Annotated in this window: 51 protein-coding genes (1 of these 51 only partly in view); 26 read left to right on the plus strand and 25 right to left on the minus strand. The window is 71.0% G+C overall.

What is annotated here, in order from left to right:
* Positions 1–103 precede the first annotated feature (103 nt).
* The 5 genes from AB0N78_RS08225 to AB0N78_RS08245 all read right to left on the minus strand — a co-directional run bounded on the left by AB0N78_RS08225 (position 104) and on the right by AB0N78_RS08245 (position 8,665).
* The gene (locus AB0N78_RS08225; RefSeq protein ID WP_363388288.1) at positions 104–3,541 is read right to left on the minus strand and encodes a PQQ-dependent sugar dehydrogenase; all 3,438 of its coding nucleotides are present in this window, start codon (positions 3,539–3,541) and stop codon (positions 104–106) included.
* A gap of 136 nt (positions 3,542–3,677) precedes the next feature.
* Positions 3,678–4,850 (minus strand): Gfo/Idh/MocA family oxidoreductase, encoded by a 1,173-nt coding sequence (locus AB0N78_RS08230; protein WP_363388291.1) that lies wholly within the window; start codon positions 4,848–4,850, stop codon positions 3,678–3,680.
* 61 nt (positions 4,851–4,911) lie between these two features.
* Complete coding sequence (locus AB0N78_RS08235; RefSeq protein WP_363388294.1) at positions 4,912–5,949, minus strand: substrate-binding domain-containing protein; 1,038 nt, start codon at positions 5,947–5,949, stop codon at positions 4,912–4,914.
* A gap of 167 nt (positions 5,950–6,116) precedes the next feature.
* The gene (locus tag AB0N78_RS08240) at positions 6,117–7,055 is read right to left on the minus strand and encodes an ABC transporter permease (protein WP_363389856.1); all 939 of its coding nucleotides are present in this window, start codon (positions 7,053–7,055) and stop codon (positions 6,117–6,119) included.
* A 92-nt stretch (positions 7,056–7,147) separates the two neighbouring features.
* A complete protein-coding gene (locus AB0N78_RS08245; protein ID WP_363388297.1) occupies positions 7,148–8,665 on the minus strand; it encodes a sugar ABC transporter ATP-binding protein in 1,518 nt (505 codons plus the stop codon).
* A 302-nt stretch (positions 8,666–8,967) separates the two neighbouring features.
* Here AB0N78_RS08245 and AB0N78_RS08250 point away from each other — a divergent pair, with 302 nt between their 5' ends.
* Positions 8,968–10,149 carry an ROK family transcriptional regulator gene (locus AB0N78_RS08250; RefSeq protein WP_363388300.1) on the plus strand — a complete coding sequence of 394 codons (1,182 nt, stop codon included), beginning with the start codon at positions 8,968–8,970 and terminating at the stop codon, positions 10,147–10,149.
* Between the two features lie 156 nt (positions 10,150–10,305).
* Here the strand turns inward: AB0N78_RS08250 and AB0N78_RS08255 are convergent, their stop codons facing one another.
* Genes AB0N78_RS08255 through AB0N78_RS08270 form a run of 4 tightly spaced genes read right to left on the minus strand, consistent with a single transcriptional unit; the run spans position 10,306 to position 15,306 of the window.
* Positions 10,306–11,865 (minus strand): ABC transporter ATP-binding protein, encoded by a 1,560-nt coding sequence (locus AB0N78_RS08255; protein WP_363388303.1) that lies wholly within the window; start codon positions 11,863–11,865, stop codon positions 10,306–10,308.
* Positions 11,862–12,665, minus strand: a complete 804-nt coding sequence (locus AB0N78_RS08260) for an ABC transporter permease (protein ID WP_363388305.1) — start codon at positions 12,663–12,665, stop codon at positions 11,862–11,864. The genes AB0N78_RS08255 and AB0N78_RS08260 overlap by 4 nt, the downstream gene beginning before the upstream one ends.
* Entirely contained in the window at positions 12,662–13,675 is a 1,014-nt protein-coding gene (locus AB0N78_RS08265; protein ID WP_363388308.1) for an ABC transporter permease, read from the minus strand. The genes AB0N78_RS08260 and AB0N78_RS08265 overlap by 4 nt, the downstream gene beginning before the upstream one ends.
* Before the next feature lie 5 nt (positions 13,676–13,680).
* Positions 13,681–15,306, minus strand: a complete 1,626-nt coding sequence (locus tag AB0N78_RS08270) for an ABC transporter substrate-binding protein (protein WP_363388310.1) — start codon at positions 15,304–15,306, stop codon at positions 13,681–13,683.
* A 73-nt stretch (positions 15,307–15,379) separates the two neighbouring features.
* Here AB0N78_RS08270 and AB0N78_RS08275 point away from each other — a divergent pair, with 73 nt between their 5' ends.
* The 4 genes from AB0N78_RS08275 to aztD all read left to right on the plus strand — a co-directional run bounded on the left by AB0N78_RS08275 (position 15,380) and on the right by aztD (position 18,886).
* Positions 15,380–15,949, plus strand: coding sequence for a helix-turn-helix domain-containing protein (locus tag AB0N78_RS08275; protein ID WP_363388313.1), 570 nt, complete (start codon positions 15,380–15,382; stop codon positions 15,947–15,949).
* A gap of 181 nt (positions 15,950–16,130) precedes the next feature.
* On the plus strand, positions 16,131–16,772 hold the full coding sequence (locus AB0N78_RS08280) for a DUF3105 domain-containing protein (RefSeq protein WP_363388316.1): 642 nt from the start codon (positions 16,131–16,133) through the stop codon (positions 16,770–16,772).
* Positions 16,769–17,431 (plus strand): DUF305 domain-containing protein, encoded by a 663-nt coding sequence (locus AB0N78_RS08285; protein ID WP_363388319.1) that lies wholly within the window; start codon positions 16,769–16,771, stop codon positions 17,429–17,431. The genes AB0N78_RS08280 and AB0N78_RS08285 overlap by 4 nt, the downstream gene beginning before the upstream one ends.
* 96 nt (positions 17,432–17,527) lie before the next feature.
* Entirely contained in the window at positions 17,528–18,886 is a 1,359-nt protein-coding gene (gene aztD / locus AB0N78_RS08290) for a zinc metallochaperone AztD (protein ID WP_363388321.1), read from the plus strand.
* A 54-nt stretch (positions 18,887–18,940) separates the two neighbouring features.
* On the opposite strand, the gene AB0N78_RS08295 is transcribed toward aztD, so the two are convergent.
* The 3 genes from AB0N78_RS08295 to AB0N78_RS08305 are packed head-to-tail and all read right to left on the minus strand — an operon-like array spanning position 18,941 to position 21,319.
* Entirely contained in the window at positions 18,941–19,210 is a 270-nt protein-coding gene (locus AB0N78_RS08295; protein ID WP_363388323.1) for a Rho termination factor N-terminal domain-containing protein, read from the minus strand.
* A 56-nt stretch (positions 19,211–19,266) separates the two neighbouring features.
* Complete coding sequence (locus AB0N78_RS08300) at positions 19,267–19,740, minus strand: heme-degrading domain-containing protein (protein WP_363388325.1); 474 nt, start codon at positions 19,738–19,740, stop codon at positions 19,267–19,269.
* Between the two features lie 13 nt (positions 19,741–19,753).
* Positions 19,754–21,319 carry a methyltransferase domain-containing protein gene (locus tag AB0N78_RS08305; protein WP_363388326.1) on the minus strand — a complete coding sequence of 522 codons (1,566 nt, stop codon included), beginning with the start codon at positions 21,317–21,319 and terminating at the stop codon, positions 19,754–19,756.
* Between the two features lie 101 nt (positions 21,320–21,420).
* Here AB0N78_RS08305 and AB0N78_RS08310 point away from each other — a divergent pair, with 101 nt between their 5' ends.
* Positions 21,421–22,071 (plus strand): XRE family transcriptional regulator, encoded by a 651-nt coding sequence (locus AB0N78_RS08310; RefSeq protein WP_363388329.1) that lies wholly within the window; start codon positions 21,421–21,423, stop codon positions 22,069–22,071.
* Here AB0N78_RS08310 and AB0N78_RS08315 read toward each other — a convergent pair.
* Both AB0N78_RS08315 and AB0N78_RS08320 read right to left on the minus strand, forming a co-directional pair.
* Entirely contained in the window at positions 22,068–23,243 is a 1,176-nt protein-coding gene (locus AB0N78_RS08315; protein WP_363388331.1) for an SLC13 family permease, read from the minus strand. The two genes, AB0N78_RS08310 and AB0N78_RS08315, sit on opposite strands and share 4 nt — an antisense overlap.
* Positions 23,244–23,277: 34 nt before the next feature.
* Positions 23,278–24,507 (minus strand): AGE family epimerase/isomerase, encoded by a 1,230-nt coding sequence (locus AB0N78_RS08320; RefSeq protein WP_363388334.1) that lies wholly within the window; start codon positions 24,505–24,507, stop codon positions 23,278–23,280.
* Positions 24,508–24,781: 274 nt separating this feature from the next.
* Here AB0N78_RS08320 and AB0N78_RS08325 point away from each other — a divergent pair, with 274 nt between their 5' ends.
* From AB0N78_RS08325 to AB0N78_RS08365, 9 genes are all read left to right on the plus strand, one after another.
* Complete coding sequence (locus AB0N78_RS08325; protein ID WP_363388336.1) at positions 24,782–25,552, plus strand: beta-phosphoglucomutase family hydrolase; 771 nt, start codon at positions 24,782–24,784, stop codon at positions 25,550–25,552.
* Positions 25,549–28,059 (plus strand): glycosyl hydrolase family 65 protein, encoded by a 2,511-nt coding sequence (locus AB0N78_RS08330; protein ID WP_363388339.1) that lies wholly within the window; start codon positions 25,549–25,551, stop codon positions 28,057–28,059. The genes AB0N78_RS08325 and AB0N78_RS08330 overlap by 4 nt, the downstream gene beginning before the upstream one ends.
* Before the next feature lie 88 nt (positions 28,060–28,147).
* Complete coding sequence (locus AB0N78_RS08335; protein ID WP_363388342.1) at positions 28,148–29,788, plus strand: Na+/H+ antiporter; 1,641 nt, start codon at positions 28,148–28,150, stop codon at positions 29,786–29,788.
* 138 nt (positions 29,789–29,926) lie between these two features.
* Positions 29,927–32,599 (plus strand): bifunctional acetaldehyde-CoA/alcohol dehydrogenase, encoded by a 2,673-nt coding sequence (gene adhE, locus AB0N78_RS08340; RefSeq protein WP_363388345.1) that lies wholly within the window; start codon positions 29,927–29,929, stop codon positions 32,597–32,599.
* A gap of 88 nt (positions 32,600–32,687) precedes the next feature.
* Positions 32,688–33,170 carry a hypothetical protein gene (locus tag AB0N78_RS08345; RefSeq protein WP_363388347.1) on the plus strand — a complete coding sequence of 161 codons (483 nt, stop codon included), beginning with the start codon at positions 32,688–32,690 and terminating at the stop codon, positions 33,168–33,170.
* A 54-nt stretch (positions 33,171–33,224) separates the two neighbouring features.
* Positions 33,225–33,344 carry a molybdopterin oxidoreductase gene (locus tag AB0N78_RS08350; RefSeq protein ID WP_363388350.1) on the plus strand — a complete coding sequence of 40 codons (120 nt, stop codon included), beginning with the start codon at positions 33,225–33,227 and terminating at the stop codon, positions 33,342–33,344.
* Between the two features lie 37 nt (positions 33,345–33,381).
* Positions 33,382–34,611: a pyridoxal phosphate-dependent aminotransferase gene (locus AB0N78_RS08355; RefSeq protein WP_363388353.1), complete on the plus strand. Its 1,230-nt coding sequence runs from the start codon at positions 33,382–33,384 to the stop codon at positions 34,609–34,611.
* The gene (locus AB0N78_RS08360) at positions 34,608–35,036 is read left to right on the plus strand and encodes a GNAT family N-acetyltransferase (protein WP_363388356.1); all 429 of its coding nucleotides are present in this window, start codon (positions 34,608–34,610) and stop codon (positions 35,034–35,036) included. The genes AB0N78_RS08355 and AB0N78_RS08360 overlap by 4 nt, the downstream gene beginning before the upstream one ends.
* Positions 35,037–35,085: 49 nt before the next feature.
* Positions 35,086–35,718, plus strand: a complete 633-nt coding sequence (locus AB0N78_RS08365) for a hypothetical protein (RefSeq protein ID WP_363388359.1) — start codon at positions 35,086–35,088, stop codon at positions 35,716–35,718.
* A 10-nt stretch (positions 35,719–35,728) separates the two neighbouring features.
* Here AB0N78_RS08365 and AB0N78_RS08370 read toward each other — a convergent pair whose 3' ends face one another.
* The 3 genes from AB0N78_RS08370 to AB0N78_RS08380 all read right to left on the minus strand — a co-directional run bounded on the left by AB0N78_RS08370 (position 35,729) and on the right by AB0N78_RS08380 (position 38,927).
* Positions 35,729–36,973, minus strand: a complete 1,245-nt coding sequence (locus tag AB0N78_RS08370) for a multidrug effflux MFS transporter (RefSeq protein ID WP_363388362.1) — start codon at positions 36,971–36,973, stop codon at positions 35,729–35,731.
* 74 nt (positions 36,974–37,047) lie between these two features.
* A complete protein-coding gene (locus AB0N78_RS08375; RefSeq protein WP_363388365.1) occupies positions 37,048–38,103 on the minus strand; it encodes an adenylate cyclase regulatory domain-containing protein in 1,056 nt (351 codons plus the stop codon).
* Positions 38,100–38,927, minus strand: a complete 828-nt coding sequence (locus AB0N78_RS08380; RefSeq protein ID WP_363388368.1) for a biotin--[acetyl-CoA-carboxylase] ligase — start codon at positions 38,925–38,927, stop codon at positions 38,100–38,102. Before AB0N78_RS08380 ends, AB0N78_RS08375 begins: the two co-directional genes overlap by 4 nt.
* A gap of 85 nt (positions 38,928–39,012) precedes the next feature.
* On the opposite strand from AB0N78_RS08380, the gene AB0N78_RS08385 reads away from it, so the two are divergent.
* From AB0N78_RS08385 to AB0N78_RS08400, 4 genes are read left to right on the plus strand one after another with little or no spacing between them, the layout of a single operon-like run.
* Complete coding sequence (locus tag AB0N78_RS08385) at positions 39,013–40,623, plus strand: acyl-CoA carboxylase subunit beta (RefSeq protein WP_363388370.1); 1,611 nt, start codon at positions 39,013–39,015, stop codon at positions 40,621–40,623.
* A complete protein-coding gene (locus AB0N78_RS08390) occupies positions 40,620–41,141 on the plus strand; it encodes a hypothetical protein (protein ID WP_363388373.1) in 522 nt (173 codons plus the stop codon). The genes AB0N78_RS08385 and AB0N78_RS08390 overlap by 4 nt, the downstream gene beginning before the upstream one ends.
* Positions 41,138–41,350: an acyl-CoA carboxylase epsilon subunit gene (locus AB0N78_RS08395; protein WP_363388376.1), complete on the plus strand. Its 213-nt coding sequence runs from the start codon at positions 41,138–41,140 to the stop codon at positions 41,348–41,350. Before AB0N78_RS08390 ends, AB0N78_RS08395 begins: the two co-directional genes overlap by 4 nt.
* 10 nt (positions 41,351–41,360) lie before the next feature.
* A complete protein-coding gene (locus tag AB0N78_RS08400; protein WP_363388379.1) occupies positions 41,361–43,043 on the plus strand; it encodes a DUF885 domain-containing protein in 1,683 nt (560 codons plus the stop codon).
* 55 nt (positions 43,044–43,098) lie between these two features.
* Here AB0N78_RS08400 and AB0N78_RS08405 read toward each other — a convergent pair whose 3' ends face one another.
* Positions 43,099–43,758, minus strand: coding sequence for a vitamin K epoxide reductase family protein (locus AB0N78_RS08405; RefSeq protein ID WP_363388382.1), 660 nt, complete (start codon positions 43,756–43,758; stop codon positions 43,099–43,101).
* A 97-nt stretch (positions 43,759–43,855) separates the two neighbouring features.
* Between AB0N78_RS08405 and AB0N78_RS08410 the strand changes: the two genes are divergently transcribed.
* From AB0N78_RS08410 to AB0N78_RS08425, 4 genes are all read left to right on the plus strand, one after another.
* Positions 43,856–44,455 carry a nucleoside triphosphate pyrophosphatase gene (locus tag AB0N78_RS08410; RefSeq protein WP_363388385.1) on the plus strand — a complete coding sequence of 200 codons (600 nt, stop codon included), beginning with the start codon at positions 43,856–43,858 and terminating at the stop codon, positions 44,453–44,455.
* 107 nt (positions 44,456–44,562) lie between these two features.
* Positions 44,563–46,344, plus strand: coding sequence for a biotin carboxylase N-terminal domain-containing protein (locus tag AB0N78_RS08415; protein ID WP_363388388.1), 1,782 nt, complete (start codon positions 44,563–44,565; stop codon positions 46,342–46,344).
* The gene (locus tag AB0N78_RS08420) at positions 46,341–46,823 is read left to right on the plus strand and encodes an NUDIX domain-containing protein (protein WP_363388391.1); all 483 of its coding nucleotides are present in this window, start codon (positions 46,341–46,343) and stop codon (positions 46,821–46,823) included. Before AB0N78_RS08415 ends, AB0N78_RS08420 begins: the two co-directional genes overlap by 4 nt.
* 179 nt (positions 46,824–47,002) lie before the next feature.
* Positions 47,003–48,940, plus strand: coding sequence for an endonuclease/exonuclease/phosphatase family protein (locus tag AB0N78_RS08425; protein WP_363388394.1), 1,938 nt, complete (start codon positions 47,003–47,005; stop codon positions 48,938–48,940).
* Positions 48,941–48,948: 8 nt separating this feature from the next.
* Here the strand turns inward: AB0N78_RS08425 and AB0N78_RS08430 are convergent, their stop codons facing one another.
* The gene (locus tag AB0N78_RS08430; RefSeq protein WP_363388397.1) at positions 48,949–49,497 is read right to left on the minus strand and encodes a TetR/AcrR family transcriptional regulator; all 549 of its coding nucleotides are present in this window, start codon (positions 49,495–49,497) and stop codon (positions 48,949–48,951) included.
* A 92-nt stretch (positions 49,498–49,589) separates the two neighbouring features.
* On the opposite strand from AB0N78_RS08430, the gene AB0N78_RS08435 reads away from it, so the two are divergent.
* Positions 49,590–50,087: an HPP family protein gene (locus AB0N78_RS08435; RefSeq protein ID WP_363388400.1), complete on the plus strand. Its 498-nt coding sequence runs from the start codon at positions 49,590–49,592 to the stop codon at positions 50,085–50,087.
* 5 nt (positions 50,088–50,092) lie between these two features.
* Here the strand turns inward: AB0N78_RS08435 and AB0N78_RS08440 are convergent, their stop codons facing one another.
* Positions 50,093–51,520, minus strand: a complete 1,428-nt coding sequence (locus tag AB0N78_RS08440) for an NAD(P)H-quinone dehydrogenase (RefSeq protein ID WP_363389858.1) — start codon at positions 51,518–51,520, stop codon at positions 50,093–50,095.
* Between the two features lie 138 nt (positions 51,521–51,658).
* Between AB0N78_RS08440 and AB0N78_RS08445 the strand changes: the two genes are divergently transcribed.
* Both AB0N78_RS08445 and AB0N78_RS08450 read left to right on the plus strand, forming a co-directional pair.
* Positions 51,659–52,489: a purine-nucleoside phosphorylase gene (locus AB0N78_RS08445; protein WP_363388403.1), complete on the plus strand. Its 831-nt coding sequence runs from the start codon at positions 51,659–51,661 to the stop codon at positions 52,487–52,489.
* Between the two features lie 37 nt (positions 52,490–52,526).
* Positions 52,527–54,347 carry a phospho-sugar mutase gene (locus AB0N78_RS08450; RefSeq protein WP_363388406.1) on the plus strand — a complete coding sequence of 607 codons (1,821 nt, stop codon included), beginning with the start codon at positions 52,527–52,529 and terminating at the stop codon, positions 54,345–54,347.
* A 57-nt stretch (positions 54,348–54,404) separates the two neighbouring features.
* Here the strand turns inward: AB0N78_RS08450 and deoC are convergent, their stop codons facing one another.
* The 5 genes in view from deoC to AB0N78_RS08475 are tightly spaced (at most 50 nt apart) and all read right to left on the minus strand, a layout consistent with a single transcriptional unit that may run on beyond the window.
* Positions 54,405–55,079 carry a deoxyribose-phosphate aldolase gene (deoC, locus tag AB0N78_RS08455; protein WP_363388409.1) on the minus strand — a complete coding sequence of 225 codons (675 nt, stop codon included), beginning with the start codon at positions 55,077–55,079 and terminating at the stop codon, positions 54,405–54,407.
* The gene (locus AB0N78_RS08460; protein ID WP_363388412.1) at positions 55,076–56,155 is read right to left on the minus strand and encodes an adenosine deaminase; all 1,080 of its coding nucleotides are present in this window, start codon (positions 56,153–56,155) and stop codon (positions 55,076–55,078) included. Before AB0N78_RS08460 ends, deoC begins: the two co-directional genes overlap by 4 nt.
* 50 nt (positions 56,156–56,205) lie before the next feature.
* Complete coding sequence (locus tag AB0N78_RS08465) at positions 56,206–56,418, minus strand: hypothetical protein (protein WP_363388415.1); 213 nt, start codon at positions 56,416–56,418, stop codon at positions 56,206–56,208.
* A 43-nt stretch (positions 56,419–56,461) separates the two neighbouring features.
* Positions 56,462–57,013 carry a hypothetical protein gene (locus tag AB0N78_RS08470; protein ID WP_363388418.1) on the minus strand — a complete coding sequence of 184 codons (552 nt, stop codon included), beginning with the start codon at positions 57,011–57,013 and terminating at the stop codon, positions 56,462–56,464.
* A protein-coding gene (locus tag AB0N78_RS08475) for a hypothetical protein (RefSeq protein WP_363388421.1) crosses the window boundary here: on the minus strand, positions 57,010–57,519 show its 3' portion. 3,657 nt of this gene lie beyond the right edge of the window; only the last 510 of its 4,167 coding nucleotides appear in the window; its start codon lies off the right edge, out of view; it ends in the stop codon at positions 57,010–57,012. The genes AB0N78_RS08470 and AB0N78_RS08475 overlap by 4 nt, the downstream gene beginning before the upstream one ends.

The following is a 57,519-nucleotide window of genomic DNA, read 5'->3' on the forward strand; positions in this document are numbered from 1 at the left end:
GCAAAGGGGCCGTGGCGGTTTGTTCGGGTGGTGGTCATTCCCACCCCTGCGATACGCGCTGCGGCCCGGGGGGGCGGGGCCCCCCCCCGCCCCCGCGCGACCACTAGCTGCGGACGGTGAGTGCGGTGCTGGTGCTGCTCGGTGCGATACCGGCCGAGCCGCTGTACGCGACCTGGACCTGGTACGTGCCCTCGGCGAGCTTGCCGAGGGTGACGACGCTCGCGCCGGTGGCGTCGAGGGTCCCGGCGACCGTGGCCACCGTCTGGTTGTTCCGCTTCACGGTGACCGTGACGTCACCGGCCGGGACGATGCCGGTGGCGGAGGCCACCTGCACCTGGACCTTCGCGGCGACGGCGGGCTTCACCTGTGGCGCCGTCGCGGTGACGGTGGAGGTGGTGCGGGCGACGGTCAGTCGCACGGTCGACTCGGACGGCTTGAAGACCTCGCCGCCCGGGTAGACCACCCGCAGGGTGTGGCTGCCCACCGCCAGATCCGCGGAGAGCGGCACGGCCGCCGTCCCGGACTCGGTCAGCGGCGCACGTCCCACCTCGGTGTCGCCCAGGAACACGGCGACCTCGCCGTCGGCAGTGCCCTCCGAGGCCGTGACAGACACGTTGACCACACCGGGGTTGCCGTAGCCGACCCGGCCCGCCGCCACCGTCGCGGCGGTCGTGGTGTCGACGGTCGGCTCCTGCGGGGCGTCCAGGTCGACGGTGAACGCCACCTGGCCGATCTGCGAGACATTGCCCGCCGTGTCGGTGGCCCGGTAGCGCAGGTCGTATGCCCCGTTCTCCCCGAAGGTCACCCCGTACTGCTGGTTCGCGGCCAGTGCGATCCAGGTGACCCCACCGTCCCGGCTGTACTCCACCGAGCGCAGGGCACCGTCATCGGTCGGCTGCACCGAGAACCGGACCGGCTCGGTGAAGACTCCGCCCACCCCGGTCGGCTCGGCCGGAGCCAGGGTGTGTGCCACGGTGGGGGCGGTGACGTCGGCGACGCCGGCACCCACCATGGTGATCGAGTCGACCGCCAGCTCGTCGGAGCTGGTGACCACCAGGTCACCGGTGCCCTCCGGAGCGGTGAAGGCGATCTCCACGTCCTTCCACCCCGAACCGGCCGGGATGGTGGCGGTGGCGAAGGGCTGCGCGTCGGCGGCACCCCAGCGGAGCTGGACCTGACCGCCGCCATTCGCCCGGACGACCGCCCCGGTGATCCCGGTGAAGTTGACCGGGGTGAAGGTCAGCTTGTCGCCGGCCCCCAGTCCGCGGATCGCGTTGCCCCCGGAGGCGGACTCGTCACCGTAGACCGTCACACCCTGCTTGACGGCGTGCTCGGCCTCCTGGGTCTTCGGGTTCAGCCGGGCGGTGGCCTCACCGCGGGCGGCCGGGACGCCGTTGGCCCCGTTGTCGGTGTAGTTGACCACCACGGCGCCGTAGAGCAGCGCGCCGGGCCCGTGCTCCGGGGAGTTCGGGTCGGTGGCGAAGGCGCCCTGGCAGCCGGTGCCGGAGGTCTCCGGGTGGGCGTGCTCGTCGTGGCCCAGACCGTAGGTCCAGGACACCCGGGAGCAGACCGTGTTCGTGCCGTCCTCGGCGTCATTCGTGGTGACCTTGAACGGCACCGCCTGGCCCCAGTCGAAGAACCCGCCGTTGGCCGGGTACTCCAGCGACACCTCGGGCGCCTGGTTGCCCACCGAGATCGGGTGGCTGGTCAGGGTGAACTTGCCCTGCGGGTCGGTCACCCGCAGCCGGGCGGTGAACAGGCCCAGCTCGGTGTAGGTGTACGAGGCGGAGACGCCCTCGGCGTCCCAGGTCCCGTTCCCGTCGAAGTCCCACTGGTACGTCAGCGCCTCACCCTCGGGGTCCGCGGAGTCCGAGGCGTCGAAGTCGACCTCGAGCGGGGCGGCGGAAGAGGAGTTGGGCGTGGCGGTGAAGGCCGCCCGGGGCGACTTGTTCCCCTCCGCGTAGGAGATCCGGTACAGCCCGGCGTCCGGGTTGGCCCGGAAGAAGCCGTCGCCGTAGTCGAGCACGTACATCGACCCGTCCGGACCGAACTCGATGTCCATCGGGTTGTCGATCGGCGGGAAGTCCGCCGAGCCGATCGCCGCATTCGGGGTGACGTCCTCGATGTGGGTGACCTCGAAGGTCTCCCAGTCGACGGTGAAGGCGGCGATGTAGTCCTGGGAGAACTCGCCGAAGAACGCCTTGCCGTCCCAGTACTCCGGCCAGGCCGAGTCCCCTGAGTCGGGGTCGTAGTGGTAGACCGGGCCGCCCATCGGGCCCTGCCCGTTCCCGGTGCCGAAGTTCACCAGCTCGTCCCAGGGCTGGTCGCCCGGGTTGTCGCCGTAGTAGAGCGTGGCGGGCTTGGCCGGCGGCAGTTCGGTCAGACCGGTGTTCCACCGCGAGTCGTTGACCAGGTTCTCCGGGTCGAAGAACGCCCCCGGGGTCGCGGTGGCGAAGTCCCAGTCGTTGTACGCGAAGTTGTCACCGGTGACGTAGGGCCACCCGCTGTTGTGTGGGTCGTCCAGGCTGGTGACATTCCACTCGACCAGACCCATCGGTCCGCGCCCGGCGGTCTCGGCGACCGCCTTGGTGGCGTCCGGCCCGTAGTCGCCCCAGGACAGGGAGTTGGTCTCGGCGTCGACGTCCAGCTTGAACGGGTTCCGCACGCCCATCACGAAGATCTCCGGGCGGGTGCCCTCGGTGCCTTCCGCGAACAGGTTCCCCTCGGGGATGGTGTACGTCCCGTCCTCCTCGACGTGGATCCGCAGGATCTTGCCGCGCAGGTCATTGGTGTTGCCCGCGCCACGACGGGAGTCGAAGCCCGGGTTCATGCCGGGGGCGTCATTGTTGGGCGCGAAGCCGTTCGCGCCCGGGGTGCCCGCCGGGGTGTTGTCGCCGGTGCCCAGGTACAGGTTCCCGTCCGCGTCCCAGTCGAAGTCCGCGCCGACGTGGCAGCACTGACCGCGCTGCACCTCGACGTCGAGGATCTTCTGCTCGGAGGCCAGGTCCAGTCCCTCGCCGGTCCACTGGAAGCGGGACAGCCGGTTCACGCCGACCCACTGGTCCCAGTAGGACTCGTCGGCGCCGGCGGGCAGGGTGTTCGGCGCATTGCCCGCCGGGGTGTTCCCGGGCGGGGCGTAGACCAGGTAGACCCAGCCGTTCTCCTCGAAGTCCGGGTCGATGCCGATGGACTGCAGACCGTCCTCGGAGTTCGCGTAGACCGGGATCTTGTTGGTGATAGTGGTGACGCCGGTGTCGGGGTCGGTCAGCCGGATGTCACCGTTGCGGGCGGTGTGCAGCACCCGCCCGTCCGGCAGCACGGCCAGGTCGATCGGTTCCCCGACGTCCTTGGTCAGGGTGACCTTCTCGTAGTTGGTCCAATCGAGTGCACTCTCCGCACCCGGTTCGGCCTCGTGGTCCACACCGTCGTGGGCCTGTGCGGGGGCACTGATCAGCGCGAACGCCGTCCCCGCCAGGACCGTCGCCAGCACAGCGGCGATCGGTCGTCTGCCGCGATGGGTGCGCGGCTGGATATCCTTCATGGGTGATGCAGCTCCTCAGGGGGTCTTATCACCGGGGTCGGGTCCGGATCCGTGCAGCGGCAACGAACCCGACCTCGTCATGACAGGGAATGGGAACGCCCTCTCCTTCCACGTCGTTGTGGTGCGTCCAGGGATCTCAGTCGACGGGTGTCCAGCACCCCGCCACGGCGGACCGTTCCACCGCGTCCAGTACCCGCTGCACCGCCAGCCCGTCCGCGAAGGACGGGGCAGGGTCGGTGCCCGCGGCGATCGCCTCCACCAGATCCACCACCTGGTGGGTGAAGGCGTGCTCGTAGCCCAGGCCGTGCCCGGCGGGCCACCAGGCGGAGATGTACGGGTGCTCCGGCTCGGTGACCAGCACCCGCCGGAAGCCCTGGACGTCGTCCTGCCCGTCGAAGAACTGCAGGACGTTCATCTCCTCGAAGTCGAAGGCCACCGACCCCGCGGAGCCGTTCACCTCGATCCGGAGGGCGTTCTTCCGGCCGGTGGCGAACCGGGTGGCCTCGAAGACCCCCAGCGCCCCGCCGGACAGTCGGGCCAGGAAGACCGCGGCATCGTCCACGGTCACCGGTCCTCGGGTCTCCCCCGCGGCAGCCACCAACCCACCCGAGGGACCGCCCGCCGGGTAGGGCCGCTCGTCGACGAAGGTCTCCAGCGCGGCGGACACCCCGGTCAACCACTCGCCGGTGATGTACTGCGCCAGGTCCACGGCATGCGAGCCGATGTCACCGAGCGCACCCGACCCGGCCAGTTGCTTGTCCAGCCGCCAGGTCAACGGCGCCTCGGGGTCGGTCAGCCAGTCCTGCAGGTACTGCACCCGCACGTGCCGGATGCTGCCCAGGCGACCGTCGGCCACCAACTGCCGGGCCAGCTGCACCGCCGGCACCCGCCGATAGGTGAAGCCGACCATCGAGCGGACACCCCGCGCGGCGGCCCGCTCGGCGGCGGCGACCATCGCCTCCGCCTCGGCCAGGGTGTTGGCCAGCGGCTTCTCGCACAGCACGTGCTTGCCCGCGTCCAGCGCGGCGATGGCGATCTCGGCGTGGGTATGGCCCGGGGTGCAGATGTCCACCAGATCGACGTCCTCACGCTCGATCAGCTCCGCCCAGCCGGTGACGGTCTGCTCCCAGCCCAGGCGCTCGGCGGCGGCCTTCACCCCGCCCGGGTCCCGCCCGGCCAACACCCGCATCCGGGGCGACAGCGGCAGATCGAAGAATCGGGGGGCGGTGCGCCAGGCCTGGGAGTGCGCGGCGCCCATGAAGGCGTAGCCCACCATCCCCACACCTAACGTGCGGTCTGTCTGGCTCATCGACAGGTTCCTTCCGTGGTCGGCGTCCCGGGCCGGTCCCTCCCCGGCCCGGGACACCAGCTCAGGACTCGAAGGCCGAGTCGATGTAGTCGTCGACGTTGTCCTCGGTGACGACCGGGGCGAACAGCTGCACCGTGCGCGGCACGCTGAACGAGGCGAGGTCGCTCAGCGAGCGGTCACCGTGCGCGACCAGCCGGGCGAGCTTGATGCCGTCCGCGGCCTGGGTCGACGGGTAGATGACGGTGGCCTTGACCACCGACTCCGGGTCCTGGATCTCGCGCATCATGTTCGCGGAGCCCGCACCGCCGACCAGGAAGAACTCGTCCCGGCCCGCGTTCTCGATCGCCGCCAGGACGCCGACGCCCTGGTCGTCGTCGTGGTTCCAGATCGCGTCGATCTCCGGCGCCGCCTGCAACAGGTTCGCCGCCGCCTGCTCACCGCCCTGAACGGTGAAGTCCGCGGCCACCCGGTTGGAGACCTCCAGGCCGCAGCCGTCCAGCGCGTCGGCGAAGCCCTGCGAACGGTCCTGGGTCAACGGCAGCGAGTCGATACCGGCGATCTCCGCCACCACCGCATCCGGCTGATCACCGAGCTGCTCGCAGATGTAGGTGCCGGCGCTGACCCCCATGCCGTAGTTGTCGCCCAGCACGGTGGTGCGGGAGGCGAAGGGGCTGGAGAACTCGCGGTCGACGTTGATCACCGGGATGCCCGCGTCCATCGCCTTGGTAGCGACATCGGTGAGCGCGCCGCCGTCGAAGGGCAGCAGCACGATGGCGTCGACCTCGTCGTTGATGAACTGCTCGATCTGGCTGATCTGCAGGTTCACGTCATTGGTGCCCTCGGCGACCCGGAGCTCGACGTCCTCGTACTTGTCGGCCTCGGCCTGGGCGGCGGTGGTGATCGCGCCCATCCAGCCGTGGTCGGCGGCCGGGGCGGAGAAGCCGATCACGACGGTGTCGCCGGGCTCGTCATTGTCGGAGACGGCCTGGTTGACGGTGGTGCCGCCGGTGTTCTCGGTCTCGGCCGGAGTGTTGGACGTACAGCCGACCAGGGCCAATCCGGCCACAGCGACCAGCGGGATCAGACGGGTTGCGGACATGACAATCTCCTTTGATGGATGTCCGGGCGTGCGGGCAGGGGTGAGCAGGAACATGGGGTCGAGCTGAACCTGACTGCTCTGGCTGGGCCGAGTTCGGTGGGTCGGTGTCGACGTCGAGGGCGCCGCTCCCGAACTCGAGGCCGGAGCACCGAACTCGGCGGCGGGCGCTAGCCGGAGGTGGAGCGGGAGACGAAGCGCTGCTGGAGCAGGACGGCGGCGATGATGATCGCGCCCTTGGCCACCGACTGGACCGAGGAGTCCAAGTTGTTCTGGACGAAGATGTTGGTCAGCGTCGCGAAGATCAGCACACCGAGCACGGTGCCAACGATGGTGCCGCGACCACCGACCAGCAGCGTGCCGCCGACCACCACCGCGGCGATGGCGTCCAACTCGTAGAGCTGACCGTTGGTCGACGACCCGGCTCCGGTGCGGGCCAGCATCATCACCGCGGCGATGCCCGCGGCCAGACCGGCCAGTGCGTACAGCAGCATGGTGTGCCGCTTGACCGGGATACCCGCCAACCGGGCAGCCTCCGGGTTGCCACCGACCGCCACCGTCCGGCGACCGAAGGTGGTGCGGTTGAGCAGGAACCACCCGGCCACCGCCACCAGCGCGAAGATCCAGACGATCTTCGGCACGCCCAACAGGTCACCCTTGAAGGTGGAGTTGAAGCTGTCGACATTGACCAGCTGGGTGCGGCGCTGGGCGATCAGCTCGGCCAGGCCCCGGGCTGCCACCAGCATGGCCAGGGTGGCAATGAACGCGACGACCTTGCCGTAGGCGATGAGCACACCGTTGACCAGTCCGGCGGCGACCCCGACCAGCAGCGCGCAGCCGACCATCACGATCCAGCCGTACTGATCGGCCATCGTCTGCGTGGCCAGGGTGGTCGCCCAGACCGACGCCAGTCCGAGCACCGACCCGACGGACAGGTCGATCCCGCCCGCCGTGATCACAAAGGTCATGCCGATGCTCAGCACCCCGATGATCGAGGCGGTGGAGACGATCACCGTGATGTTGTCGAGGCTGGCGAACCGGGTGCCCGCGGTGGCGTAGCCGATCACGCCCAGCAGGACCAGCGCGATGACCAGCCCGATGTTGCGCATCCCGGCCCCGCCGAGGCTGTACCGCTTCTTGAGCGCCGCCTGCTTCTCCACCCGGGCCTGCTCGGCCGCCGGGGGTGCCGCCGTCTGATGGGTCACGCCGCACTTCCTTCCATCACCATGTCGAGCACGGCGTGCTCGTCGATCTGATCGGCGGGCCCGGTGTGCACCACCCGGCCCTCGGACACCACCAGCACCCGGTCGGCCAGACCGAGCACCTCCGGGATCTCGCTGGACACCACCACCACGGCGGCACCCGAGTCGGCGAGCCGACGGACCAGCGCGTAGATCTCGGCCCGGGCTCCGACGTCGACGCCACGGGTGGGCTCGTCCAGCAGCAGCACCCGGCAGCCGTGCACCAGCCAGCGGGCGAGCATCGCCTTCTGCTGGTTGCCACCGGACAGGGTGCGGATCGGCCGATCGACGCCGGTCGGGCGCAGGTCCAACGACTCGGCCTGCGCCTTCGCCGCAGCGCGCTCAGCGCGTTCGTTGAGCAGCCCAGTCCGGGCGAAGCGGCCGAAGGTGGACAGCGTGATGTTGCGGTAGACCGGCTCGTCCAGCAGCAGGCCCTGGCTCTTGCGCTCTTCCGGGGCCAGGCCGACGCCGGCCTTCACCGCTGCGGCCACCGATCCGGCCCGCAGCCGGGTGTCGCCGACCGTCACCGTGCCCGTGCTGGCCCGCCGCGCGCCATAGATCGTCTCCAGGATCTCCGACCGTCCGGAGCCGACCAATCCGGCCAGTCCGACGATCTCCCCCGCGCGCACCTGGAGGTCCACGTCGCGGAAGGTGCCGCGCAGTCCGAGGCCCTGGACGTCCAGCACCACCGGCGCTGTGGGGTCGGGTTCGGGCGCGGTCGGGAAGGCGTACTCCACCGAGCGGCCGGTCATCAGTCGGATCAGGTCCGCGGTCGGGGTGTCCGCCACTGGCAGGTTCGCGGCGACGGTGCGCCCGTCCTTGAGCACCGTGATCCGGTCGCCGATCGCGCGAATCTCCTCCATCCGGTGCGAGATGTAGACGATGGCCACCCCGGCGGCAGTCAACTCCCGCACCACCCGGAACAGGTTCTGCACCTCATCGGAGTCCAGCACTGCGGAGGGCTCGTCCATGACGATCACCCGGGCGTCGTGGGACAGTGCCCGGGCCATCGACACCACCTGCTGCGCTGCGGCGGACAGGCTGCCCACCTCGCGGTTCGGCGACAGCTCGGCGTGCCCGAGGCGACGGAGCAGTTCCCGGGCGTGCTGGCGCGCCTGGCGACGATGCTGCACCCCTGCGGTGGAAAGCTCATGCCCGAGGTAGATGTTCTCCGCCACGGTCAGCCCGCCGACCACGTCCAGCTCCTGGTACATGGTGGCGATGCCGAGCTTGAGCGCGGCGACCGGGGTGGGCAGCGTGACCGGCTCGCCGTTGACCAGGACGGTGCCCTCGGTGGGCTGGTGCGCGCCGGCGAGGATCTTGATCAGGGTGGACTTGCCCGCGCCGTTCTGCCCGAGCAGGCAGTGCACCTCGCCGGGGAGGACCTCAAGGTCCACACCGTCGAGCGCCCGGGCTCCGGGGAACTCCTTCACGATGCCGCGCATCTGGAGCAGCGGCTGGGGGTCGTCGTTGACCATGTGGCGATCCTCACCAGAGTTTTGTCGACTGTCAATCAAAAGCTGGAAGTTTGTTTGCGCGTTACATGATCGTGACCGACAGAAGCGAGAGACAGGGCGCCCCGAGTCTTGAGGCGAGCTTGATCCGGGGTCACGAGAGCGGCGGGATGATCCGCCTGCGGACCGCCCCATTGCGATCCGGACGAACGGTCGAAGTCGGACTTGTCGGACATGCAGGACGGTACGGGAGCTTTTGCCGCTTGCCAAGCACAAGTTGCTCACAGGTTGCACGCAAGGCGTCGCCTTCGTGGTTCACTGAGCCGGTGCACGACGTCGTCAAGCTCCCCCATCGGCTCACCGGTGCCGGCGAGCTCTTTCAGCTCCTCCGGGACGGTCGCCCCCGCACCCGCGCCGATTTGGCCGCCGCCACGGGACAGGCCCGCTCCACCATCGCCGCCCGCGTCGACCTGCTGATGGCGGCCGGACTGATCTCCCCCGCAGGCGAGGCCAACTCCACCGGCGGCCGCCCGCCCACCACCTTCGCCTTCCGGCCCAGCGCCAAGGTGGTGCTGGCAGTCGAGCTTGGTGCCACCCACGCCCGGGCCGCGATCACCGATCTGGGCAGCACCGTGCTCGCCGAGGCCGAGGCTCCCCTGGCCATCGCCGAGGGGCCGCAGGTCGTCCTGGACTGGGTGGTCGCCACCGCGCGCACGTTGCTCACCGCACAGGGTCGCGACCTCAGCGACCTGGCCGGGGTCGGCGTCGGACTGCCCGGCCCCGTGGAGCACTCCAGCGGACGACCGATCAACCCCCCGATCATGCCCGCCTGGGACGACGTCGATGTGCCCGGCATCCTCGCCGCGCAACTGCACGCCCCCGTCCTGGTCGACAACGACGTCAACCTGATGGCGCTCGGCGAGCACCGCACCGCCTGGCCCGAGGTCAACGACCTGCTGTTCGTCAAAGTCGCCACCGGCGTCGGCTCCGGCGTGATCTGCGACGGCGAGCTGCGGCGCGGAGCCCAGGGCACCGCCGGGGACATCGGCCACATCGCAGTCCCGGGTGCGCAGGACGTCCCCTGCCGCTGCGGCAACGTCGGCTGCTTGGAGGCCGTCGCCTCTGGACACGCCGTCGCCCAAGCGCTGACCCGCCAGGGCCTGACCGCCTCCTCCGGAGCAGATGTCGTGGCGCTGGTTCGCGCCGGAGATCTGGCCGCCAGCCGCGCGGTACGCCAGGCAGGACGGGAGATCGGCGCAGTGCTGGCCGCCTGCGTCAGCCTGCTCAACCCGTCCATGATCGTGATCGGCGGCATCCTCGCCGAGGCTGGGGAACACCTGATCGCCGGCATCCGCGAGGTGGTCTACTCCCGCACCCTGCCGCTGGCCACCCAGCACCTGCGGATCGTCACCTCACAGGCACGCTCGCAGGTCGGCATCCTCGGGGCCAGCGCGATGGCGGTGGACCATGTGCTGAGCCCGGAGGCGGTGGACGCGCTCATCGCGTGAGCCCGCCGGGCGGCCACCGGTGTCTCGTGAGATGGCGGCTGCCATCGGGGGCGATCCTGCCGGGTTTCCGTGCAGGCCAGGGCGCACTGAGTACTCCCTGTGCCGCAGTTGAGGGGAGCAGCGGCCAGTCAGACGGTGGTGGTCCGGCTCGCCACCTCAGCACGGCCCTGCGGTGCTCGCCGACCCCCGCGCTGCCAGCAGATCCCGGGTGACAGCCGACCGGGGCGCAGCGAAGACCTCCGCCACAGCACCGGACTCCACCACCCGTCCGCCGCTCATCACCAGTACCCGGTCGCACACCCGCCGGATCACCCCGAGGTCGTGGGAGATCAGCACCAGGGACAGCCCGGTGGTACGACGCAGCTCGATGAGCAGGTCGAGCACGGCGGCTTGTACCTGCACATCGAGGGCGGAGACCGGCTCGTCGAGGATCAGTACCCGCGGTGTGGCGGCGAGTGCTCGGGCGATCGCCACCCGCTGCCGTTGCCCCCCGGACAGGGTGCGCGGTCGCCGCCGGGCCAGCGCGGGGTCGAGGTGCACGGTGCGCAGGAGTGCGGAGAGGTCCTGGGCACCGGCGTCACGCAGCACGGCCCCGACTGTCAGGCGCGGGTCCATCGATCCGAGCGGGTCCTGCGGCACCCATCGCACGGCCCGCCGGGTGGCACGGCGACGGGACTCGGGCAACGTCGACCAGGGGTGCCCGTCCAGTTCGACGGTTCCGGCGTCCGGGGCCTCGGCGGCGAGCAGCAAGCGGGCCAGGGTGGTCTTGCCGGAGCCCGACTCGCCGACCAGCCCCAGCGCCTCACCGGCACGCAGCTGCACGTCGACGTCGTCCACCGCGGTCACGGCCCCGCCGCCTGGCAGCGGGAACGCGCGGCGCAGGCCAGTACCCGCCAGGACGACCGGGCCGGGCTCGGGCAGCGGTCCGGGGCCGTCCGGCAACCGCGCGGCGGCGACCAGCCGCCGGGTCACCGGCTCCCGGGGGTGCTCGATCACCTCGGTCACTGATCCCGACTCGACCACCACCCCGTCGTCCAGGACCAGCACCCGGTCCGCGACCCGCGCGACGGCCGCCAGATCGTGGCTGATCAGCAGCACAGCGGTGCCGGCATCGCGCAGGTCGGCCAGCAGATCGAGCACCCGGGCGGCGACGGTGGCGTCGAGGGCGGTGGTGGGCTCGTCGGCGATCAGCAGCGGTGGCCCGGCGGCGAGCGCGGCGGCGATCAGTGCCCGCTGCCGCATGCCTCCGGACAGTTGACCGGAGCGCTGCCGGGCGCGTAGTTCGGGGTTCGGCAGCCCCACCCGTTCCAGCACGTGGCGCACCCGCGCGGGGCGTTCGGTGCGGGGCCGCCGCGGATCGGGTCGGTCGGACCCATCGCGGGGGCGTCGGATCGCCACCACCTCGGCCACCTCGGCACCGACGGTGCGCAGCGGGTCCAGTGAGCCGAGCGCATCCTGCAGGACGAATCCGATGTCACGGCCACGGGCCGCCCGCCACTGCCGCGGGGTGAAGCGGTGGGCGTCGCGACCGAGCACTGTGAAGGAGTCCGCCGTCGACGGTTCCAGACCGACCAACGCCCGGGCCAGCACCGACTTGCCGGCACCCGATCCCCCGACCACCGCCACACACTCGCCCGGGTCGACCCGCAGGTCCACCCCGCGCAGCACCGGCCGGTCGAAAGCCACCCGCAGGCCGCGTACCTCCACCACGCTCATGCCGTCCCCCCGGTGACCTGTCCAAGTCGTCGGCCCAGCACGGTCAACGCCGCCGCGGTCAGGGTGATCGCGGTGCCCGGAACCACGGTCAGCCACCACGCAGAGTCCAGGTACAGCCGCCCGGCATTGACCATCGCCCCCCACTCCGGCGACGGCGGCAGCGCCCCGAGCCCGAGGAAGCTCAGCGCACACACCCACACCACCGCCTGCCCGACACCGAGGGTCGCCACCGACACCAGCGGCCACAGGGTGTTGGGGAGCACATGTCGGGTGAGCACCCGGGCCGGGCCATGACCTTCCAATCGGGCCGCCTCCACATAGCCGGAGGCCGCCACCGTGCGCACCCGTGCCCGCAAGATCCGCGCGTAGCCCGGCGCGGTCGCCACTCCGACTGCCAGCACCGACGAGCGCACCCCCGCACCCTGCACCGCCACCAACAGCAGCGCCAACACCAGGGTCGGCAGCGCGAACAACACCTCCACCACCCGCCCCACCGCGGCGTCCAGCCAGCGCGGTCCGAGCCCGGCGGTCAGACCGAGCACCAGCCCCGCGCCGACACCGATCCCGGTCGCCGCGGCACCGATCCCCACCGACGCCCTCGCCCCGTGCACCACCCGGGTCCACAGGTCACGTCCGGACTCGTCGGCACCCAGCCAATGTCCGGGGCCGGGGGCGGTGAACGCCTGTGTCGGGTCGACCGCGGCGGGATCGCCCGGTGTCAGCAGCCCCGGCCAGCACACGGCGAGCACGATCAGCCCGACGATGACGGCGGAGACCACCGCGCTGAGACGCCCGTTCATGCGACGACCTCCGGCACCACCGCCACCGTCGGCGCCGTGCGTGGGTCCAGCAGCCGCTCGATCAGGTCGACCAGCGTCATCACCACCACATAGGCCAGCGCCACCACCAGCACCGCCCCGATCACCACCGGCACATCGCGGGTCAGCGTCGCATCCAGCAGCAGCCGACCCAGCCCGGGCCGACCGAAGAGCGTCTCGACCACCACCGCACCGGACAGCAGTGAGCCGAAGGCCCACCCGGACAGCGACACCGCGGGCAGCACCCCGTGCCGCAGGCTGTGCCGCCAGAGCACCCCGACCGCCGACCCGCCCCGTGCCCGCGCGGTGACCGCGAAGGGTGCCGCCTCTGCCTCGGCCACCGAGTCCCGGATCAGTTGCCCGAGGAACCCTGCCACCGGCACCGCCAGGGTCACGGTGGGCAGCACCAGCCCTGCCGGGTCGCTTCCGGTGCTGGTCGCCGGGAACCAGCCGAGAGCGGTGGAGAACACGGCGATCAGCACCGCACCGAGCCAGAAGTGCGGGACCACCGCGGCCACCACCTCTGCCCCGCGCAGCACCGCGACGCAGGCCCGCCCCACCGGTCCACGTGCCCGCACCGCCAGCGTGGCCACGGCCAACGCCAGCACCCAGGCCAGCGTGAGGGCCAGCACCGCCAGCAGGAAGGTCCCGGGCAGTTGGTCGCGCAGCAGATCGGCCACCGGGACGCGACGGGCGTAGGAGTCGCCGAGATCGAAGGTCACCACCCGCCAGAGCTGGTTGAGGTACTGCACGATCAGCGGCCGGTCCAGCCCGTACTCCGCGCGCGCCGCCGCCACTGCTTCCGGCCCCGCCTGCGAACCGGGCCCGCCGAGAATCGCCTCGGTGGGGTCACCCCCGGCCGCCCGCAGCGCAAAGAACACCACCGTGGCGACCACCCAGGCCACCACCAGTGCGGAGCCGACCCGGCCGAGCAGCCAGCGCAGCCCGGGTCGAATCCGCGCGCTCGGATTGACCACCGCCCGGCGGGCCACCGCGGTCAGGAGACCAGGCGCGCGTCGAGGAAGGTCGGCGTCGCCACCGTGTCCAAGGTGCGCACGCCGTCCACGCCACGGACCAGGAACCGGTTGAGTTGGTCGTACAGCGGCAGCACCGTGTAGCTGTCCAGGATCAGCTGCTGCGCCTGCTGGTAGAGGGCGGACCGCTCGGTGGCGTCCGAGGTGGCGGCGGCCCGGTCGAGCAGGTCGTCCAGCGCCGGATCGGTCAGCTGCGCATGGTTGGCGAAGTAGCCACTGGGGGCGGGCACGGTGCCGTCCGAGTGGTAGAGGATGCGCAGCACATCAGCGCCAACCTTGGTGTAGGGGGCACTGACCGCCTCGTACTCGTGCGCCCCGAGCGCCGCGTACCACCCGGACAGATCCAGCGGGGTCAGCACCACATCGAACCCGACCTGCTTGGCCCCGGCCTGCAGCTGCTCGAAGAGCGACTGTTCGGCGGCCACCGACTGGTTGGTGCTCACCGGGAAGCGGACCGTGAGCCGCGCGCCGTCCTTGGTGCGGTAACCCTCGGCGTCACGCTCGGTCCATCCGGCCTCATCGAGCAGGTCGTTCGCCCGGTCCTGGTCGACGCCGAACAGCTCGGGGTCGGCGAGCACATCGGGTTCCACGCTGGACAGCGCTGCGAAGGAACGGTCGACGGTCCCGGCGAACAGGCTGTCGATCCCGGCATCCAGGTCGGTGGAGCGGATGAACGCCTCTCGGACCCGGATGTCGTCAAAGGGCGCCTGGGCGGAGTTCAACTCGATCCGGTTGGACGCCCCGGGGCGCGGGGAGTCGATCACCGTGATGTCCGTTCCGGCAGCGGCCACCGCGTCGGGCTGCGGGTTGTCGATGACCTGCACCTCGCCGGAGCGCAGCGCGGCATACCGGGTGGCGGCGTCCGGGATGAACCGCCAGGTGATCGCCTCCAGGTAGGCCGGTCCGTCGTGTTCAGCGGCCGGATCGAGCCCGGCGTAGTCGTCGTTGCGGACCAGGTCAACCTGCTGCTGCGGCGTCCACCCGTCGACGATGAACGGTCCGGTGCCGACCGGGGCAGCGCAGTTGGCGTCCATGCCGCGCGCGATTCCGGTGGGCGACTCCATCGCGGTCCACTGCTGGCTGAGTGACTCCAACAGCGCCGAATCCGGCTCGGTCAGGTGGAACCGGGCATGGGTGGCGTCGACAGCTTCCACCGACTCGACCTTCTGCACCGCCAGGTACCCGGTCGAGGAGCCGGTGTCCGGGTCTTGCAGGTGGGCGATATTCGCCGCCACCGCCTCGGCGTCGAAGGGCGTGCCGTCGGTGAACGTGACCCCGTCAGCCAGGGTGAAGTCCCAGGTCAGACCATCCTCGCTGACGGTCCACGCCGTGGCGAGCCAGGGCAGGATCGTGCCGTCGGTATCCCGCCCGACCAGGGGCTCCAGGTACTGGGTGCTGATCAGCGCCTGCGGGTAGTTGCCGCCCACATGCGGATCGAGGCAGGTGGGTTCAGCGTCGCCGCTGGCGTACACCAGGGTGCCGCCCTCCTGTGGGGTCGGGTCCGCGGAGCTGTCGCCGCCTCCGGTGCAGGCGGCGACCAGGAGCACCGGCAGAGCGACGGCGAGGACACGGATGGGTTGACGGGGCACGGGGCTCCACCTTCGGCTGATCGAGAGTTGTTGAACTGCGTCCAACAATAGACGTCATGGCTACGATGGTCGGGTGACGCTCCCCACACGACGAGCCGGTCGGCCGCACGCCTCCTCCCGAGCGATGCTGGAGGAGGCCGCCGGGGAGCTCTTTCTGGAGCAGGGCTACTCCGCCACCTCGGTCGCCGACATCACCCGCCGAGCCGGGGTCAGTCGCTCAACCTTCTTCAACTACTTCGACCAGAAGAGCGATCTGCTGTGGGCCGGGTTCGACGAGCGGGTCGCCGCCCTGCGCACTGAGCTGACGTCCTTTCCCGGCGACCCACGAGCCTCCCTGTTCCGCCTCGCCGACGATCTGCCCGCCGAGCACGTCGCACTGGCCTTCACCCACAGCGACGCGATGGGCCTGGGCGACGAGCTTCGCCAGGCCACTGCCCGCCGGATCATGGAGGTCGCGGACACCCTCATGCTCGCCGGCGCGCACCTCGACCCCATGCACGCTCGGGTGGCAGCCGTCGCCTGGGCCGGTGCGCTCATCGCCGCCGTTCAGGAGTGGTCACGCAGTGGCGCGGCCCGCAGTCGCCTCACCGAACACCTCGGTGCCGCACTGGAGCCGGTCGCAACAGCCTTCGACCGGGGCTGATCACCCCGGCCGCTCTCGGGCGGGGCCGAGTACCTGGCCGGCGTGGGGCAGTGTCGGGAGCCCGCCGCAGTCGAGGACAGCACCGCCTGCACATGGGGCACACAGCCCTCATCCAGCACTGTTGAACTCTCAACAATTCCCGTAAGGTCGTGGCACGCCGACCCCAACCCGAGGAGACGTCATGCCCGACCGCACAGCCGCCGCGGCCGAGCGCCAGGCTCGCCTGGCCGCCATCCGCGCCCAACAGCAGCGCAGCCGCACCCGCCGCACCTGGTGGATCGGATCAATCGCCGGAGTGCTGGTGCTGGGATTGGTGGGGGTGAGCATCGCGGTGATCTGGGACGCCGGCCGCGACCAGGCCGCCCTGCAGGCCGCCGCCGAGCAGGACATCGACGGCGTCGAGGCCCACGAGGGTCTGACGTTCAACCACGTCACCACCACGGTCGACTACCCGCAGACCCCGCCCGCTGGTGGCGACCACAACCCCGCCTGGCTGAACTGCGGCGTCTACACCGAGCCGGTCCCGACCGAGAACGCCGTGCACTCCCTGGAGCACGGTGCCGTCTGGATCACCTACTCCCCCGACCTGCCCGCCGATCAGGTCGAGACCCTGAACACGATGGCCGAAGGGCAGTCGTACGTACTGGTCAGCCCGTTCGAGGGCATGGACGCCCCGATCACCATCACCGCCTGGGGTTACCAGCTGACCGTCGACGACGCGGACGACCCGCGCTTGCCCACGTTCATCCAGAAGTACCTGCTCAACCCGGAGCTGGCCGAGGTCGGTGCCCCGTGCTCCAGCGGTGTGGGTGTGCCTGCGTGACCGAGCACGTCAACGACGACCGGCCGCGGGGTCTACCCCGGCCAGTCGTCGCCGCGTTCCTGGTCGCCGTACTAGCCGTAGGCGCGCTGCTCGGCGCACTCTTTGCCCGGCAGCCCGCGCTGGCCGTGCCCGCGGAGAGCTCGGTGGATGTCGGCTTCGCCCGGGACATGCAGGCCCACCACGCGCAGGCCGTTGATATGGCGGTACTGATCCGCGACCGCAGCACGGATGAGGAGGTCCGCACGGTCGCCCTGGACATCTTGCTGACCCAGCAGAACCAAATTGGGCAGATGTCCGGCTGGCTGAGCACCTGGGGCCTACCCGCCGCCGGCAGCGCCGCCCCGATGGCCTGGATGACTGGTGACGAGGGGCACAAGCACGCCGCGGCAACCAGCGGCTCCTACGCAGACATGCCCGGCTGGGTGAGCTCGGACGACCTGGCCCGACTGACCGCAGCCGAGGGCGTCGAGGCGGACCGCCTTTTCCTGCAGCTGATGATCCCGCACCACGAGGGCGGGGTGGAGATGGCGCAGTACGCCGCCGAGCGCGCCCGGATGCCGCAGGTGGTGGACCTGGCGCGCGGAATCGTGTCCTTCCAGCAGAAGGAGCTCACCGCCCTGCAGGACATGCTCGACGCTCGCGGAGGCCCGGTCGACTGATCGTTGTTAGTAACGATTCTCATTACATGCTACGTTCCTTCCCACCACATCAGCCCACCTGGGAAGGAGTCGGCGCGGCCCGTCCGCGCCCTCACTATGAACACCCGCACCCGACCCCTCGCCGCACTCGGCACCGGCCTGACCGCCGCCCTGCTGCTGGCCGCCTGCGGACAGTCGGAGGACGCCGCCACCCCGGCCGCCTCCTCCACCCCCGAGCCCACCGCCACCTCGCAGGAGTCCGCCAACCTCAAGCCGCGGCTGGTGCTCACCTACGACAGCGGCATCCAGGTGCTCGACGCCACCACCCTGGAGCTGGTCGCCGACCTGGAGCTGGACGGCTTCAACCGGGTCAACCCGGCCGGCGACGGTCGGCACGTGATGGTCTCCACTGCCGGCGGCTTCCAGGTGCTCGACGCCGGGACCTGGGCCCAGGCGCATGGCGATCACTCGCACTTCTTTGTCGCCGATCCGACTCTGACCGACCTGACCTATCAGGCACAGACTCCGGGGCACGTGGTGGTGCACGACGGCCGCACCGCGCTCTTCGACGACGGCACCGGGCAGGTGACCATCGTCGACTCCGCGGACATCGCCGCTCCCGACGCCGAGCGCCGCGAACTCAGCACCCCGCAGGCGCACCATGGCGTCGCGGTGGAGCTCTCCGATGGCAGCGTTGTGGTCTCCGAGGGCGATGAGGATGCCCGCACCGGCATCCGCCTGCTCGACGCCGACGGCACCGAGACCGCCGTGAACGATCAGTGCCCCGGCGTGCACGGCGAGGCGATGGCCGCCGGTGAGACCGTCGTCATCGGCTGCGAGAACGGCGCACTGGTGGTCAAGGACGGCCAGATCACCAAGGTCACCGCCCCCGACGCCTACGGCCGGATCGGCAACCAGGCCGGTTCTGAGGACTCCCCGATCGTGCTGGGCGACTACAAGTCCGACCCGGATGCGGAGCTGGAGCGCCCGACCCGGGTCAGCCTGATCGACACCCGCAGCAATGAACTGACGCTGGTGGATCTGCCGTCCTCGTACACCTTCCGCTCGCTGGCCCGCGGTGACGACGGGGAGGCCCTGGTGCTCGGCACCGACGGGCACCTGCACGTGATCGACCCCGAGTCCGGCACTCTGCTGCGCTCGATGCCGGTGTTGGACGCCTGGGAGGAACCGGAGAACTGGCAGGAGCCGCGCCCGGCGATCCAGGTCCACGACGGCACCGCGTACATCACCGACCCGGCGAACGACCGCCTGCTGGCTGTCGACATCCTCACCGGCGAGGTCTGGAACACCGCCGACCTCACCGTGACCCCCAACGAGCTGACCGTCGCCACCGGCGAGGCCGCGGCCCATGCGGACCAGCTCGTCGGCGGCGAGGACCACGCGGACCACGATCACGCGAAGGACGAGGACGCAGGGGACGACCACGCCCATGAGGAGGCGACCGCCACCGCCTGACAGCACGCGACGACGGCCCGGCCCCCTCGGGGGTCGGGCCGTCGTGGTGTGTGCTCAGTGCGAGCGCAGCGCGTCGATCAGCTCGTCCTTCGTCATCGACGAGCGACCCTCGATGTCCAGCTCCGCGGCCCGCTTGCGCAGGTCGTCAACGGTCCAGTCGTCGTAGGACCCGGACTCCCCGCCCTTGCGTCCCACCTCGTCGCGGCCACGTGCGGCAGCGGCGTTGGCGATCCGAGCGGACTTCTCCTTGCTGTTCCCCTCGTCCCGGAGCTCCTCATACAGCTCCTTGTCCTTGACGCTGGGACCGGGATCACGTTCCGGCATGGCGACCTCCTTCGGGTGATCCCTCGACTGTGCTCCGGACCGGCTCGGCCCGCATCTCAGCCGTCCAGGAACCGCCGCACCGCCTCGACCACCAGCGCATGGTCCTCCGCCTGGGACAGCCCGGAGACCGTGACCACCCCGACGATGCCGACCCCCTCGACATGCACCGGAAACGCCCCACCGTGGGCGGCATAGCGCTGCACAGACAACTGCTGCTTCTCCGCGAAGGTCGTCCCCGCCGCCCGGTGTCGCAGGCCTTGCAAGAAGGACGAGGTGCCGAAGCGCTCCACCACCCGCACCTTGCGCTCGATCCAGCTGTCGTTGTCCGGTGTGGTGCCCGGCCGTGCGGCGTGGAACAGCTGCTGGCGGCCACGGCGGATGTCCACCGTGACCGCCAACTGCCGTTCTGCGGCCAGCGCGACTAGCAGACCGCCCAGTTCCCAGGCGTCGTCATTGCTGAATGTGGCGAACCGCAGCTCACGCTCCTGCTGCTCCACCTCCGCCACCAGGCGGCTGATGTCCTCGGTCATACCCGCCAGGATGTCAGCCCCGACGGCGAGCGCGCAGCACGGCGTCCGTGACCTCATGCTCCCGTTCGCCGTGCCGCTCCACCCGCTCGCGCGCCTCGGCGACCTCGACATCCCACTCGGCGGGGTCGAGCAGCGCCGCGACCTGCTCCGCGGTGACGAACCAGTCCTCCAGCGCACCCAGCCCGTCGCGCAGATGCCGGTCGTGCGGGTGGTGTCCGACGATGAGTAGCGTGCCACCCGGTGCGACTGCCTGGGCCATCCTGCGGAACAGCGCGTCGCGCCCGCCCGGCTCCGGATGCAAGAAGTGCGAGGTCACCAGGTCGTACCGCCGCCCTTCGGCGTCCCACTGCCCGGCGTCTGCCTGCTCGGTGCGCACCTGCACGCCGCGGTCAGCCGCGAGCGCCGCCACCCGGTCCAACGCCCCCTGCGCGATGTCCACCGCGGTCACCTGCCATCCGCGCTGCGCCAGCCACACCGAGTCGCCGCCCTCCCCGGCCCCGATGTCCACCGCCGTGCCCGGGGTCAGATCGGCAGCCTCGGTCTCCAGCACCCGGTTCGGTCGCCCGGACCACATTGGCACCGGTGTGCGGTAGCGCTCCTCCCAGTACTCCCGCCCGGTCGGCAGCTGCCCGTGCATGGCCTGCGCAACGCGCTCGTGCTGCGCCGCCCGGACCGCCGACTCGGTGTCCTCCTCGATCAGCTCCATATTCAGCATCGCCGCGGCCTGCTGCCCCTGCGCGGCGGCAACGATCACCTGCGCACTGAGGTCGGTCACATTACCCGCCGCCCGCACCCCCGCCACGGCGGTCTTTCCACGATCACCGGTGGGCAGGAATGCCGACCCGGGCAGCGGGCCCTCCTCGACGACCAGGCCCAGCCCGTCCAACCCGTCCAGCCGCGGACGCATCGGTGCCCCGGTGGCCACCACATCGGCGTCCAGCACCTCACCGGACACCAACCGCAGCCCGGTCAGCACGTCCTGCTCCACGCGCACCGAGACCGGTCGACCCTCGACCACCCGCACACCCCGGGCCGCGAGCCGTTCCCCGTCCTGGCTGGTCAGCGGCTCCGCCGTGACGAAGGTGAGGTCGGCGGTCCAGTTCCGCCACAGCAACGCCTGGTGCAGCGTCCCGATCAGCACGATCCGCCGGTCACGCACCTCCCACCCGTGGCAGTAGGGGCAATGCACGACATCCCGTCCCCAGCGCTCACGCAGCCCGTCCACCGCGGGCAGCTCATCCACCAGTCCGGTGGCGACCAGCACCCGACGCGCCCACACCGGGCCGAGACCCGCCACCTCGGCACGGAAGTCCGCCCCCTCGCGCTGGATTCGCGTCACCCGACCGGCGACCACCCGGACCCCGTAGGCCTCGACCTCAGCGCGCCCACGGGCCAGCAATTCGGCCGGCGGCAGCCCGTCATGGCCGAGGTACGCGTGCATGTGGGCAGCCGGGGCATTGCGGGGTTCACCCGCATCCACCACCAGCACCCGCCGCCGCGCACGGCCCAGGGTCAGCGCACCACTGAGCCCGGCCGCACCGCCACCGACGACCAGCACATCCACCCGGTTCTCGCCCATGTCCATCCTTCGCTCCGGCGGGTCGGTCGCCCGCAGATGACCAGACTCCGATGCGCTCACCAGGTTGACAACTCTCGTTGCCGGATCGGCAAACTGTGCCCATGTCCGCACACCGACCCGGGCCGCCGCCCTTCACCACCGATTCCGCCGAGCAGGAGCCGGTGGAGGATGCCGTCGTCCTGGACGGCGTCGGCCCCCGGTTGCGCGCCCTGCGTCAGGCCGCCGGGGCCACCCTGGCCGACCTGTCCGCCACCACCGGCATCTCGGTCAGCACACTGTCCCGGTTGGAGTCCGGACAGCGCCGTCCCACGCTGGAACTGCTCCTCCCCCTGGCCCGCGCCCATCAGGTCCCGCTGGACGATCTGGTGCCGGATGCCTCCACCGCCGACCCCCGGGTGCACCCCCGCCCCACCGTCCGGCACGGCGTGACCTACCTCCCGCTCACCCGTCGGCCGGGCGGTGTGCAGGCCTACAAGATGGTCATGCCGCCCACCGACCCCGAGGCACCACCCCGTGAGCTCCGGGTGCATGAGGGCTACGAGTGGCTCTACGTCCTGTCCGGAGCGGTCCGGCTCCGGCTCGGTGAGCACGACATCGTCCTCGGCCCCGGTGAGGTCGCCGAGTTCGACACCCGCACCCCGCACCTGATCGAGAACGCCCTGACCAGCCCCACCGAGGTGCTCGCACTCTTCGGTCCCCAGGGCGAGCGGATGCACGTGCGGGCCCGACCCAAGAAGTCCACCCCGGTCTAGCCCAGCGCCAGCACACCCGCCACCACACACAGCGGCGCGATCCACCACCCCTGCACCAGCAACCCCCGCACCGGCACATGGGCCAGCATCTGCCGACACCGCTGCCACCACAGCACCGTGGCCAGTGACGCCCACGGCGTCAGCAACGGCCCGGCGCCCACCCCGACCAGCACCGCCGCCAACCGGGTCGGATCGCCACCCGCCGCCGGTTCCACCACCAGATAGCCCGGCAAGTTGTTCAGCAGATTCGCCGCCCCGGTGGCCAGCCCGGCCAGCACCAGCAGCGGCCCAGTCGACGTGCCCGCCGGTGCCAGGCCCGCCACCCACTCGCCCAGCCCTCGCACCTGCGCGGTCTCCACCGCGACGAACAGCCCGCCGACCACCAGCAGCATCCGCCAGGGCACCAGCTGTCCGACCGGGGTGGGCAACCCACCGCGCCGCCAGCCACCGAGCGCCAGCAGCACTGCCGCCGCCAGCACGGCCACTAGCCACACCGGAGCCCCGCTGACGAATCCCACCGCCATCACACCGACCACCATCGCCGTGGCCACCAGCAGCACCCGGTCCTGCGGCACAAACCGCTCCCCGGGCTCGAACCTGCCGCGCAACCGCCCCCGCCCGCGCACGGCCAGCACCAGCACCGTCACCGCGATCACCACCACCGCCGGCAGCCACATCAACCCGACGTAACTCACCCCCGCCACCGCGAACCGGTGGTCGGCCAGCAGATTGGTCAGGTTGGACACCGGCAGCAGCAGCGACGCGGTGTTGGCCAGCGCCACCACGGTCAGCGCGTAGAACACCGCCGTCCGATCGTCACCCCCGCCCACCCGTCGCCCGGCCCGGATCGCCAACGGCGTCAGCAGCACCGCTGTGGTGTCCAGCGACAGCACCACCGTCGAGGCCACCGCCACCAACACCAACAGCATCCACAACGCCCAGCGCCGCCCGCGGGCCACGCGTGCCGCCCCGTCAGTCGCCGCATCGAACAGCCCGGCCACCGCGCAGCACTCAGCCACCACCGTCAACGCCGCGACGAACCCGAGCACCGGCAACACCCGCCCCACGAGCGCCCCGGCATCCGCGCCGGGCAGCGCGCCGCTGACGATCAACGCCGCCGCGACGACGGCAGCCACCGCCCACCAGGGGACTCGACGCAGCACGCTCAGCACGGGAGGACTGTAGGGCCGCCCGCGCCCCGACGCCTCAGCCCAGCAATCCCCGCGCCAGCGCGGGCGCCAGCACCGGCGTCAACGGCAGCCTCGGGATCAGCGTGGCCTGCACCGCGTGATACAGATCCGCCTTGCCCGCCCACACGGTGCGGGACACCCGGTTGTCGGTGCCCAGCTCGTGCCACCAGGACCCGCCGGAGCGGTCGATCAGGAACTCCTGCGCGTAGTCCCACCAGGTGGCGTACCACCGGTCGAATCGGTCGTCCCCGGTGGCCGCGTGCAGGGCCGCGGCGGCGGCAATGGCCTCGGCGACCACCCAGTGCATCCGCTCGCGCACCACCGGCTGCCCGGACCAGTCGACGGTATAGACGAATCCGGGTGCCCCGTCGACCGCCCAGCCCTCCCGGACCGCCGCGTCGAAGAGCTGCACTGCGTCGTCCAGCATCCAGGCCGGGGCTACGTCACCGGCGGCGGTCAGCGCCGCGCGGGCGTGCAGGGTCAGCCGCGCCCACTCCAGCCAGTGCCCAATGGTCGCGCCGTAGGGGCGGAACGGATGTGCGGGGGTGTCCGCGTTGTACTCCAGATCCGGTGCCCATCCGGTGTCGAAGTGCTCGGGGATCCGCCACTGATTCTCCCGGGCGAAGCCGTGCACTACCCGGCTGATCATCCGCACCGCGCGGTCCAGCCAGATCCGCTCACCGGTGACGTCGGCGGCGGCCAGGTAGGCCTCGACCGTGTGCATGGTGGCGTTGACCCCGCGGTACGGGTCCAACTGCCCGAAACCACGGTCCCAGGACTCGACCACCATGCCGGCATCCTCGTCCCAGAACCGCCGCTCGGAGACCGTCAACGCCTCGCGCAGCAGCTCCGCGGCACCGGGCCGTCCGACCGCGGTGGCCGAGGCGGCGGCCAACACCACGAATGCGTGCGGGTAGGCGCCCTTGGCGTCGTCCACCGGACCGTCCGGACCGACCTCGGTGAACCAGCCCCCATGCTCCTGGTCCTGGAACACCCCGGTCAGCGCGCGCAGCCCGTGGTCGACCAGGGGGGCACTGCCCGGGCGGCCAAGCAGCGCACCCAGGGCATACACGTGGGTCATCCGGCAGGTGATCCACAGTTCCCAGGGACCGGACTGTGGGCGACCGACCTCGTCGAGGCGGGTGAAACCTCCCGCCGGGTCGGCGGCGGCATGTCCGAAGGACAGCAACCGGTCAGTCTCGGACTCCAGCCAGCGATGATGCGCGGGCGTCGTCAGCCACGTCATGTGGCTCAGGGTAGTGGTCAGCGGCGTCGATGCCGGTGGGATCGGGCATTTCGGCTGTGATCTGCCGAACACTCGGTACCCACCCGTAGGTCCACCTCTCGCGGGTCATTGGTACCGAGCGCAGGCCCGTCGTCCGCTCATCCGTCCGCTTCGGGCTACTCGGGCGCTTCGATCCAGACCGATGGTGCGTTGACACGGTCCGACCAGCCACCACACTGGTGTCACCGGCCCTCCGGTGCCCTCCCCTGCCCGCGTCCCCCCGCCCTGGAGCACTGTGTCCCACGATCCCGCGCGCCTGAGCAGCACCCTCGACCAGCTGGACGCCGTCCTCTTCGATCTGGACGGGGTGCTCACCCCGACCGCTGTCGTGCACATGCACGCCTGGTCCCGGCTGTTCACCCCGGTGCTCGCCGCCCACGGCGCGACGCCCTACACCGACGCCGACTACTTCGCGTACATCGACGGTAAGCCCCGCTACGACGGCGTGCGCAGCCTGCTGACCAGCCGCGGCATCGAGCTGCCCTGGGGCGACCCCTCGGACGGCCCGGAGGCTGAGACGGTCTGCGGCCTGGGCAACCGGAAGAACGCCGTCTTCACCGAGGTGCTGCGCACCGAGGGCGTCACCCCCTACCCGGGATCGGTGGCGCTCGTGGACGCGCTGATCGCGGACGGCAGGAAGGTCGCCGTGGTGTCCTCCTCCCGCAACGCTGTGCCGGTGCTGGCCGCCGCCGGCCTGACCGACCGCTTCCCGGTGGTGGTCGACGGCCTGGTGGCCGCCGAGCGCGGACTGCCCGGCAAGCCCGCCCCTGACACCTACCTGGACGCCGCCGCGCAGCTCGGGGTGCCCGCCGCCCGCGCCGTGGTGGTGGAGGACGCCGAATCCGGTGTCGCCTCCGGCCGCGCCGGTGCCTTCGGGCTGGTGGTCGGCGTCGATCGTGGTGCCGGAGCCGACACCCTGATCGAGAACGGCGCAGACCTGGTCGTCCAGGACCTGGCCGAGTTGCTGTCCCCCGAGACCACCCACGACGGAAGCACCGCCCTGTGAACCACTCTTCCCTGTTCACCCCCGACCCCATCGACCGGCACCGGTTCCCACCGGATGCCTGGGGCCTGCGGGAGACCCGCTACGACGCCGGCGATCTGGGCCGTTCCGAGACGCTGTTCGCGGTCGGCAACGGCTATCTCGGCATGCGCGGCAATGTCGAGGAGGGCCGGGATTCCTTCGCCCACGGCACCTTCATCAACGGCTTCCATGAGACGTGGCCGATCCGGCACGCCGAGGAGGCCTACGGCTTCGCCCGGGTGGGCCAGACCATCGTCAACGTGCCGGACAGCAAGATCCTGCGCTTGTACGTCGACGACGAGCCGCTGCTGCTGACCGTGGCCGACCTGCACGAGTACGAGCGGACCCTCGACTTCCGCGACGGGGTGCTGCGCCGCGAGCTGATCTGGCAGACCCCCTCGGGCAAGAAGGTCCAGGTCCGCAGCCAGCGCATGGTGTCCTTCACCGAGCGTCATCTGGCGGTGATGACCTACGAGGTCACCCTGCTGGACGCCGACGCTCCCGTGGTGGTCTCCAGCCAGATGCTCAACCGCCAGGACGGCCAGGACGAGTACCACGTGCGCGCCGCGGCGATGGGCGAGGGCTTCGACCCACGCAAGGCGGAGTCGCTGGAGAACCGGGTGCTGGTGCCGAGCCTGCACTGGGCCGCCGACGGTCGCTATGTGCTGGGCTACCGGGTCGCCGACTCCGGGATGACCCTGGCCGTGGCCGCCGACCACACCATCGACACCGAGAACTCCTACGAGGAGCGCTCCCTGGTCGAGGAGGACTTGGCCAAGCACGTCTACCGGGTGGACGCGAAGCAGGGCAAGACGATCACGATCACCAAGGTCGTGTCGTACCACTCCTCGCGCGGGGTGCCCGCCAAGGAGCTGGTCGACCGCTGCCGCCGCACCCTGGACCGGGTGGCCGCCGAAGGCGTCCAGCACCAGTTCACCGAGCAGCGGGCATGGCTGGATGCCTTCTGGACGCGCAGCGATGTCGAGGTTCCCGGGCAGCCGGAGCTCCAGCAGGCGATCCGGTGGAACCTGTTCCAGATCGCCCAGGCCACCGCCCGCGCGGAGGGCAACGGCATCCCGGCCAAGGGCTTGACCGGCTCGGGCTACTCGGGTCACTACTTCTGGGACACCGAGATCTACGTCCTGCCCTTCTTGACGTACACCTCGCCGCGGATCGCCCGCAACGCGCTCCGGTTCCGGTACACGATGCTGGACGACGCCCGCAAGCGTGCCGCCGAGCTGAACCAGAACGGTGCGCTGTTCCCCTGGCGCACGATCAACGGCGAGGAGGCCAGCGCCTACTACGCCGCCGGCACCGCGCAGTACCACATCGACGCGGATATCGCCCATGCCGTCAAGCAGTACGTCGCGGCGACCGGGGACCAGGACTTCCTGGCCCGAGAGGCGATCGACATCCTGGTGGAGACCGCCCGGATGTGGGCCGACCTCGGCTTCTGGCGCGGCCACAACGGCGACAGCACCTTCCACATCCACGGGGTCACCGGCCCTGACGAGTACACCACCGTGGTGAACGACAACCTGTTCACCAACGTGATGGCCCGCGCCAACCTGCGGGGCGCGGTCGACGCCGTGGACCGCCTGGCCAAGGACGACCCCGCCGCACACGCCGCACTGCTGGAGCGCCTGCACCTGACCCAGGACGAGCTGGACGAGTTCGCCCGGGCCGCCGAGCACATGGCGATCCCCTTCGACGAGCGACTGGGCATCCACCCGCAGGACTCGCAGTTCCTGGAGAAGGAGCTGTGGGACCTGGCCAACACCGACCCCAGCAAGCGTCCGCTGCTGCTCTACTACCACCCGCTGGTGATCTACCGGTTCCAGGTGCTCAAGCAGGCCGATGTGGTGCTGGCACTGTTCCTGCAGGGTGACCAGTTCACCCTGGAGGAGAAGCTCGCGGACTTCGACTACTACGACCCGCTGACCACCGGCGACTCCACCCTGTCTGCGGTGGTGCAGTCGATCATCGCCAGCGAGGTCGGCTACCAGGAGTTGGCGCTGCGCTACTTCAACTCCGCGGTCTACGTCGACCTGGCCGACCTGCACCACAACACCTCCGACGGGGTGCACGTCGCCTCGTTGGGCGGGGTGTGGAGCGCCCTGGCCTGCGGTTTCGGTGGCATGCGCGACCACGAGGGCGTCATCACCCTCGACCCGCGCCTGCCCGAGGTCTGGGACGGTCTGACCTACCGGATCACCCTGCACAGCACCCGGGTCCGGGTGGATGTGCGGCACACCGAGCTGCGCCTGACTGTCGAGGACGGCGAGGAGGCACAGCTGCTGGTCCGCGGCGAGGCGGTCACCGTCAGGGCCGGTGAGCCGGTCACGGTGACGCTAGCCCCCGCGCCCCGTCTGATCGGGACGCCGACCGTCCGGGACATCGAGGGCAGCCGCCGGGCGGACGGGACGCTGATCACCGCGTCGGTGCCGGACCACCCGGCGGTGACCCCGCCGCCCGCCCCCGCAGGCTGATCCACCACGGGTACCCAGGGCGCTCACACCCCTGGGTACCCGTGACCGGTTTATCGTCACTGGCAGTCGACTTCCGAGGGAGCTGCCCGTGGACCGTGCCCAGATCTTCGCCCTGATCGCCGGGGCCGTGGTGGTCACCGCCGTCTGCCGTCGTCGTGGTTGGTCCGCCCCGCTGGTGCTGGTGGCCGCGGGCCTGGTGGTGTCGTACATCCCGGGTGTGCCGGAGTACGACATCGACCCGCAGCTGATCCTGGAGTTCGTGCTGCCGCCGCTGCTGTTCTCCGCTGCGCGGTCCTCGTCGTATCAGGACATGCGGCGCTCGTTGAACTCCATCGTGCGCCTGGGCGTGGGCCTGGTGCTGGTCTCTGCGGTGGCGGTGGCCCTGGTGGCCTGGGCGCTGATCCCGGACCTGCCCTTCGCCGCGGCACTGGTGCTGGGCGCGGTGGTCGCTCCCCCGGATGCGGTGGCGGCTGCTGCGGTGGGCCGGAAGTTGGGTCTGCCGCGCCGGGTAATGACGGTGATTTCTGGGGAGAGTCTGATCAACGACGCCACCTCACTGACCCTGTACAAGGTGGCGCTGGCCGGTGCCGCCTCCGGGGCGTGGGCGTTCTCCGAGGGGCTGACCACCTTCGCGTTGGCCGTGCTGGTCGGGGTGGCGCTGGGTCTGGTGATCGGCTGGGTGGTGCACCAGCTGCGGCTGCGCTTCGACGACTCGGTGGTGTCCTCGACCATCGCGCTGCTCACCCCCTTCGCGTGCTACTGGGGTGCCGAGCACCTGGGCGGCTCCGGGGTGTTGGCCGTGGTCGCCGCCGGGCTGTACCTGGGCCATACCGCGCCGAGTGCCGGATATGCCACGCGGCTGGTGCAGGACCCGATCTGGGAGACCCTGGATCTGCTGTTGGAGTCCTTCACCTTTGCCCTGATCGGGGTGCAGCTGCCCTGGCTGATCGCGGATGTGAACGCCTCCAACCAGGGTCTGGGCACCGCGCTGCTGCTGGCCGCGGCGGTGCTGGGCACGGCGATGGTGGTGCGCCCGCTGTACGTCTTCGCCACCGCCTGGGTGGATCATCTGCGCCTGCCCGGCTCGCACCGCGACCATTCCGACGCCCTGTCGGTGAAGGAGTCGGCGGTGGTCTCCTGGGCCGGGATGCGCGGCGTGGTGACCCTGGCGGCGGCAGCCGGTATCCCCGCGTTGGCCGGGGGTGTCGCGTTCCCGGATCGGGCGACGCTTCAGCTCGTCGCGTACAGCGTGGCCATCGGCACCCTGTTGCTCCAGGGACTCACTCTGCCGTGGTTGATCCACCGCCTGGGGGTGCGTTCGGACGACGGCATTCGGGACCGCGCGCAGGAGGCTCGCCTGCGGATCTCCACTGCGAAGGCCGCCCAGCAGGTGATCGAGGAGCGCCGGGAGCAGTGGACACCGCAGATCGGTGCCAAGAAGGCGGCCCTGCTCACCCAGGGGCTGGCCGAGGGCATCGCGCGCAAGGAGAAGGCCACCGCGATCATGTTGGACCCGTCCATCGCCAGTGAGGAGGACCTGGCCCGGGTCAGCTCGAGCCGCAGCCGGGCGATGCAGGACCTGCGCCGGGACATCGTGGCTGCTCAGCGCGCTGCCCTGGTGGCCGAGCGGGATGCGGGCAACATCGACGAGGTCGTGATGCGTCAGGTGCTCCGGGAGCTGGATCTGGAGGACGAGTCCTTGGACGCCGCCCCCATCAATCGGATCTAGCCGAAACCCACTCAAAGCGCCCGGGTCGAAGGTCCGTGGGACATGGGGCCCAGACTTTGTGAATGCAATCACTTAGTCTGTTTTCACGAGGTCACCGTCGCCCTCAGCCCATCGGAATCGAGCACACGGGAGACCCGCGTGACCACCACCACGAGCACCGACACCGGCGTCACCGCCGCGATCGACCAGCTGGTCGCCGGCGCCACCAAGGCCCTGGCCGAGTACGCCCGCTTCACCCAGGAGGATGTCGACCGCCTGGTGAAGAAGGCCGCCGTCGCCGCCCTGGACCAGCACGGTCACCTGGCCGAGCTCGCCGTGAACGAGACCGGCCGCGGCGTGTTCGAGGACAAGGCCGTCAAGAACATCTTCGCCTGCGAGCACGTCACCAACTCGATGTCGTCCCTCAAGACGGTGGGCGTGATCAACGAGGACGAGATCAACGGCATCACCGAGATCGCCGAGCCGGTGGGCGTCATCTGCGCGATGACCCCGGTGACCAACCCCACCTCCACCGCGATCTTCAAGGCCCTGATCGCGCTGAAGACCCGCAACCCGATCATCTTCGCCTTCCACCCGAACGCGCAGCAGTCCTCCGTGGCCGCCGCCACGGTGGTCCGCGACGCCGCGGTGGCCGCCGGTGCCCCCGAGCACTGCATCCAGTGGGTCGAGGCCCCCTCGATGGAGGCGACCAGCACGCTGATGAACCACCCCGGGGTCTCCACGATCCTGGCCACCGGTGGCAACGCGATGGTGAAGTCGGCCTACTCCTGCGGCAAGCCCGCCCTCGGCGTCGGTGCCGGCAACGTCCCCGCCTACATCGAGAAGTCGGCCAAGCTCAAGCGTGCGGTCAACGACGTGGTGCTGAGCAAGGCCTTCGACAACGGCATGATCTGCGCCTCCGAGCAGGCCGTCATCCTCGACGACGAGATCTACGACGCTGCCCTGGCCGAGTTCGCCGTCCTGCACGCCTACAAGGTGAGCAAGAAGGAGAAGGCGCTGCTGGAGAAGTTCATCTTCGGTGTCGAGGCCAAGGGCAAGAACTGCGCCGACGCGAAGCTGAACCCCACCGTGGTCGGCAAGTCGCCGCAGTGGATCGCGGAGCAGGCCGGGTTCACGGTCCCCGAGGGCACCTCGATCATCCTGGCCGAGGTCTCCGGCGTCGGCCCGCACGAGCCGCTCACCCGGGAGAAGCTCTGCCCGGTGCTCGCCGTCCTGCGCGCCACCAGCACCGAGCACGGCTTCCAACTCGCCGAGCAGATGGTGGAGTTCGACGGTCTGGGTCACTCCGCCGCGATCCACACCCAGGACGACGCACTGACCGTCGAGTACGGCCGCCGGGTCAAGGCGATCCGGGTGATCTGCAACGCCCCGTCCTCCCTTGGTGGCATCGGCGACATCTACAACGCCTTCATCCCCTCGCTGACCCTGGGCTGCGGCTCCTACGGCCACAACTCGGTGTCCAACAACGTGTCGGCGATCAACCTGGTGAACATCAAGCGCGTGGGCCGGAGGAACAACAACTTGCAGTGGTTCAAGGTCCCGGCCAAGACGTACTTCGAGCCGAACGCCATCCGCTACCTGTCCGACATGGCCGACGTCGAGCGCGTCACCATCGTCACCGACTCCACGATGACCACCCTGGGATTCGTCGACAAGGTGCTGGACGTGCTGAACCGCCGCCCGAACAAGGTGTCGGTGCAGATCATCGACCAGGTCGAGCCGGAGCCCTCGGTGCAGACCGTGCAGGCCGGTGCGGCGCAGATGCGGCACTTCCGCCCGGACACGATCATCGCGCTGGGCGGTGGCTCCCCGATGGACGCCGCCAAGGTGATGTGGCTGCTGTACGAGCACCCGGAGATCGTCTTCAGCGACCTGAAGCAGAAGTTCTTCGACGTGCGCAAGCGTGCGTTCAAGTTCCCGATCCTGGGTGACCTGGCCAAGCTGGTCTGCATCCCCACCACCTCAGGCACCGGTGCCGAGGTCACCCCCTTCGCGGTGATCTCCGACCCGGAGGCCGGCAAGAAGTACCCCCTGGCCGACTACGCGCTGACCCCGACCGTGGCGATCATCGACCCGGTGCTGACCTCCAAGATGCCCGCGAGCCTGGCGGCGGACTCCGGATTCGACGCGCTGACCCACGCCACCGAGGCCTTCGTCGCGGTCTACGCGAACGACTTCACCGACGGCATGGCGTTGCAGGCGATCCGGCTGATCTTCGACAACCTGGCCCAGTCCGTGAACGGTGACCCCGCCGACCCGGCGACCAAGGCCGCGCGGGAGAAGATGCACAACGCCGGCACCATCGCGGGCATGGCCTTCGGTAACGCGTTCCTCGGGATCGTGCACGCCATGGCCCACGTGATCGGCTCGACCTACCACCTGGTGCACGGCCGGACCAACGCGACCCTGCTGCCGCACGTGATCCGGTACAACGGTCAAATCCCGACCAAGCTCACCAGCTGGCCGAAGTACGAGCACTACGTCGCCCCGGAGCGCTTCCAGCAGATCGCCGCGATGCTGGGCCTGCCGGCCGAGACCCCGGAGCAGGGCGTGGAGTCCTACGCCCTGGCGGTCGAGGCCCTGCGCGCCAAGGTCGGTATCCCGAACTCCTTCCAGGCCCAGGGCGTGGACGAGCAGGAGTTCATCGCCCGCCTGGACGAGGTGGCGATGGGTGCCTACGAGGACCAGTGCGCCCCGGCCAACCCGCGGATGCCGATGCGCGAGGACATGAAGGAGATCATGACCGCCGCGTACTACGGCACCTCCGTCGCCGATGTGAAGGCCCGCAAGCAGGAGGCACCGGCCTCCTGACCCGCGACCGGTGCCCCGTCCACTCCGGCAGTGGACGGGGCACCGGCATGTCCAGCTATCACTCAGCACCGGATGCCACACTCATCCGATGCGCCGCACTCCAGCCGCCCTCACCGTGACCACACTGCCGCTCGCTGCCCTGCTGTTGGTGGGCTGCGCCGAGGCCCAGAACGCCGTCGACCAGGCCCGTGATGCCGTGGAATCTGCCGGGGCCACCGTCGACCGCCTGGGGGAGATCGCCGACCAGGCCGCCGCGAGCATCGACCAGGCCGGTACCGCGCTGAGCGACGCACGGGAGCGGGTCACCGGCACCACCGACGCCGCCCAGAACGCGGTCACCGAGGCCTCCACCGCACTGGACGGGGCCACCGCCGCGGTGGATGCCGCCGCCGCGAATGGGTCGCAGGCCGCCGCCGATCAGCTCACCCAGGCTCAGAGCGACCTGGATGCTGCCCGTACCGCGCTGGACTCCGCCGCCTCCGGCGTGGACCAGGCCACCGCCGACGCCCTGCGTGCGCTGTCCGATCAGTTGGAGCGCGTGGCGGGAGATGTCGCCTCCGCGCAGGGCTGAGAATCCTCCGATGGAAGCCTTGCCCGGACCCGCCGCCTGCCGATCTGCCTGGGTATGACTGCCCACCGCACCACCCTGCGCAAGCGGCAGCACGCCGCATGGTGGGTGGTGTGCGCCTGGACCTCGCTGCTGGTCCTGGTGGTGGTCGGCCTGCTCGCCGCCGCTGGACTGTGAGCCCACGCCCCACCCGTCCGGACTACCCTCGGCGGGGATGAGCACCGACAACCTGCCCACCGGACGCTGGCGCGATGTCGCCCACGCCACCGGCCTGCTCGGCGACGACGGCCAGCTGCACGCGACGATCTTCACCGAGATGTCCGCGCTCGCCGCCCGCACCGGAGCCCTCAACCTCGGCCAGGGTTTCCCCGACGTCGACGGCCCTGAGTCGGTCAAGCGCGCCGCCACCGCGGCGATCACCGCCGGTGCCAACCAGTACCCGCCCGGACCAGGCATCCCCGAGCTGCGCACGGCAGTGGCCGCACACCAGCGACGGCATTACGGCCTGGACCTCGACCCCGACCGCGAGGTACTGATCACCACCGGTGCCACCGAGGCACTGGCCGCGACCATCCTGGCGCTGACCGGCCCCGGGGATGAGGTGCTGACCCTCGAGCCGTTCTACGACTCCTACGCCGCCGTCATTGCCCTGGCCGGTGCCCGGCACACCACCGTCGCCCTGCGTCCGACCCCGGACGGCTTCCGCCTGGACCCGGAGGAGGTGCACGCCGCGGTCACCGATCGAACCCGGATCATCCTGATCAACACCCCGCACAACCCGACCGGAGCCGTTCTCACCGCCGAGGAGCTGACCCACGTGGTGGCTGCCGCCGAGCGGCACGATGCGCTGATCCTCACCGATGAGGTCTACGAGCACCTGGTCTACGACGACGCCCGGCACATCCCGGTTGCCACCCTGCCCGGTGCGGCCCAGCGGACCCTGAGCGTGTCCTCCGCGGGCAAGACCTTCTCCTTCACCGGGTGGAAGATCGGCTGGTTGACCGGCCCAGCGGCGCTGGTGGACGCGGTGCGGACCGTGAAGCAGTTCCTCACCTTCACCACCGGGGCACCCTTCCAGCCCGCGATCGCGCACGCCCTGGCGTTGGAGACCCTGACCGACCCCGACTCCGGCTGGATCGCCACGCTCCGGGATTCGCTGGCCACCCGCCGGGATCTGCTCAGCGCCGGGCTGTCCGCAGCGGGATTCGAGGTGACCCCGGCGCGGGGCACGTACTTCGTGATCGCCGACGCCGCCCCGCTGGGCGTGCAGGACGCGGCGCAGTTCAGCCGGGAACTGCCCGAGCGGGCCGGTGTGGTCGGGGTACCGGTCAGGGCCTTCACCCGCACCCCCGGACTACTCGCCTCGGCCGTGCGCTTCACCTATGTCAAACAGGAGGCGGTGCTGCGCGAGGCCGTCGCCCGACTGGAGAGGATCCGCCCATGACTGAGTTCATCGACCTGCCCGCCGGGGATCCACTCTGGTCGCAGGCACTGCCTGTCCTCCAGGAGCTCCGGCCCGAGCTGACCGCCGAGCAGCTGGACCAGGTGCTCGCCGAGGGCACTCCCCAGGGCCTGCGCTTCACCGCCGCCGTGGACGGCGGCATCGTCCGGGCGGTGGCCGGCTGGCGGATCCTCGCCAACACCCACGCCCTGCGCAAGCTCTACGTCGACGACCTCAGCACCGCCGCCACCGAACGTTCCCGCGGCTACGGCTCCGCTCTGCTCGGCGAGCTCACCCGCCGCGCCCGCGAGCTGGGTTGCCGGGTGATCGACCTGGACTCGGGTGTGCAGCGGTTCGACGCGCACCGGTTCTACCTGCGCGAGCGGATGCACATCAGCTCGCACCATTTCACTCAACTCCTGGACTGACCACTCAGTCCCATCCTCCCGGTGGCGCGGCTCTGCCAGGCTGCGGCCCATGAAGCTCTTCAAGAACGCCCGCAACACGACGCAGGTCCCGACTCCCGACGCAGGTCCGGCGATCGCGGCGTTCTGGTCCTGGTGGACGGCCAACGCCGACCGGCTCGCCGCCACCTTCGACGCCCGGGACGTGGAAGCGATCAACCGACTCGGCGAGGAAACCGCCCAGCAGGTCACCGCCATCGACCCGGATCTGACCTTCGAGTACGGGCCCGGCGACAGCTCACGGCACCGGCTGATGGTGACCGCCTCCGGTAACCCGCGGCTCCGGGCCCTGGCCGATCAGTGGCTGGCGGCTGCTCCCCCGGCCGACGAGGCCTTCGCCTTCGACTCCTGGAAGCAGCCGAACCCGAACCCGGGCGACATCGTTCTCGGGCTCGGTGAGGTACGGGTCGACCTGGTCTCGTCCACCGTGGCGCTCGCCCCGGACGGTGCCCGCACCGCCGTCGAGCTGTTCCACCCCGGATTCGCGGAGCTGCCGGACGAGGTCCGCGGCCAGATCACCTTCCTGTTCCTCGACATGACCGTCGGTGAGCAGGTCGTCGAGACCCGGATCGGTCGGGTCAGCTGGACGGACACCGAGCCCGCGGGCGCGGTCCCCCTGACCACGCTGCCGAGCCTCCTGGTCTGACGGCAGCCGGTCAGCCCGCCGGGGAGTGCTCGGTGTGCGACCACCCGCCGCGGCGGTAGGCCGGGGTGGCCAGGGCCAGCACCAGCAGCGCGGTCACTGCCGCACCGAACATCACGGTGCCCATCGCCGTGGCGTCCTCACCGAGCACGCCGACCAGCGGGCTGACCAGACCGGCCACCCCTGCCTGGCAGGCACCGATGAAGGCCGCCGCTGTCCCCGCCCGCTCCCCGTGCCGGGACAGCGCGATCGCCGAGGCGTTCGGCGGGATGAAGTTGAGGATCGACAGCAGCAGGAACAGCACGACCAACAGACCGATCAGCCCGCCGGTGTCGGTGAGCACCAGGCCGAGCAGCACGGCGGTCAGGGCCACCGCCACCGGCAGGGCGGTCCGGATGATCCGGATCGGCGCGACCCGGCGGACCACCGAGGCGTTGACCTGCGCCCCCGCGACCAGACCCAGTCCGTTCACCGCGAAGATCAGCGCGAACTGGTTCGGCGACAGGTCGAATCCCTCGCGCAGCACGAACGGTGATCCGACCACGTAGCTCATCAGCACCGCCTGTCCGAGGCCCGGCATCACGGCCAGCGCCACGAAGTGCCGGTCCCGGATCAACACCCGGTACCCACGCCAGGCCCCGGCAGCGGTGCTGAGTCGACGCTCTGCGGGCAAGGTCTCCGGCAGCTTCGCCAGGACGACGAACCAGAGCACGACGCCGTACACACCCAGCGCCGCGAACACCGCACGCCAGCCCCACTGCCCGGCGATCAGCCCGCCCACCGAGGGCGCGAACAGCGGCGCGACGCCGATCACCAGCATCAGCCGGGACAGCAGTCGGGAGGCGTCCGGTCCGACGAACCGGTCCCGGATCACGGCCATCGCCACCACGGTGGCCGCAGCGTTGAAGAATCCCTGGGCCGACCGCAGCAGGATCAGCGGCACGATGGCCGGGCTGATTGCGCACAGCAGCGAGGTCAGCACATGCAGCGCGACCCCGATCAACACCGGACGACGGCGGCCGAAGCGGTCGGAGAGCGGCCCGATGACCAGCTGACCGACGGCACCGCCGATCATCATGCAGGTGATGGTCAGCTGCGCCATCGTCCCGCTGGTGTGCAGGTCCGCGGCCACATCGGGCAGCGAGGGCAGGTAGATGTCGGTGGAGATCGCCGGGAGGGCGGTCATCACGCCGAGCATGAGGACGTATTTGGCGGTATGGCGGCTGGCGGGAGTCTGCGGCTTCATCTCGTCCGCCATGGTCCCATGGCGTCAAAGAGGGTCGCGAATCGATTCGATCTACGCCCTCGGCGGGCGATCCCGCCCGGGGCGGGTCAGATCCGGTCGACGCGGACCGGCGACATCCGCCCGATCCCCTGCAACTCCCGCTCCGGCAGCTCGGTCAGCCGCACCCCGGCATCCCCGGCCAGCAACCGAGCGGTGGCCGGATCGGTCAGCACAGTGGACGGTTCGGCGATGTCGGTCAGCCGAGCCGCCACATTCACCGACGGGCCGAAGACATCACCGAACCGGGACAGCACCCGACCCCACACCACACTCACCCGCACCGGCGTCACGCCGCGCGCACCCTCGGCCAGCCCGCCGACCGCGCGTTCCCGCTCCACGTCCAAGTCTCCGCCCAGCACCCGGGCCAGCTCGGTGGCTACCCGCGCGCCGGTGCCGATGTCATCGGCGACGAACAGCACCGCGTCACCGATGGTCTTGACCACCCGACCACCGGTGGCGGTCACCACATCGCGGACGATGGTCTCGAACCGCTGCACGAAGTCCGACAGGTCGGTCGACCCCAGGCCGGCGGTGCGCCGGGTGAAGGACACCATGTCCGCGAATCCGACCGCCCGGGCCAACGGCAGGGCGGTGGGGTCGGTCTCCTCCGTGCCACCGTCGGCGAACTCCACGGCGTAGCGACTGGCGATGGCAGCCAGCTGTCGACGGTAGGAGTGCACCAGTTGGTCGACCAGCACCGGGGCCAACTCGTCGAGCTCATCCAGTACCGCACGTCGGGCCGAGGGGTCGTCCAGGCCCTGACGGGTGGTCATGTCCTCCACCAGTGCCTCGACCTGCCAGAGCGCCAACCGATCGCCGGTGTGCCCGAGCGCCCGGGTCAGCGAGATCATCGTGTGCTGGTCGACTTTGCCCTCGCGCAGCAGCGCCATCGTGCGCTCCACGGCCTCGGCGTCGGCTTCGGTGAAGGCGACGTCGTCGGCATCCGGGTGGGGCAGGCCCAGCGTCCGCCAGTACAGCCGCACCAGATCCAGCTCCACGCCGGAGCGGGCCGCCAGATCACGCAGGGTCAGGGTGCGCGGGCCTCCGAGCAGCGCGGCGTCCAGCCGAGCAGCCCGCCCTGCGGAGGTCGTTGCATCACTCACCCGCCCGAGCCTAGTTCACCGCGCGGCCTGACGTGACGCAGGTCACCTGCGGTCAGGGTGCGTTCACCGGCGTCGGTGGCGACCGCCAGCGCCGCATGCTCATCGATTCGCACCGCCCGTCCGGTCAGCCGTTCTCCGCCGGGCAGATCGGCCTCGATCTCGGTGCCGAGGGTGACGCAGCGGGCCCGGACCTCGTCCTCGACGGCCCGGTCGCGCGCCCCGGCTGCGAGCGCCAGCACCTCATGCACCACGGCGATGGCCAGGGCGGTGCGGTCCATGCCCGGTGCCCCAGCCGTGCGCAGCGATCCGGCGTGCGGCACCGGCAGCTCGGCCGGGGACTGGTCGACGTTGATCCCCACCCCGGCGATCACCACATCCCCGACCGTCTCGTTGAGGATGCCCACTCCCTTGCGATGTGCCCCCCACCCAGCCACGGGCACCGGGTCGGGCAGCAGCACGTCATTCGGCCACTTGAGCACCGGGGTCAGGCCGGTGACCTGCTCGACAGCACGGGCGACCGCCAGCCCGGTCAGCAAGGGCAACCAGCCCCAGGACTCCCGCGAGCGCTCCGGGCGGAAGGCCACGGACAGGGTCAGCGCGGCACCGGACGGGGTCTGCCACTCGTGCCCGGCCCGACCGCGACCGGCGACCTGGTGTTCGGCGCTGAGCAGCATCGGACCACCCCAGGGACGGTCGGTGATGAGCGCGCGCAGCTCAGTGTTGGTCGAGCCGACTTCCCTGCGCAGAAGCAGCCCGCCGGTCAGTACCACGTCGAGCGCGGCGTGCAGGCGGCGGGTGTCGAGTGGGCGACGGGACGCGGTCATCCCGGCATTGTGGCAACCCCACACCCCGCGCGCTGCGACCCTGCGGCCAGCCGCACTGTCCCGCGCGCCCCGGCGAACTACGCTCATGCGGGTGACCGAGTCCCTGCCGCCCGCCGCCGCGCCGTCCACCGCCGCCAAGTTGGCCGACCTCGCCGACCGCCACCAGCGCGCCGTGGTCGACGCCGAGCAGAACGCCGCCGCCAAGCAGCACGCCCGCGGCAAGCGCACCGCCCGTGAGCGCATCGAGTCCCTGCTCGACCCGGGATCGTTCACGGAGATCGACGCCTTCGTCCGGCACCGCTCAACCAACTTCGGGCTCGATGCCAAGCGCATCCCCGGTGACGGAGTGGTCGTCGGGCACGGCACCATCGACGGTCGCCCGGTGGCGGTGTACTCCCAGGACTTCACGGTCTTCGGCGGGAGCCTGGGCGAGGTGCACGGGCAGAAGATCACCAAGGTGATGGACCTGGCGCTGCGCACCGGTGTCCCCCTGATCGGCATCTCCGACGGCGGCGGTGCCCGCATCCAGGAGGGTGTCGCCGGACTGACCCAGTTCGCGGAGATCTTCCGGCGCAATGTCGCCGCCTCCGGTGTCATCCCGCAGATCAGCCTGATCCTCGGGCCCTCGGCCGGTGGCGCGGTGTACTCCCCCGCGCTGACCGACTTCATCGTGATGGCCGACGGGACCTCCAACATGTTCATCACCGGGCCGGATGTGATCCGCGCGGTCACCGGTGAGGACGTCGGATTCGAGGAGCTGGGCGGGGCCACCACCCACAACACCAAGTCCGGTGTGGCGCACTACCTGGCCACCGACGAGGACGACGCCCTGGACTACGTCCGCCAGCTGGTCGGCTACCTGCCGCAGAACAACCTCTCCGACCCGCCGGTGTGGCCGGTCGAGGAGGACGACACCACCGAGGTGACCGACCTCGACCTGGAACTCGACTCCCTGGTGCCGGATTCGGACAACCAGCCCTATGACATGCGCACCGTGGTCGAGCACGTGCTGGACGACGGCGAGCTGTTGGAGGTGCAGCCGCTGTTCGCGCGCAACGTCCTGGTCGGCTTCGGCCGGGTCGAGGGTCGCTCGGTGGGCATCGTGGCCAACCAGCCGTTGACCATGGCCGGCACGTTGGACATCGACGCGGCGGAGAAGGCCGCGCGGTTCGTGCGGACCTGCGACGCCTTCAACATCCCGGTGCTGACCTTCGTGGATGTGCCCGGGTTCCTGCCCGGCACCGACCAGGAGTGGAACGGCATCATCCGGCGCGGTGCCAAGCTGATCTACGCCTACGCCGAGGCCACCGTCCCGCTGGTCACCGTGATCACCCGCAAGGCCTACGGCGGTGCCTACATCGTGATGGGCTCCAAGCAGCTGGGCGCTGATGTGAACCTGGCCTGGCCCACCGCGCAGGTCGCCGTGATGGGTGCCGGTGGTGCGGTGAACATCCTGCAGCGCGGCGCGCTCAAGGCCGTCGCCGAGGCCGGTGGTGATGTGGAGGCCGAGCGCGCCCGACTGACTCGCGAGTACGAGGAGGCGATCGTGAACCCCTGGGACGCTGCCGACCGCGGGTACGTCGACGCGGTGATCGCACCTGCCGAGACCCGCCCGCAGATCGTGCGGGCCCTGCGGCTGCTGCGCACCAAGCGGGCCGAGCTGCCCGCCAAGAAGCACGGGAACATCCCGCTGTGAGCGACGCGCACGATGTGAATCCGCTGTCCGGGGTCGATCCCGCGCCCTTCCACCAGCTGGTGGACGAGCTGGCCGCGACCCTGCACCGCTATGTCGACACCGCAGTGGGTGTCCGGGCGGAGTTCGGCTCCGCCGAGGCGGACGAGGACCCGCGGGTGCTGGCGCTGGAGGGGGAGGTCGGCGGCCTCAACGCCCGGCTCTATGACCTGCTGCACGGGCGACTCGGCCTGCACCCGGAGTTGACCGGGATGATCTGGGAGGGCGAGGAGCCGGAGCACCTCTCCCCGGAGGACCAGGGCAGCACCGACGAGTTCCACCTCGGATTCGTCATCGGCCTGCCGCCGGAGCCCACCGACCAGACCGCGGAGGCCGCCCTCGGCATGATCGACAACGGCGGAGCGGAGCTGGTCGACCGCCTGCTGTCTGCGGGATTCACCGTCCAGGAGTGGGGCAGTTCCCGTGGGGCACCGGTCGGATTCGACGACGACGAGGACGAGGACGACGAGGAGGGCCTGTGAGCGAGCTGCCGCATGTCCGCGTGGTCCGCGGCACCCCGGACGACGTCGAACTCGCCGCCCTGGTGGCCGGTCTGGTCGCCGCCACCGCGCACGCCGACCCGGAGGAGGCCGAGCACCCGACCGCCTGGTCCGACCGTGCCCGGGGACTGCGGGGGGCGCGCAGCGCCTGGCGACCGGGGCCTGAGACCTGGCGGTGGAGCGCGCGTTAAGGTCAGGCGGGTGAACACGTCCCGACCTCAGACTGCGATCGACCGGATCGCCGACGCCTACGTCCAGACCTTCGCCGCCCTCGACCCGGAGTCCGCCACCGCGCTGGGCATCCCGGGCCACGACGAGGAGATGACCGACCACTCCCCCGCAGGTCACCAGGCCCGCGCCGATGCGGCCCGCCACACCCTGCGCGAGCTGGACGCCGCCACCCCCGCCGATGACACCGACCGGGTGACCCTGGCCGCCATGCGCGAGCGGCTCGGCCTGGACGTCGAGCTGCACGAGGCCGGCGAGCTTCAGCGCGAGCTGAACAACATCGCCTCCCCGGTGCAGGGCATGCGCGACGTCTTCGACCTGATGCCCACCGAGGGCGTGGAGGCGTGGACCACCATCGCCCACCGCCTGGCCGCTGTGCCCCAGTCGGCCACCGGGTACATCGAGTCCCTGCGCGCGTCCGCCGCGGACGGGAACGTGCCGGCGATCCGTCAGGTGCGCGAGGCCATCACCCAGGCCGAGGAGCTGGCCGACCCGTCGACCTCGTTCTTCACCCAGTACGTCGCCGGCGAGCAGGCTGGTGCCGCCGCCGCGCAGGACCCGGCGCTCTCCGGTGCGCTGTCCGAGGGCGCCGAAGCGGCCCGAGGTGCCTACGCCGAGCTGGCCGCGTTCCTGAAGGACGAGCTGGCGCCCAAGGCACCGGAGCAGGACGCGGTGGGCCGCGAGCGCTACGCGCTGTGGTCCCGTTACTTCCTCGGTGCCACTGTGGATTTGGAAGAGACGTACCAGTGGGGCCTGGAGGAGCTGGCCCGGGTGGTCGCCGAGCAGGAGCAGGTCGCCGCCGAGATCGCCGGCCCGGGTGCCACCGTCGAGCAGGCCGTGGCCGCGCTGGATGCCGACCCGGCACGCCGCCTGGAGGGCACCGCCGCACTCCAGGAGTGGATGCAGCGCACCGCCGATGAGGCGATCACCGCCCTGGACGGCACGCACTTCACCATCGCCGAGCCGCTGCACGCGCTGGAGTGCATGATCGCGCCGACTCAGAACGGCGGGATCTACTACACCGGTCCGAGCGACGACTTCAGCCGGCCCGGCCGGATGTGGTGGTCGGTTCCGCCGGGCGTGACCACCTTCAACACCTGGCGGGAGAAGACCACCGTCTACCACGAGGGCGTGCCGGGCCATCACCTGCAGATCGCCCAGGCCGTGCACCAGCGCGAGCAGCTGAACTCCTGGCGTCGGCTGGGCTGCTGGGTCTCCGGTCACGGCGAGGGCTGGGCGCTGTACGCCGAGCGCCTGATGGCCGACCTCGGGTTCTTGGACGACGCGGGTGACCGGCTCGGCATGCTCGACGGTCAGCGGATGCGCGCCGCCCGCGTCGTGCTGGACCTGGGTGTGCACCTGGGCCTGCCCGCCCCGGCGCAGTGGGGCGGTGGCACCTGGGACGCTGACAAGGCCTGGGAGTTCCTCAAGGCCAACGTCAACATGGATGAGGGCTTCATCCGGTTCGAGCTGAACCGCTACCTGGGCTGGCCCGGGCAGGCCCCGTCCTACAAGATCGGCCAGCGGATCTGGGAGCAGACCCGCGACGCCGCGGCTGCCCGCGAGGGTGCCGCCTTCGATCTGCGGACCTTCCACGAGCGGGCGCTGAACCTCGGTGCGCTGCCGCTGGATGTGCTGCGCGAGGCCCTGGCCTGAGCAGACACGAAGCCCCTGCCGGAGAGATCCGGCAGGGGGCTTCGTCGTGTGGCGTTCAGCCGAGCAGTGACGGCCCGTACTTGAACAACACCATCGCGGCGAACAGCACCAGCCACGCGATGGTGAAGTACCAGTCGGTGCCGGAGGCCACCAGCTCGCGCGCCCAGCGTCCGATGTTGAGATGCCCATCCCGGATGTTCCACCGAGTCAGGCCCGCGAACACCAGCGTCGTGGTGATGGTGATGAGCAGGCACCAGGGGCAGAGCACCCCGATGACGAAGTACGCCTGCAAGAACAGCCAGTACGCGAAGAACAGCGCGATCGTGTACAGCAGCTGCGTGCCCAGCATGAACCAGCGTGGGAACCGCACCCGGCCGATCGCGGCGATGGCGACCACGATCACCACGACCTCGAAGGCGATGCCCAGGAACGCGTTCGGGAAGCCGAGCAGATTCGCCTGCCAGGTCTTGGCGACCTCGCCGCAGCTGATCACCGAGTTGATGTCACACCCCAGATCGACATCCGGGTCACCGGCGATCTTCCACGCCTCGATGGACAGCACGAAGGACGTGAACAGCCCGATCACGCCGGAGATCGCCATCTCCAGCGCGGTCCGGCGGCGCCAGCGGTACCGGCTCTCGGAGGCCGGGTCGTCGTCGAGGAGGGTGCCGTGCGCAGGCTCCTCGATCAGGTCGTCGTCGGTCACAGCGCTCATCGTCGCATCCTCCCCTGGGGATTTCCGGGTAATCGTCCCGGTCCACCCGCCGGTTCGGGTCGGACGAATGTCCTGAACCGGACCTAGGCTCACGGTCGTGGACCTTCTGCTCGCCTCCGCCTCCCCTGCCCGCCGGGCCACCCTGCGCGCCGCCGGCATCGACCCCACCGTGGCCGTATCCAGCGTCGACGAGCCCGCCGTGCTGGCCGCCGCCGGACCGGTGCCCCCGGCCGAGGCGGTGCTGGTGCTGGCCCGGGCCAAGGCGAGGGATATCGCGGCAGGGCACCCGGATGCCCTGGTGCTCGGCTGCGACTCCATGCTGGAACTCGACGGGCAGGTACTGGGCAAGCCCCGGGACGCCGCCGATGCCGTCGAGCGCTGGCGGGCGATGCGGGGCCGGTCGGCTGTGCTGCACAGCGGGCACTGGCTGATCGACGGGAGCTCCGAACACGGCGCGACCAGCTCGACCACGGTGCACTTCGCTCAGGTGAGCGACGCGGAGATCGACGCCTATGTCGCCACCGGCGAGCCGTTGCATGTGGCCGGGGCGTTCACCATCGACGGTCTGGGCGGGCCGTTCGTGACCGGGATCGAGGGCGACCACCACGGCGTCGTCGGGCTCAGCCTGCCGCTGCTGCGCGAGCTGCTCAGCCGGGTCGGGCTGTCGATCACCGACCTGTGGAACACCGGCGCGTAGAGGATTCCGACAAGTGGGGCCGGACGGCTCTGGACGGTTCTGCCAGAGTTCGTCGGAGGGGCCCTGCCGGGTCGCCCTCGCAGGGGGCCTGGGCGTTACGGTGAGCCGTGCCTCGTATCTCCAAGGTGCTGATCGCCAACCGTGGCGAGATCGCCGTCCGTGTCGCCCGTGCCTGCCGTGATGCCGGTCTCGGCTCCGTCGCCGTCTACGCCGATCCCGATCGGGAAGCGTTGCATGTGCGACTGGCCGATGAGGCCTACGCCCTGGACGGTGCCCGGGCCGCCGAGACCTACCTGGACATCGCCAAGCTGCTCGATGTCGCCCGCCGCTCCAGCGCGGACGCCGTGCACCCGGGTTACGGCTTCCTGTCCGAGAACGCGGAGTTCGCCCAGGCCGTGATCGACGCCGGGCTGACCTGGATCGGACCGCCGCCCGCCGCGATCACCTCCCTCGGGGACAAGGTCAGCGCGCGGCATATCGCCCAGCGCGCCGGTGCGCCCCTGGTGGCCGGCACCCAGGACCCGGTGTCCGGCGCGGCCGAGGTGCACGCCTTCGTCGCCGAGCACGGGCTCCCGGTGGCGATCAAGGCCGCCTTCGGCGGTGGTGGCCGCGGGCTCAAGGTCGCCCGTACCTCCGAGGAGATCGACGAGCTCTACGACTCCGCCGTGCGCGAGGCGGTCGCCGCCTTCGGCCGTGGCGAGTGCTTCGTGGAGCGCTACCTGGATCGGCCCCGGCATGTGGAGACCCAGTGCCTGGCCGACGAGCACGGCACCGTGGTCGTGGTCTCCACCCGGGACTGCTCGTTGCAGCGTCGGCACCAGAAGTTGGTCGAGGAGGCTCCGGCCCCGTTCCTCACCGACGATCAGCGTGCCCGCCTGGTCGAGGCATCGCAGGCCATCCTGCGGGAGGCCGGGTACGTCGGCGCCGGGACCTGCGAGTTCCTGGTCGCCGCCGACGGCACCATCTCCTTCTTGGAGGTGAACACCCGACTCCAGGTGGAGCACCCGGTCACCGAGGAGATCAGCGGCATCGACCTGGTGCGTGAGCAGTTCCGGATCGCCGACGGCGAGGCGCTGGGCTACGACCACGTGGAGACCCGCGGGCACTCCTTCGAGTTCCGGATCAACGGCGAGGACCCGGCGGCGGGCTTCCTGCCCTCTCCCGGACGGATCAGCACCCTGCGCCTGCCCACCGGACCCGGCGTGCGCGCCGACTTCGGGGTGGTCGAGGGCGACACCGTCTCCGGGGCCTTCGACTCGATGATCGGCAAGCTGGTCGTCACCGGTGCCACCCGCGCCCAGGCCGCCCAGCGCGCCCGGCGGGCCCTGGCCGAGATGGAGGTGGCCGGGATTCCCACCGTGCTGCCCTTCCACCGTGCGGTGATGGACTCCGAGGCCTTCGTCCCCAGCGGCGGCGAGCCGTTCGGGGTGCACACCCGCTGGATCGAGACCGAGTTCGTCGACCGGCTGGCCGAGCTCACCGACGGCCGCTCCGTGGTCGCCGACCGCGAGGACGAGCCCGAGGCCACCGAGCTGGAGCGGGTCGTGGTCGAGGTCGGCGGTAAGCGGTTGGAGGTCGTGCTGCCCGCCGCGCTGGCTGCCCGTGCCGGTCGCAAGGCCGCACCCAAGCGTCCGAGCGGTCGCCGGAACGGGGCACGTGCCGCCGCGGCGACCTCGGGCAGCAGCCTGACGTCCCCCATGCAGGGCACCATCGTCAAGGTCGCGGTCGAGGAGGGCGCGCAGGTGGCCGAGGGCGACCTGATCGTGGTGCTTGAGGCGATGAAGATGGAGCAGCAGCTGGTGGCACACAAGGCGGGCACGGTGGCCGGTCTGTCCGCCGCCGTGGGTGCCACGGTCAGTTCCGGCGCGGTGATCTGCGACATCGCATGACCCGACGGCCCGGCGACGGCTGGGTGGACTGCCGCTGCGGCCACCGGCACTGGGGGTTGCACGGCGCGGCCGGTCTGCTGCTCGCTCGCCCCGCCGCCCCGGGCCGGCCATCCGCGGTGGTGATGCAACACCGCGCGGAATGGACTCATCAGGGCGGCACCTGGGGCATCCCTGGCGGTGCCCGGGAACCGCAGGAGTCCGCCGCCCAGGGTGCTCTGCGGGAGGCCGCCGAGGAGGCCGGGATCGACCCGACCCTGGTGCGGGTGATCGGTGAGCATGTGCTCGATCACGGCGACTGGAGCTACACCACGGTCCTGGCGGTGCTGACCGTCCCGGACGCCGAGGTCCGACCCACCGATGAGGAGAGCGCGGAGATCGCCTGGGTCCCGCTGGACGAGGTGGACCGTCGACCGTTACTCCGCGCCTTCGCCGACGCCTGGCCGCTGCTGCGCCCGCGGATCGAGGACGCGCCGGGCTGAGCCTGCGGGTGACGGGCCCGTAGGGGCAGGGGGCTGTCGCGCGACGCGCCGGGCGGGCCTGCGTGTGAGGTGATCCGTCGCATGACTCGCCGGGCTGGGCCTGCGCGTGACGGGGGCCACCGCAGGATGCGCCGGCCTGACCGGACGCCGTGTGCGGCCGCGGCGGTAGGTTGCTCCGGGTGAGCACCCCGGAAGACCGTTCCACCCAGCCTCCCGACGCCGGAATCCCGACCCGGGTCGGGCTGGTCGCCCTGGTCACCCTGCTGGCCGTGGACGCCATCCGTGCCTCCGGCCCGGTGCTGGATCGGGCCTTCACCGTCGGCACGCTCCCGGTGGCGGGCGCGGCGCTGGGCACCTACCTGATCGCCCCCGGGGTGCTGGCCGCCCTGGCGCTGCTGGTGACGCGACGGCGGGACGGCATGCCCGGCGGGTCCACGGTGTTGTGGGCGGTCGGTGCACTCGGTGTCGCCCGATTGGCGACCCAGTTGCTCAGCGACCAGGGCCGGTTTGTTGCCGGGCTGCTCACCGCTGCCCTGGCCGTGACCGCACTTGTGCTCACCGTCTGCCGGGCCGCCGGACGCACCGCCGGTGGGCGACAAGCCGCCATCGGGATCATGCTCGGTGTCGGGGTCTCGGTCGGTGTGCAGACCGTGCTGCGCACCTGGGACCCGCTGTGGCGCGGCGGGGCGACCGGGGTCGTCTGGGCGGTGCTGTTGGTGGCCGCTGCCGTGGGCCTGGCGGTGCTGACCCGGCATGATCCGGCCGAGGGCCGACCGCGGCGCACCTGGGCGCTCGGCCCAGCGCTGGCCCTGTTGGTGATGGTGCTGGCGAACCCGGCCTTCGTCGCTGCGCAGTCCGGCACCGGCCTGGTGCTCGCCGCCGGGGTGCTGGTGCTGGCTGCCGGTGCCACCGTGTGGGTGCTGCTGGTCCCGGACGTGCTCACCCCGCTGGTCCGGGTGCTGTGCGCCGTCGCACTGCCGGTGCTGATCGCCCTGGCGTTCCTGATGCCGGACCCGGTGGCGCTGGTCGCCGCGGGTCTGGCCCAGATCGCCACCGGCGTCGTGCTGGCCGGATCGCTGAGCACCCGCCGCCCCGCCCCGCCCGGGATCGCCCGCACTGCCGTCGCCACCGCCGGGGTCGGCGGCATCCTGGTGCTGGTGCTCCTGGTGTACCTGCTGGACTACGACGTACCGCTCGGTGTCGACAACGCCTGGGTGGTGGTCGCCGGGGCGCTGCTGCTGGCGATGTCCGGTCTGCGCCGCACCACCCCGGGCATCGACCCCGCCACCGGTGAGGGCCCGGTCGCCCCGCCGCTGCGCGCCAACGCCCTGCGCATGCTGGTGCTGCCGTCGGTGGTGCTGCTCCTGCTCGGTTGGTGGCGACCGTGGGCCGGTGCCGAGCCGACCGCGAACACCGAGGGCGATCTGCGCGTGGTCAGTTGGAACCTGCACTACGGCGTCGCCCCGGACACCCGGGTGGACCTGGAGCAGATGGCCGCCACCATCGAGGCGCAGCAGCCCGATGTCGTCGCCCTGCAAGAGGTCGCCCGGGGCTGGGTGCTCGGTGGCGGCGTCGACATGGCCACCTGGCTCGCCGATCGCCTCGGCATGCACGTGGCGTTCGCCCCCGCCGCCGACCGGCAGTTCGGCAATGTGCTGCTCTCCCGCACCCCGCTGACCGACATTCAGGTGATCGACCTGCCCTACGGCGAGGGCCCGCAGGAGCGCTCGGCCCTCACCGCCCGGGTGCAGACCGCCGACGGCGACTGGGTCCGGGTTACCACCGTGCATGTGCAGCACCGGGACGAGAACACCGCCACCCGCCTGGAGCAGTTGGACGCCCTGTCCGCCGCCCTACCCGACGACGGCCCAAGCATCCTGGCCGGGGACTTCAACGCCGAGCCGGGCTGGCCCGAGCCGGAGCAGCTGCTCAGCCAGGGGTGGATCAGCGCCATCGACGACGCGGGCGACCCGCAGGTGCTGACCTTCCCCAGCGTGGACCCGCAGGTGCGAATCGACTGGGTGTTCGGGCAGCAGGTCAGCTTCACCGGGGCCGAGGTGCTGGACGACGCGTCATCGGATCACCGGGCGCTGGTGGCGCGGGCGCAGGTCGACTGAGACCCGGGTCAGGCCGGCAGCAGCTGGGCCACCAGCTCCCGGGCCTGATCGACGGCGATGGTCTCCCCCGTGATCCCGGCGGTGACCATCGCTCCCTCCGCGAGCAGGAAGACCGCCTGCCCAACCTGCGGTGTCCCACCGGCCTGCTCGACCAGCTGGCGCAGACGACGACGGAAGCGGTCCTTGTGTGCCCGCACCGCCGCCACCACCACCGGTGAGGTGCCGCCGAGTTCACCGAAGGCATTGATCCACGCGCAGCCACGGTGGCCGGGACCGGAGAGCCACTCGGACAACCAGGTGAAGACGGCGAGCACCCGCGCCCGGGGGTCGGCCTGCCGGTCCACACCGGCCTCCAGCGCCGCGTGCCAGGTGTCGTCCCGACGGTCGAGCACGGCGAGGGTGAGCGCCTCCTTGCTCGGGCACATGGCGTAGATCCGCTTGAGCGAGAGCCCCGAGGCGGCGCGAATCCGGTCCATGCCCACCGCCTGGTAGCCGTCCTCGTAGAACAGCGATTCCGCGGCGTCGAGCAGCCGGGTCGCCTCCGCTGTCTGCTCCATGGGTTTCCCTTCCCATTGACTGGAGAACGTCCGTTCTCTAGCGTACTCGATCAATCGGAGAACGCTCGTTCTCTCCTGGCGAGAGCGCAGCGATGATCACCACTTCCACCTTCCCGACCAGCAGCGCCCCCGCACGTCCGCGCCTGTCGACCATCACCGTCGCCACCCTGACCTCGGCGGCTGCGCTGGCGGCACTGGTGGCACTGGGCTCGACCACCGGACACCTGCTGCTGGTCCCCCCGATGGCGGCCAGCATGGCGCTGATCGCCGGGGCACCCGCCCTGCCGCTGTCCCAGCCTCGCAGTGTGATCGGCGGGCAACTCATCTCCGCCGGGGTCGGGCTCCTGGTAGGGACGGTCTCACACACGCTGATCGCCGCCGCGATCGCCGGAGCACTCGCGCTGGGTGCCATGCTGGCGGCCCGCACCTCACACTCCCCTGCGGCGGCCACCGCCGTGATCGGTGCGCTGACGACCAGCGGACAACTGTCGTTCCTGATCTGCGCGGGCCTGGCGGCGGTGATCCTGGTCGCCGCCGGTCTGGCCCGCAGTCGACTCGGCGGGGCCGACTACCCGACGTACTGGTGGTGAGCCGATCAGTCCCGTGGCTGGTGCAGCACCCGCGCCACCTCCGCGATGGAGCCGGACAGCGACGGGTACACCGTGAACGCCGAGGCCACATCGTCCACAGTCAGTCCGTGGGCCACGGCCAACGTGATCGGGAAGATCAGCTCACTGGCCCGTGGGGCGACCACGACGCCGCCGAGCACCGTGCCGGAGACCGGGTGGGCGAAGAGCTTCACGAATCCGTCCCGCACGCCGAGCATCTTGGCCCGCGGGTTGCGCGCCAGCGGCAGCGTGTTGGTGACAAAGTGCGCCCCACGAGCGGTCAGTGACGCCTCGCTGCCACCGACCGTGGCGATCTCCGGCGCGGTGAAGATATTGGCCGCCACCGACCGCAACGACAGCGGGCTGACCGCGTCACCGAGGGCGTGGGACATGGCGATCCGGCCCTGCATCGCCGCCACTGATGCCAGCGGCAGCACCCCGGTCACATCACCGGCGGCGTAAACCCCGCGGGCACTGGTCCGGGACACCTTGTCCACCTCGATGTGCCCACTGCGGGTGGTGCGCACCCCGGCAGTGTCCAGGCCCAGGTCCGCACTGTTCGGCACCGAACCGACCGCCAGCAGCACATGCGAACCGGCGATCTGCCGCCCATCGGCGAGGGTCACCACCACGCCGTCGTCGGTGCGCTCCGCGGCGGATGCCCGAGCACGGGAGATCACCTCCATCCCGCGAGCGCGGAACACCTCCTCCAGCATCTCCGCCGCGTCGGCGTCCTCGCCAGGCAGCACCCGATCCCGGCTGGAGACCAGCACCACCTCGGAACCGAGGGAGACATACGCCCCGGCGAACTCCGCACCGGTCACCCCGGACCCGACCACGATCAGCCGCTCCGGTAACCGGTCGAGCCGGTAGAGCTGGGTCCAGGTGAGGATGCGTTCACCGTCGGGTTGCGCCTCGGGCAGCGTGCGCGGGGTGGCACCGGTGGCGATCAGCACCGCGTCGGCGTCCCACCGCTGGCCGTCGACCTCCACCCGGTCCGGACCGGCGAGCCGCCCGTGCCCGGTGATCACATCGACGCCCTCCCGCTCCAACCGGGTCAGGATGTCCTGGGACTGCGCGGCGGCCAGCTCTCGGACCCGGGCGTTCACCTGTGCCAGGTCGATGGTGTGCCGCCGCTCCCCCGCGGCGGCCGCACCCTCCTCCGCGCCGGCGGGCAGGTCCAGGCGGATGCCCAGCTCGGGGGCGCGTTCGGCGATGGTCATCCACTCGGCGGTGGCGATCAGGGTCTTGGAGGGCACCACATCGGTCAGCACCGCGGAGCCACCCAGTCCGGCGCGCTCCACCACGGTCACCTGCGCACCGAGCCGCCGGGCGACCAGCGCCGCCTCGTACCCACCGGGGCCGCCACCGATCACCACCACGCGCTGCGGGGGTCGGTGGTCGTCGTCGACCACGGGGGCGGGGGGCTGTGCGGACGGCTGAGTCACGGCCCCCATCATGCCGATTTCGACCCGGAGCGCGAGCCCGCCGAGCCGGTACGCTCGCCAGGTGCGTGTGCGCGCACCGTTGATCATCTCTCGGAGGACCCCCGCATGGCCGACGACGCCCGCTTGGACGACCCCACGGCAGACCCGATGCAGATCGCCGCGGAGGCGGCCGCCGCACTGGCCGACCTGACCGGTGTGGCCACGCACGACATCGCTCTGGTGCTGGGCTCCGGCTGGGGCGGCGCGGCCGATCTGCTGGGTGAGACCGTCGCCGAGCTCCCCGCTCATGAGGTGCCCGGCTTCGCCAAGCCCGCGGTGGTCGGCCACGTCGGCACCATCCGCTCGATCAAGGTCACCGGCAGCGACAAGCACGCACTAGTGCTCGGCTCACGCACCCACCTCTACGAGGGCAAGGGTGTGCGGCGGGTGGTGCACGGGGTGCGCACCGCCGCCGCGGCGGGGTGCTCCACCATCGTGCTGACCAACGGCTGCGGCGGGTTGAACCCGAACTGGGCACCCGGCACCCCGGTGCTGATCAGCGACCACATCAACCTCACGACGGTCTCCCCGCTGGAGGGGGCGACCTTTGTCGATCTGACCGATCTGTACAGCCCACGGCTGCGTGACCTGGCCCGGACGGTCGACCCCACGCTGGACGAAGGCGTGTACGTGCAGTTCCGCGGCCCGCACTATGAGACCCCGGCCGAGGTGCGGATGGCCGGGGTGATCGGCGGTTCGCTGGTCGGCATGTCCACCACCATCGAGGCGATCGCCGCCCGGCACGCCGGGATGGAGGTGCTGGGCATCTCGCTGATGACCAACCTGGCCGCGGGGATCAGCGCACAGCCGCTCTCCCATGAGGAGGTCCTGGAGGCCGGGCGTGCCGCCGGTCCGCGGATCAGCCGACTGCTGGCCGAGATCGTCGCCCACATCTGATCCGCATCCGTCCGACGCCGCAGAACAGGACCACGCCATGACAGCCGAGAAGCGCTGGGACGACCTCGCCGCCGAGGTCCGCACCTGGATCGCCGACGACCCCGACCCCCGGACCGCTGCGGAGCTGACTGCTCTGCTGACCAGAGCGGAAGCTCCCCTGAGCGCTGCGCAGGGGTCGCCGATGGAGCAGGAGTCCGCCGCCACCCACGCCGAGCGGGCCCGGCAGGATCTGGCCGACCGGTTCACCGGTCTGTTGCAGTTCGGCACTGCCGGTCTGCGTGGGGCCATCGGCGGCGGTCCGAACCGGATGAACCGCGCCGTGGTGATCCGCGCGGCCGCTGGGTTGGGTGCTTACCTGCTCGGCGAGCTGGACGGTGTCACCCCCGCGCCGCGCGTGGTGGTCGGGCACGACGCCCGGCACGGGTCGGCGGACTTCGCCCGGGACACCGCGGCGGTGCTGACCGCCGTGGGCATCGAGGTGCTGATGCTCCCGCCGCAGCTGCCCACCCCGGTGCTGGCCTTCGCGGTGCGGCACCTGGATGCGGACGCCGGGGTGATGGTCACCGCCAGCCACAATCCGCCGCAGGACAACGGCTACAAGGTGTACCTGGGTGGTCGCGTCGTCACCGGCTCCGGTCAGGGCGCGCAGATCGTGCCGCCGATGGACGGTGCCATCGCCGCGGAGATCGCCCGGGTGCCGTCCGTGGCCGCGGTCCCTCGTGCAGCCGAGGGCTGGACCCAGCTGGACCAGCGCATCCACGACGACTACCGCGCCGCGGTCGGGGCGCTGGCGGACCCGCGGGTTGATGCCGTGACGGCCGCGAACCTGCGAATCGTGTTGACCCCGATGCACGGTGTCGGTGGCGAGACCGCCCGGCAGGTGTTGACTGCCGCGGGCTTCACCGACCTGCACATCGTGCCCCTGCAGGCCCAGCCCGATCCGGATTTCCCGACCGTGGCCTTCCCCAACCCGGAGGAGCCCGGTGCGATCGACCTGGCGGTGGCGTTGGCTGCCGAGGTGGACGCAGATCTGGTGATCGCCCTGGACCCGGATGCCGACCGCTGCGGTGCGGCGATCATCGACCCGCGACGGCGCACCCACGCCGGTCCAGGGGCCGCGGCCTCGGACGGTTGGCGGATGCTGCACGGTGACGAGGTGGGCGCACTGCTCGGCACGGTGGCGGCCGAGCGCTCGGCTGGTGTCCCGGGCGGAGTGATCGCCAACTCCATCGTGTCTTCTCGGTTGCTGTCCCGGATCGCCCGGGGTGCCGGACTGGAGCACGCGCAGACCCTGACCGGCTTCAAGTGGATCTCCCGGGTGGACGGGCTGGTCTACGGCTACGAGGAAGCCCTCGGGTACTGCGTGAACCCCGGCGGTGTGCGGGACAAGGACGGCATCTCCGCCGCCCTGCTGCTCGCCGGATTGGCCGCGCGACTCAAGGCCGAGGGCCGTGGCGCGGTGGATGTGCTGGACGACCTGGCCCGCCAGCACGGTCTGCACCTGACCGACCAGCTGTCCGCTCGGTTCACCGACCTGAGCAAGATTCCCGAGGCGATGGCCCGGCTGCGCGAGCACCCGCCGGTGCTGTTGGCCGGATCACCGGTGGTCTCCGTGACCGACCTGGCTCAGGGCTACGACGGCCTGCCGCCCACCGACGGCATCCTGCTGCTGGCTCAGGACGACACCCGGGTGATCGTCCGACCGTCGGGCACCGAGCCCAAGGTGAAGTGCTACCTGGAGGTGGTGCTCCCCGTCGAGGCCGAGGCACCCTTCGAGACCGTGGGTCAGGCGCGGGTCGCCGCCCGCGAGCGCCTGGATCGGGTCCGCACCGACGTCGCGGAGGCGTTGGGTATCTGAGATACGCAGAACGCCCCCTGGACCGGTGCCGGTCCAGGGGGCGTTCTGCGTATGTGCTCAGTAGCCGCCGTCGGCTTCGAAGCCCGCCAGCACCGCGGCGGTGCCGGACAGTCCGAGCCGGGTGGCGCCGGCCTCGATCATCGCCAGGGCGTCCGCGGCGGTGCGGATGCCGCCGGAGGCCTTGACCCCCAGGCGTCCGCCCACCGTGGCGGCCATGATCTCGACAGCGTGCACGCTGGCCCCACCGCTGGGGTGGAACCCGGTGGAGGTCTTCACAAAGTCCGCACCGGCGGCCTCGGCGGCCCGACAGACCTCGACGATCTCGTGATCGGTCAGTGCCGCGGACTCGATGATCACCTTGAGCACAGTGGGGGCAGGGATCGCGGTCCGCACGGCGGCGATGTCGGCCTGCACCCCCTCGAAGTCCCCGGCCTTGGCGGCACCCACATCGATGACCATGTCCACCTCGTCCGCACCGTCGGCGACCGACCGGGCGGCCTCGGCGGCCTTGACCTGCGAGTGGTGCTTGCCGGAGGGGAAGTCGCACACGGTGGCGACCTTCAGCCCCTTCGCGTCCACCGGCAGAAACGACGGGGAGATGCACACCGAGTACACGCCGAGCTCGGCACCCTCGGTGATCAGCGCCTCCACGTCGGCGCGGGTGGCCTCCGGCTTGAGCAGGGTGTGGTCGACGAATTGCGCGAGCCCGGCGGCGTCCAGGGAGGAGGTCATGAGCGGTGCCTTCCGTGAGAGGAGTACCCGGGCACGATCACCCGGCGGATCAGGTCGTGGCGCTCGTCCTCGTGGAGGAACGCGTGGTGTGCGGCCGTCAGCGTGACCGCGAGCAGGTCATCCCGGGTCCAGGCGGCCTGCTCGACCAGCTGGTGCAGCTCGGCGGTCATGCTGGTGCGGGATTGGAGACGGTTGTCCGTGTTGACCGTCACTGCGAAGCCCAGTCGGAGCAGCCGGGTGACCGGGTGCTCGGCGATGGAGGCGGCGGCCCCGGTCTGCAGGTTGGAGGTCGGACAGACCTCGAGGGCGATCCGGCGGTCCCGGACCCAGTGCGCCAGGCCACCCAACCGCGTGCCACCCGCACCGTCATCATGCAGGTCCTCGACGAGGCGGACACCGTGGCCCAGGCGCAGCGCACCGACCTCGACCGCCTCATCCACCGACTCGCGGCCGACTGCTTCACCGGCGTGCACGGTCACCGGGAACCGAGCCGACCGCAGCCGCGCGAACGTCGCCCCCTGCTGCTGTGCCGGGTGCCCCGCCTCCGGACCGGCGATGTCGAAGCCGACCACGCCACGGTCCCGGTTGGCCAGGGCCAGCTCGGCCACCTCGTCAGCGCGTTCGGTGTGCCGCATCGCGCACAGCAGCAGGGCGACCCGAATCTCCCGCCCCGCTGCCGCGGCCTCGGTCACCCCCTCGGCGATGCCGACCAGCACCGCATCCACCACCTGCTGCAAGGAGAGCCCGCCGCGCTGGTGCTGCTCGGGGGCAAATCGTTCCTCGGCGTAGACCACGCCGTCGGCAGCCAGATCGAGCACGGCCTCGCGCGCTACCCGACTCAGCCCGTCGTGGTCCTGCATCACCGCGAGGGTGTGCTCGAAGGTGGCGATGTACGCCTCCAGGCTGCCGCTGCTGGCCTGCTGGAAGAACCACTCCCCCAGCGCGTCCGGGTCGTCGGTGGGCAGGGTGTGTCCGGTGCGGGCGGCCAGCTCGATCACAGTGGCGGGCCGGAGCCCACCGTCCAGGTGGTCGTGCAGGACGACCTTGGGCAGTGCGGCGATCTGCTCCGGCGTCATGCGGACACGGTACTGGCCGCGCGGGCCGGCACCCGCATCGTCTGCCGCGGTCAGTCCCGGTAGGCCTCGCCCTCGTCCTCGGGCACCACCGCGTGTTGCTCGGCCACATCCGCCGGGTCCGCGGCACCGTCCAGGTCTGGCCGGGGATCGTCCGGTTGGTAGACCTCTGCCCCCTCGGCCGGGGACGGATCGATGGCGTCGATCAGGTCGAGCTCGGTCAGGCCGGCATCCCGCCAGGTGCCCTCACCAGGAATGGTGCTCATGGTGTCCTCCCTCGCTGGTGGTCGGAACACCATCGTGGCGTGATCAGGCCGGGGCCGCCAGGGGTCGCAGCATGTCCTGTCGAGTTCCCACCACAAACGCGACCGTGACATCGGCACCCGGTGGGATCGGCCCGTGCTCCGGGTGTTCCTCGAACAGCACCCGCACCGGGATGTCCAGCTCCGCACCTCCGACGCCCACCATGGGGCGGGTGCCCAGGGTCTGCGCGTAGGACCGGGCGTGGTCGAGCGTTCCGGCCCGGTGCCAGACCACGGTGCCGTCCGCACGGGGCACCCCGTACTCCACCACCAGGTCCTCCGCGAGAGCCGGGTTCACTACCCCATAGGGGATCAGCGTCCCGTCGAAGGGCACCTCCTGCGCCCCCTGCGCCGCGACGTGCCAGCTGCCAGTCACCATCTCCACCAGTCGGCCGTCCTCCTCCGGCTCACCGGGATGGAATGGGTGCACCAGCGGGCTCCCGCTGACCACCACCGGCGGGCCGGAGTCGGCGGCCGGGGCGTCCGTGACCGCACCGGTCACCCCGGCCACCACCGCCACCAGCCCACAGCAGGTGGACCACCATCCCTCGGAGGTCATCCCCGTGCTCCGTTCCGGCCGGGCAGCTGCTCGACCAGCTCGGTGCGGGGCTCGCTGGTGAACTGCAGTTCCGTCCCCTGGCCCAGCACCACCGAGATCTGGTGGGTGGCACCGCAGGAGGATCGGGCCAGCACCGTGTAGGTGCCCGGCGGCAGATCCCGGTCCGGGGCGACCGACCAGTGCCCCTCCTGGCTCTGGGTCTGCAGGGTCAGCTCGTCCCGTTCCCCGGTGATGGTCAGTGTGACCGGAACCGTGGGCGCGGAGGTCCCGCTGAACACTGGGCGGCCCACCTCGGTCGACCCGTCCTCGGGGGTGTCGATGTGCACGTGATCGACCAGCGCGATCGCATGGTCCCGGCCGACCGCAACCTGTGCCACCACATCGCCGCGCAGCTCGTCGGTGCCATCGGCCCAGCCCGCGGCGGCCCCGCCCCACGCCCGGGTCTTGCCATCCTCGAGCCGCACCGCGATCCGGTCCTGGTTGGCGTCCATCTGCGCCACCGAGCC

The sequence above is a fragment of the Cellulomonas sp. NPDC089187 genome (assembly GCF_040685135.1).
Classification (GTDB): Bacteria; Actinomycetota; Actinomycetes; order Actinomycetales; family Cellulomonadaceae; genus Cellulomonas.

Bases quoted from the DNA above. Each gene is read 5' to 3' on its own strand.
- AB0N78_RS08445 (WP_363388403.1), top strand. From the start codon at position 51,659: ATGGCCGACGACGCCCGCTTGGACGACCCCACGGCAGACCCGATGCAG.
- AB0N78_RS08435 (WP_363388400.1), top strand. From the start codon at position 49,590: ATGATCACCACTTCCACCTTCCCGACCAGCAGCGCCCCCGCACGTCCG.
- AB0N78_RS08365 (WP_363388359.1), top strand. From the start codon at position 35,086: ATGAAGCTCTTCAAGAACGCCCGCAACACGACGCAGGTCCCGACTCCC.
- AB0N78_RS08305 (WP_363388326.1), bottom strand. From the start codon at position 21,319: ATGGGCGAGAACCGGGTGGATGTGCTGGTCGTCGGTGGCGGTGCGGCC.
- aztD (WP_363388321.1), top strand. From the start codon at position 17,528: ATGAACACCCGCACCCGACCCCTCGCCGCACTCGGCACCGGCCTGACC.
- AB0N78_RS08300 (WP_363388325.1), bottom strand. From the start codon at position 19,740: ATGACCGAGGACATCAGCCGCCTGGTGGCGGAGGTGGAGCAGCAGGAG.
- AB0N78_RS08345 (WP_363388347.1), top strand. From the start codon at position 32,688: ATGCGCCGCACTCCAGCCGCCCTCACCGTGACCACACTGCCGCTCGCT.
- AB0N78_RS08260 (WP_363388305.1), bottom strand. From the start codon at position 12,665: ATGAACGGGCGTCTCAGCGCGGTGGTCTCCGCCGTCATCGTCGGGCTG.
- AB0N78_RS08355 (WP_363388353.1), top strand. From the start codon at position 33,382: ATGAGCACCGACAACCTGCCCACCGGACGCTGGCGCGATGTCGCCCAC.
- AB0N78_RS08255 (WP_363388303.1), bottom strand. From the start codon at position 11,865: ATGAGCGTGGTGGAGGTACGCGGCCTGCGGGTGGCTTTCGACCGGCCG.
- AB0N78_RS08240 (WP_363389856.1), bottom strand. From the start codon at position 7,055: ATGCGCAACATCGGGCTGGTCATCGCGCTGGTCCTGCTGGGCGTGATC.
- deoC (WP_363388409.1), bottom strand. From the start codon at position 55,079: ATGACCTCCTCCCTGGACGCCGCCGGGCTCGCGCAATTCGTCGACCAC.
- AB0N78_RS08310 (WP_363388329.1), top strand. From the start codon at position 21,421: ATGTCCGCACACCGACCCGGGCCGCCGCCCTTCACCACCGATTCCGCC.
- AB0N78_RS08245 (WP_363388297.1), bottom strand. From the start codon at position 8,665: ATGGTCAACGACGACCCCCAGCCGCTGCTCCAGATGCGCGGCATCGTG.
- AB0N78_RS08295 (WP_363388323.1), bottom strand. From the start codon at position 19,210: ATGCCGGAACGTGATCCCGGTCCCAGCGTCAAGGACAAGGAGCTGTAT.
- AB0N78_RS08420 (WP_363388391.1), top strand. From the start codon at position 46,341: ATGACCCGACGGCCCGGCGACGGCTGGGTGGACTGCCGCTGCGGCCAC.
- AB0N78_RS08465 (WP_363388415.1), bottom strand. From the start codon at position 56,418: ATGAGCACCATTCCTGGTGAGGGCACCTGGCGGGATGCCGGCCTGACC.
- AB0N78_RS08405 (WP_363388382.1), bottom strand. From the start codon at position 43,758: ATGAGCGCTGTGACCGACGACGACCTGATCGAGGAGCCTGCGCACGGC.
- AB0N78_RS08370 (WP_363388362.1), bottom strand. From the start codon at position 36,973: ATGGCGGACGAGATGAAGCCGCAGACTCCCGCCAGCCGCCATACCGCC.
- AB0N78_RS08360 (WP_363388356.1), top strand. From the start codon at position 34,608: ATGACTGAGTTCATCGACCTGCCCGCCGGGGATCCACTCTGGTCGCAG.
- AB0N78_RS08230 (WP_363388291.1), bottom strand. From the start codon at position 4,850: ATGAGCCAGACAGACCGCACGTTAGGTGTGGGGATGGTGGGCTACGCC.
- AB0N78_RS08450 (WP_363388406.1), top strand. From the start codon at position 52,527: ATGACAGCCGAGAAGCGCTGGGACGACCTCGCCGCCGAGGTCCGCACC.
- AB0N78_RS08235 (WP_363388294.1), bottom strand. From the start codon at position 5,949: ATGTCCGCAACCCGTCTGATCCCGCTGGTCGCTGTGGCCGGATTGGCC.
- AB0N78_RS08380 (WP_363388368.1), bottom strand. From the start codon at position 38,927: ATGACCGCGTCCCGTCGCCCACTCGACACCCGCCGCCTGCACGCCGCG.
- AB0N78_RS08470 (WP_363388418.1), bottom strand. From the start codon at position 57,013: ATGACCTCCGAGGGATGGTGGTCCACCTGCTGTGGGCTGGTGGCGGTG.
- AB0N78_RS08385 (WP_363388370.1), top strand. From the start codon at position 39,013: ATGCGGGTGACCGAGTCCCTGCCGCCCGCCGCCGCGCCGTCCACCGCC.
- AB0N78_RS08225 (WP_363388288.1), bottom strand. From the start codon at position 3,541: ATGAAGGATATCCAGCCGCGCACCCATCGCGGCAGACGACCGATCGCC.
- AB0N78_RS08280 (WP_363388316.1), top strand. From the start codon at position 16,131: ATGCCCGACCGCACAGCCGCCGCGGCCGAGCGCCAGGCTCGCCTGGCC.
- AB0N78_RS08320 (WP_363388334.1), bottom strand. From the start codon at position 24,507: ATGACGTGGCTGACGACGCCCGCGCATCATCGCTGGCTGGAGTCCGAG.
- AB0N78_RS08460 (WP_363388412.1), bottom strand. From the start codon at position 56,155: ATGACGCCGGAGCAGATCGCCGCACTGCCCAAGGTCGTCCTGCACGAC.
- AB0N78_RS08430 (WP_363388397.1), bottom strand. From the start codon at position 49,497: ATGGAGCAGACAGCGGAGGCGACCCGGCTGCTCGACGCCGCGGAATCG.
- AB0N78_RS08350 (WP_363388350.1), top strand. From the start codon at position 33,225: ATGACTGCCCACCGCACCACCCTGCGCAAGCGGCAGCACGCCGCATGG.